Origin of the sequence: Segatella copri, assembly GCF_002224675.1 — a bacterium.
GTDB lineage: Bacteria > Bacteroidota > Bacteroidia > Bacteroidales > Bacteroidaceae > Prevotella > Prevotella copri_U.
Map to the genome: position 1 here is coordinate 1 of NZ_NMPZ01000026.1, position 50417 is coordinate 50417.

Annotated in this window: 32 protein-coding genes, 1 tRNA gene and 2 rRNA genes; 13 read left to right on the forward strand and 22 right to left on the reverse strand. The window is 48.9% G+C overall.

Annotated features, from left to right (window positions below):
* Positions 1–541 precede the first annotated feature (541 nt).
* The 9 genes from CFT61_RS13280 to CFT61_RS13320 form a co-directional block, all read right to left on the reverse strand.
* The gene (locus CFT61_RS13280; RefSeq protein WP_254918981.1) at positions 542–3232 is read right to left on the reverse strand and encodes a glycoside hydrolase family 2 TIM barrel-domain containing protein; all 2691 of its coding nucleotides are present in this window, start codon (positions 3230–3232) and stop codon (positions 542–544) included.
* 1 nt (position 3233) lies between these two features.
* Positions 3234–6188 (reverse strand): TIM-barrel domain-containing protein, encoded by a 2955-nt coding sequence (locus tag CFT61_RS13285; protein ID WP_089544898.1) that lies wholly within the window; start codon positions 6186–6188, stop codon positions 3234–3236.
* Positions 6189–6236: 48 nt separating this feature from the next.
* On the reverse strand, positions 6237–6875 hold the full coding sequence (locus CFT61_RS13290) for a response regulator transcription factor (protein WP_089544899.1): 639 nt from the start codon (positions 6873–6875) through the stop codon (positions 6237–6239).
* A 102-nt stretch (positions 6876–6977) separates the two neighbouring features.
* Positions 6978–9530, reverse strand: a complete 2553-nt coding sequence (locus CFT61_RS13295) for a DUF5686 and carboxypeptidase-like regulatory domain-containing protein (protein WP_176425612.1) — start codon at positions 9528–9530, stop codon at positions 6978–6980.
* A gap of 118 nt (positions 9531–9648) precedes the next feature.
* A complete protein-coding gene (locus tag CFT61_RS13300; RefSeq protein ID WP_089544900.1) occupies positions 9649–10458 on the reverse strand; it encodes an HAD family hydrolase in 810 nt (269 codons plus the stop codon).
* Positions 10458–11516: a lysylphosphatidylglycerol synthase transmembrane domain-containing protein gene (locus CFT61_RS13305; protein ID WP_089544901.1), complete on the reverse strand. Its 1059-nt coding sequence runs from the start codon at positions 11514–11516 to the stop codon at positions 10458–10460. The genes CFT61_RS13300 and CFT61_RS13305 overlap by 1 nt, the downstream gene beginning before the upstream one ends.
* 18 nt (positions 11517–11534) lie before the next feature.
* Positions 11535–12449 (reverse strand): CDP-alcohol phosphatidyltransferase family protein, encoded by a 915-nt coding sequence (locus tag CFT61_RS13310; protein WP_089544902.1) that lies wholly within the window; start codon positions 12447–12449, stop codon positions 11535–11537.
* Positions 12450–12460: 11 nt separating this feature from the next.
* Positions 12461–14092 carry a nucleotidyltransferase family protein gene (locus CFT61_RS13315; RefSeq protein WP_089544903.1) on the reverse strand — a complete coding sequence of 544 codons (1632 nt, stop codon included), beginning with the start codon at positions 14090–14092 and terminating at the stop codon, positions 12461–12463.
* Positions 14093–14131: 39 nt separating this feature from the next.
* Complete coding sequence (locus CFT61_RS13320) at positions 14132–15283, reverse strand: N-acetyltransferase (RefSeq protein WP_089544904.1); 1152 nt, start codon at positions 15281–15283, stop codon at positions 14132–14134.
* A gap of 192 nt (positions 15284–15475) precedes the next feature.
* Here CFT61_RS13320 and CFT61_RS13325 point away from each other — a divergent pair, with 192 nt between their 5' ends.
* The 13 genes from CFT61_RS13325 to CFT61_RS13385 all read left to right on the forward strand — a co-directional run bounded on the left by CFT61_RS13325 (position 15476) and on the right by CFT61_RS13385 (position 33959).
* Positions 15476–16822 carry an MATE family efflux transporter gene (locus CFT61_RS13325; RefSeq protein WP_089544905.1) on the forward strand — a complete coding sequence of 449 codons (1347 nt, stop codon included), beginning with the start codon at positions 15476–15478 and terminating at the stop codon, positions 16820–16822.
* A gap of 88 nt (positions 16823–16910) precedes the next feature.
* A complete protein-coding gene (locus tag CFT61_RS13330; protein WP_089544906.1) occupies positions 16911–17852 on the forward strand; it encodes a serine O-acetyltransferase in 942 nt (313 codons plus the stop codon).
* A complete protein-coding gene (locus tag CFT61_RS13335) occupies positions 17836–19386 on the forward strand; it encodes a THUMP domain-containing class I SAM-dependent RNA methyltransferase (protein WP_089544907.1) in 1551 nt (516 codons plus the stop codon). Before CFT61_RS13330 ends, CFT61_RS13335 begins: the two co-directional genes overlap by 17 nt.
* A 249-nt stretch (positions 19387–19635) precedes the next feature.
* The gene (locus CFT61_RS13340) at positions 19636–21882 is read left to right on the forward strand and encodes a S9 family peptidase (RefSeq protein ID WP_176425613.1); all 2247 of its coding nucleotides are present in this window, start codon (positions 19636–19638) and stop codon (positions 21880–21882) included.
* 100 nt (positions 21883–21982) lie between these two features.
* Positions 21983–23947: an HD-GYP domain-containing protein gene (locus CFT61_RS13345; protein WP_142990641.1), complete on the forward strand. Its 1965-nt coding sequence runs from the start codon at positions 21983–21985 to the stop codon at positions 23945–23947.
* 167 nt (positions 23948–24114) lie between these two features.
* The gene (gene purD / locus CFT61_RS13350) at positions 24115–25383 is read left to right on the forward strand and encodes a phosphoribosylamine--glycine ligase (RefSeq protein ID WP_089544910.1); all 1269 of its coding nucleotides are present in this window, start codon (positions 24115–24117) and stop codon (positions 25381–25383) included.
* 170 nt (positions 25384–25553) lie between these two features.
* On the forward strand, positions 25554–26516 hold the full coding sequence (locus CFT61_RS13355) for a hypothetical protein (protein ID WP_089544911.1): 963 nt from the start codon (positions 25554–25556) through the stop codon (positions 26514–26516).
* A gap of 84 nt (positions 26517–26600) precedes the next feature.
* Complete coding sequence (locus tag CFT61_RS13360; protein ID WP_089544912.1) at positions 26601–27053, forward strand: YqaA family protein; 453 nt, start codon at positions 26601–26603, stop codon at positions 27051–27053.
* Between the two features lie 39 nt (positions 27054–27092).
* Entirely contained in the window at positions 27093–27992 is a 900-nt protein-coding gene (locus tag CFT61_RS13365; protein ID WP_089544913.1) for a metal ABC transporter solute-binding protein, Zn/Mn family, read from the forward strand.
* Between the two features lie 13 nt (positions 27993–28005).
* Complete coding sequence (locus tag CFT61_RS13370; RefSeq protein WP_089544926.1) at positions 28006–28758, forward strand: metal ABC transporter ATP-binding protein; 753 nt, start codon at positions 28006–28008, stop codon at positions 28756–28758.
* 274 nt (positions 28759–29032) lie between these two features.
* The gene (locus CFT61_RS13375) at positions 29033–32467 is read left to right on the forward strand and encodes a glycosyltransferase family 117 protein (RefSeq protein WP_089544914.1); all 3435 of its coding nucleotides are present in this window, start codon (positions 29033–29035) and stop codon (positions 32465–32467) included.
* A 77-nt stretch (positions 32468–32544) separates the two neighbouring features.
* On the forward strand, positions 32545–33156 hold the full coding sequence (locus CFT61_RS13380) for a polysaccharide deacetylase family protein (protein ID WP_089544915.1): 612 nt from the start codon (positions 32545–32547) through the stop codon (positions 33154–33156).
* 59 nt (positions 33157–33215) lie between these two features.
* Positions 33216–33959, forward strand: a complete 744-nt coding sequence (locus CFT61_RS13385) for a hypothetical protein (RefSeq protein WP_089544916.1) — start codon at positions 33216–33218, stop codon at positions 33957–33959.
* 132 nt (positions 33960–34091) lie between these two features.
* Here the strand turns inward: CFT61_RS13385 and glmM are convergent, their stop codons facing one another.
* The 13 genes from glmM to CFT61_RS13450 all read right to left on the reverse strand — a co-directional run.
* On the reverse strand, positions 34092–35483 hold the full coding sequence (gene glmM, locus CFT61_RS13390; RefSeq protein WP_089544917.1) for a phosphoglucosamine mutase: 1392 nt from the start codon (positions 35481–35483) through the stop codon (positions 34092–34094).
* A 28-nt stretch (positions 35484–35511) separates the two neighbouring features.
* Complete coding sequence (locus CFT61_RS13395) at positions 35512–36222, reverse strand: DUF4827 domain-containing protein (RefSeq protein ID WP_089544918.1); 711 nt, start codon at positions 36220–36222, stop codon at positions 35512–35514.
* 165 nt (positions 36223–36387) lie between these two features.
* Complete coding sequence (locus CFT61_RS13400; protein ID WP_089544927.1) at positions 36388–37422, reverse strand: DHH family phosphoesterase; 1035 nt, start codon at positions 37420–37422, stop codon at positions 36388–36390.
* 15 nt (positions 37423–37437) lie between these two features.
* Positions 37438–38349 carry a nucleotidyltransferase gene (locus CFT61_RS13405; protein WP_089544919.1) on the reverse strand — a complete coding sequence of 304 codons (912 nt, stop codon included), beginning with the start codon at positions 38347–38349 and terminating at the stop codon, positions 37438–37440.
* A 179-nt stretch (positions 38350–38528) separates the two neighbouring features.
* Positions 38529–40928 carry a BamA/TamA family outer membrane protein gene (locus CFT61_RS13410; RefSeq protein ID WP_089544920.1) on the reverse strand — a complete coding sequence of 800 codons (2400 nt, stop codon included), beginning with the start codon at positions 40926–40928 and terminating at the stop codon, positions 38529–38531.
* Between the two features lie 10 nt (positions 40929–40938).
* A complete protein-coding gene (locus tag CFT61_RS13415) occupies positions 40939–45672 on the reverse strand; it encodes a translocation/assembly module TamB domain-containing protein (RefSeq protein WP_089544928.1) in 4734 nt (1577 codons plus the stop codon).
* Between the two features lie 19 nt (positions 45673–45691).
* Complete coding sequence (locus CFT61_RS13420; protein WP_089544921.1) at positions 45692–46360, reverse strand: RluA family pseudouridine synthase; 669 nt, start codon at positions 46358–46360, stop codon at positions 45692–45694.
* A gap of 27 nt (positions 46361–46387) precedes the next feature.
* Positions 46388–47146 (reverse strand): 3-oxoacyl-[acyl-carrier-protein] reductase, encoded by a 759-nt coding sequence (gene fabG, locus CFT61_RS13425; protein ID WP_089544922.1) that lies wholly within the window; start codon positions 47144–47146, stop codon positions 46388–46390.
* A 45-nt stretch (positions 47147–47191) separates the two neighbouring features.
* Complete coding sequence (locus CFT61_RS13430; protein WP_089544923.1) at positions 47192–47788, reverse strand: TetR/AcrR family transcriptional regulator; 597 nt, start codon at positions 47786–47788, stop codon at positions 47192–47194.
* Positions 47789–48067: 279 nt separating this feature from the next.
* Positions 48068–48143, reverse strand: a tRNA-Met gene (locus CFT61_RS13435).
* Positions 48144–48404: 261 nt separating this feature from the next.
* Positions 48405–48800, reverse strand: a complete 396-nt coding sequence (locus CFT61_RS13440) for a lytic transglycosylase domain-containing protein (RefSeq protein ID WP_370453417.1) — start codon at positions 48798–48800, stop codon at positions 48405–48407.
* Positions 48801–49193: 393 nt separating this feature from the next.
* Positions 49194–49306: ribosomal RNA gene (gene rrf, locus CFT61_RS13445) — 5S ribosomal RNA — on the reverse strand.
* A gap of 105 nt (positions 49307–49411) precedes the next feature.
* Positions 49412–50417: ribosomal RNA gene (locus tag CFT61_RS13450) — 23S ribosomal RNA — on the reverse strand; the annotation flags it as partial.

A 50417-nucleotide genomic window follows, 5' to 3' on the forward strand; every position in this document is an offset into this window, starting at 1 on the left:
TTCCACCGTGGTACGCATCGTTGAGAGGCGTGGTGGGATTTGTTGCTGCAAACAATACTCTTTTTTATTGGAAACTCCAAATATTTTCTTCAAAATCTGCTTGTCAAATATGGATTTTAACGTAAAAAGTTCTAATTTCCAAGTTTTTCTCCTTGTAAGCTATGCGAGATTTAGAAAAATATCGTATCTTTGTCCCCGAATTAAGGCGTTCTTTGCATATTGCAAAATACAGAAACGAGCAGAAGTCCGCTCGTTTCCATATTGTTACCTATATAATATAGGCAAACGCCCAACTTCTTGATTTTCAATCAAAGTCCAATTTAGAGCGAGTTAGAATTATTAACGGGATTCGTATTCTGTAGCTGCTGAAATCGGGGCTTGTCACACCCTGTTTTTGGTGGTTCCCTAAAAAAGCCGTACCTTTGCATCGTCAAAAGAAGAAAGGCTGCACTTTGTATATTGCTCTCTGGGCGTGACGAGCTGTATGTAACTTAAATGAGCATGCCAAAGTCGAAATGACTTTGGCATGCTTTTTTTGTTTTTATAATTGAAGGGTAGCTTGTTGCAAGTCTATGGATTCGGCACGGAGCGTGCCGTGACCTCGCAAGACGATGATGCATTTGCCGAAGAATGCCTTTCTCTTTGGATCGGTAAAACGCTCCAGGGAGGTCTGATTGCCGTTATCTGTGCCCAGAATCTCGGCGGTGGAAGAGAAATAAATCTCGTTCTCGGCATTCGGACAGAGATTGCCATCCTTATCTACTACATTTACTTCTACGAAGGTTGTAGGGATCGATGGGGATTGCAAATCCCCAGGGAGAGAGGTCAAACCTTTTTTGACTGCGGATTGCAAATCCGCAGGAACGCCTGACGGGGTCGGAGTGCACGATTGCAAATCCGCAGGAACGCCTGACGGGGTTGGAGTGCACGATTGCAAATCCGCAGGAACGCCCGACGGGGTTTGGACAGCAGACGCAAGGGTGTTCTGATAGGTCTTCTTCAAGACGAGGTGATGAGGAGGACCGGCAGTCTTGATGGTCTGGGATGAAATTTCCCTGCCCTGCTTTCTCGCTACAACCTTTACTTCACCCGGCTCGAAAGTTACTCGCCACATTACGTGGTACTCGGTGCTGCGATCAAAGGCGTCGGCATTGGCGGCATCGGCAGCTGCATTGACGCCGGCTTTTGCAGAAACAGCATTGGCTGCGGCACCATTTTCCTCTCCATGTACCTTCTTCTTCCGGATGCCCTGGCTCTTGCCATTGATGAACAGCTCTACTTCATCAGCCTGGTTGTAATAGCACCACATATCTATCTGCTGACCCGGAAGCCAGTTCCAGTGAGGGAAGAGATGAAGAACAGGCTTCTTCGTCCACTCACTCTGATACATATAATAACTGTCCTTAGGAAGACCAGCCAGGTCGATGATGCCAAAATAACTGCTGCGTGCCGGATAGGCATAAGGAGTCGGTTCGCCGATATAGTCGAAACCAGTCCAGATAAACTGACCGCCCACGAAATCATTGTGCTTCACCACATCCCAGGTCTCCTCATGCGTACTGCTCCAGGAGGCATGCATATTGTCATACGCCGAACACTTGAAGGATGGATCGGTATATGGCAGCCACCACTCCACCGGAGCCGTATAAATGCTGTCGCTCGGCATCCGGTAATAACCGCGCGTCTGTAGTGCCGAAACACTCTCGGAGAAGATGAACGGCTTGTTCGGGAAGTTCCTAGGAACATCCTTCGCCCACTGATGATGATAATTGAATCCGATGACATCGATGGCACCGCTCTTGAAGAGATGATTCTTAGGATCAGGCTCGTTGCATCCGGCAGTAACCGGACGGGCGCCCCACGGATCATACTTCTTCACGATATCTGCCAGATGACGGGTGAGGAGCGAATTCACGCTCAGCTCATCGCTATGTGCCAGGGTAGAGGCATCATGACCCGCATTCAGGATGAGATTCGCCTGCTCCAGACTCAAGGTATCGGCAGCGGCATCCGACCACTGTTCGAGCACCTCGTTGCCGATGCTCCACATGATGATGCAAGGATGATTCCTGTCGCGCTTCACCAGATCAGAGAGATCACGCTGGTGCCATTCATCGAAGAAGCGGGCATAATCGCCATTCGACTTCTTGCGGCGCCACATATCAAAGCTCTCGTCCATCACCATGATTCCCATGGAATCACACATATTCAGGAGTTCGGGAGCCGGAGGATTATGACTGCTTCGGATGGCATTCACACCCATATCCCTGAGGATGGTGAGCTTGCGATGAAGCGCATCCTCGTTGAGAGCGGCACCGAGACATCCGAAATCGTGATGCTCGCACACGCCATTGATCTTCATATTCTCGCCATTGAGAAAGAAACCCTTCCGGGCATCAAACCTCACATCACGGAATGCGGTCTGCGTTGTGGCGGTATCCACCACCTTGCCATTCACCACCAGTTCGCTCTTCACGGTATAGAGATAGCCCTTGCCGATAGACCAGAGATGAGGTTTCCTTACCTTGAGCTGCTGGTTCTGGGTGCCCTGGCTCCTTGCCACCACCTTGCCAGCCGCATCGTAGATGGTATTGCGGATGGAGAGCTTCATCCTGCTGCCACTGGCGTGGAAATCCACCTTCACCCTGACATCACCCTTCGGCGTGGTAGCCACATACTGACCCCACTGTGGGATGTATGCCTCCTTCAAGGTCTTGGTAAGCCAGACGTGGCGGTAGATGCCGCAGCCCGAATACCAGCGGCTGTTGGGCTGGTCGCTGTTATCCACCTTCACGGCGATGACGTTGTCACCCTTCTTATATATATAAGGTGTAAGATCGTACTCGAAGGTGCTGTAGCCGTAGGGACGGGTACCGAGCTTGTGACCGTTGATATAGACGGTGGAGTTCATATACACGCCATCGAAGGTGATGGTGAAACGGTCGTACTTCTCGTCTGGCGAAAGAGAGAAGTGCTTGCGATACCATCCGATGCCGCCCGGAAGAGCACCACCGCTGGCTCCCGAAGGATTCGATGGAGAGAAATCGCCCTCTATCGCCCAGTCGTGAGGGAGATTCAGGCGACGCCAATGCCCGTCGGAATACTCTGAATTCTGCATACCGGCACTATCAGCCAAAACGAAAAGCCAGTCTTTATCAAAAGACTGGCGATCGCGGGCGCTCAAAGACTGAGCGCCCAATAGTAGAATTGCTAAAGCAAATATCTTCTTCATATTATTTCAATTTTACAGTCATTGCCTGACCTGCATACTTCACTACCTTGCCCTTAGGCGACTTGGCGAGATTCACGCCCTGCTGCTTCTTCTGATCTACCAGGATGATGTTGAAGCGACGCTTCTGGAGCATGCCGTCGAAACTACCCTTGCGGGCACCGATGGTAACCTGCTTCCGGGCATCATCATACTTGAAATCGATTACAGCATACTTGCCCTTCTCGTAGTTATAGTTCGTGCCCTCATCCTCGTACAAGGTATAAGAGCCATCCTTGCCGGCATAGACATAGAGGTCGATCAACTCCGGCTTCTTCTCATCACTCCACTGCATCTCAGGACCTATCGGAAGGATGGCGCCCTCTGGGATGAAGACAGGAATCTTATCGTATGGTGCATCAGCCACGATGGTCTGACCGCCTGCATGATATGCTCCGGTATAGAAATCATACCAGCCCTTCTGCTTAGGCAGATAGACTTCGCGTGAATACTTCTGATACTCGCCTACCGGACAAGCCATCAGGGCAGAACCGAACATCCACTGGTCCTTGATATCCAACACCTTCTCATCGCCATTGAAATCCATCACCAGTCCGCGCATCATGGTGTAATCCTTGAGATGCACCATACCCGCCATACTGTAGAGGTAAGGCATCAGGCGATAGCGGAGCTTGTCGTAGGCTACAATGGTCTTATAAGCCGGATGATCGGCTGGTGCGATGTTCCAAACCTCACGCAACGGCCACTGACCGTGGGCACGATAGAGCGGAACGAAACAGCCAAACTGGTTCCAGCGAGCCTGCAACTCACGCCACTCCTTCAAATCGGCATTTTCCTTACCGGTCTTGTCAAACTCCTGCTGGGCTGCCACATAGCGGTTTTCCACACAGAAACCGCCCTGGTCCATTCCCCAGAAAGGAAGACCTGCCATGGAATAGTTCAATCCGGCAGTCATCTGCGCACGCATATCCTCCCAGCGGGTAGCGATGTCGCCCGACCAGGTAGCGGTGCTGTAGCGCTGTTCGCCAGCAAAGCCCGAACGAGTGAGGAGGAAGACACGCTGGTTAGGGTTCACGCTGCGCTGACCATTGTAGATGGCGTCGGCATTCACGATGCTGTAGGCATTGAAATACTCGGTAGCTGTACCCAGGGCGGTAGGACCGGAGAGCGCCTTGCGATACCACATCGGCGTGCAGTCGCGCACGTTCGGCTCAGAAGCATCCATCCACCAGGCATCGATACCGAACTTATACTTGGTATAGAGATTCTCATCCATCTGTCGCCAGAACATCTTTCTGGCTCCGGCATCATAGGCATCATAGAAGGAGCCGCGGAAACCGAGCCAGTCGTGGATATCATCCTTGATAGCCTGGTGATACATCCAGCCCTTGGCATCCAGTTCCTTGTAATTCTTCACGGTATCATAGAACTTCGGCCAAACCGAAATCATGAATCTTCCATGCAGGGCGTGCACACTGTCGAGCATCGCCTGAGGGTTCGGATAGCGAGCCGCCTCAAACTCGTGGCTTCCCCATGAATCCAGCTTCCAGTAGTTCCAGTCCTGTACGATGTTATCCACCGGAATCTTCAGGTCGCGGAACTTTTTCATATTCTCCTCGATATCCTTGCTGCTCTGATAGCGCTCGCGGCTCTGCCAGAAGCCGAGCACCCACTTAGGATATACCGGAGCCTTGCCGGTAAGGGTGCGATAGCCCGAGATTACTTCGTCCATATTCTTTCCGGCAATGAAGTAGTAATCCATATCCGGCGACATCTCGCTCCAGATGCTCAGCTGGTTTTTCTCAGCCTCAGAACGTGGGGCTGCCACACGGAGACCGCAGTAGGAAACATCGCCATCCGGCTGCCATTCGATGCGGATAGGGGTCTTCTTGCCCTTCGGAATGGCTGTCTCAAACTTATAGGAATTCGGATTCCAGGCGGTACGCCAGCGCTCAGGCACCACCAGCTTACCGTCGATGTAGATCTTCATATAGCCGGCATAGTAGAGGATAAACTGATAGAAGCTGCTGGTTGGCGCCTCTACATATCCCTCGTAAACCACCTTGGATCCATTCAGCGCAAAGCCCTTAGGCAGGTTCTGTATGCCGCCCTTATCAGTCTTGTTGCAGATTTCTGAAGTCTCAGGCATGGCATATTCAAAGTAGATGCTGTCCTCGCCACGTACAATCTTCCTGCCATCCTTATCCACATAAGTACCGGTGAGCTGTCCTTCCTTACCGTCCTTGTCGTAGAGCTTGAAGGCACGGTTCAGCTGGAGATAATCGTCCGGATTACCCCATCGGCTGTAGGAATAGGAATCCCAGAGGATGCCGTAGTTCTTGTTGGAGATGACGAAAGGCACACTCACCTTGGTGTTATACTGGAAGAGGTCTTCGTTCTTGCCCTTCATGTTGAGCTCTTCGCTCTGGTGCTGACCGAGGCCATAGAAGGCTTCATTGTCTGGCGAATCGAAGAGGGCACGCCATGACCATCCGTGCTTCTGTGCCTCGGGTACCTTGGCGATATCCACACCGATTTCACGGTCGGGCACGGTGAAAGGCTTGAAGGTCTTTCCGCCCTGTGCCACCTCTTTCAACAGTACCTGATCCTTGAGATCGTAGAAGGTAATCTGTCCGGTAGCCTCGTTCAGCACTGCACGCATGGCAGCGGTGGTGATGATGAGGTCATCGCCCTGCTCCTCTACCTTATACTGCGCCTTGGAGTTCTGAGGCACGATGATGAGACTCTGCTTGCTGCGGAAGCTCTGCTCCGCCGTAGCCTGCACACGGATGATGCGGTCGCTGACCACCTGGAGGCGGATTTGCGAAGGACCATAGTTCTGATGCTGTTTCAACTGTACGGTAAGGTAGTTACCATTTTGGACAAAATCAGCTGCCTGGACACCCATAGTGCCCAGAATCAATGCAGCCGTAACAAATAATGACTTTGTTGGTTTCATTTAGTTTGTTTTTAGAGTTTATAAAATTGTTATAACAGTTTATTTCTTCTAGATGTAATATTCCGCAGAATCTACCAGTCCGGCGCGAAGTGCATACTTTGTTGCTTCGTGCACGTTGTTCACGCCGAGCTTTCTGAAGATATTCTTCCGGTGGGTATTCACGGTATGGAAACTGGAGAAACGCTTCTCGGCGATTTCCTTGGTAGTCATACCCAGGGCGATATCCTTGAGAATCTCGGTTTCGGTCTTGGTGAGATTCACTTTTTCTTCTACTTCCTGCGGCGGAGTAAGGAGTACCTCCATCATTCGCTGGCAGACAAACCGCTTGCTGTCCACGCAGAAGCGTATCGCCTCCTTGATTTCCGTCAGCGGACTCTCCTTCAGGAGCACACTGAACATACTGCTGCTGGCGATGAGCACCCGCACGAAATCGGCACTCAGGTCTTCGCTGAACAGCAGCCATCGGGTATAGGGAAAGCGCTGGTTGAGAATGAGCAGTTCGGCGGAATCATTGATATCGAAAAGCGTGTAATCGACTATCACCACCGTATCTTCGTTTTCCCGCAAGGCAAGCATCAGCTCTGTCTTGTCTTCCACATACTTGGTTTCCAATCCTTCCATTCTCTCTATCACGTATATCAGTCCGGCACGCGTGATATCCTGCTTATCTGCCAATAGAATCTTCATAAGCAAATCTCCTTCTTTTATGTTGTTATATACTCATTTATGACCAAACTTTTATGAAGGGAGAACATAGCAAAAGGCTATGTTCTCCCTGTTTTATCTTTCCTAGAATGACATGAGGAATCCCATTCGGATGCCCCACTTATCTACATTGGCATGATTCAGGTAGTTGATACGGCGCACATAATCGATTCCGAAGAACTTGAAGATGTTGTGCACACCGGCTACCACCTCCCAATATGGCGTGTTGCCAAAAGTGTAGGAGTTGTTAGGGAACTTGAAGATCACGTCATCCGATGTATTCTTCACCGGATTGTTCTTGTCGGTGAGCTGTCCCCATACTCCCTTCACGGCTACATACTCGCGCCACTTCAGCTTCTTGATGAGCGGAATGCGGTTCAGAAGCTTGCCGTTCATATCCCAGGCTACCGACCAGAAGAGCTGGCGGTCGCTCAGGAACTCCCAGTCTTTCATCATACTGATGGTTGCCTCCTGCTCGAAGATGGAGAGGTTGACTGGTGGCTGTACGAGCATGGTGAATGGAACCTTGTTCCACTGCATCTTGCCCACGATGTTGAAATCGACATATCCGAAGCTGCCCAGCCACTGGCGCTTGTAGATGCCCAGCGTGGTGAGGTTGCTCTGATACTGACCGCCCATGAATCCGTCCAGACCCATGGAATGGCGGAGGGTGAGCTCAGGACTGTCGAGATTGATAGGCAATCGCTGCTGCTTGGTGTTGACATAGGTAACACCCGGGTTGTAGTCGATGCCCACAGATGCCTCGGTGGTGCGTATCTTCTTTACTTCCTCGCCCGTGTTCACCTTGAAATAATGCAGATTGCCCACGGTGCGGTTGCTCTGCCATCTCATTCCCGCATCGAAGCGGAGTCCCCAGTCGGTCTCATAGACGAAGCTGAACTTCTGTCGCTGATAGAGATACATCTGGTCCTGCGTAGCGGCACGGATGGTCATGAAGAAGTTATCCTTGTTGTGCAGCAGGTTGTCATCGGATGGAGAAGTGATATCGTGACCAATCTCGAAGACGAACTTGCGCATCGGGAACTCAAACGGACTGTTCTTTTTCTTGTTGAGCGAATAGGTGAAGAGATGACCGTAGTACCAGTTGTGGCTCTTCGTACCGTAGGCACCATATCCATCCCAGAAGAAGTGAGGATTGAGTGCCGCCATGGTGCGGGCTGCCAGACGCAGGCGCACGCCATCCACGTAGTTGTTGGAGAGGAAGGTGTTGATAGGTCCGAGGTCGAAGAGGCTCTTTCTGCCATCCTTTCCTCCGCTTCCTATCTCTACATAGTTCTCCATGAGCGCCTTGACGCCGAAGATGATGTACTTGAATCCCTTGGAATTCTCCATACGGTGGATGAAACTGTCCATCGAAGACTCACTCTTGGTGAGATCCACCTGTCGGTACTTGTTCCAGTAAGCCTCATCACGGTTCATCGCATCCATATCATGCCTTACCTTTGCCTTGCCCTTGAAGAGAATCTTCGGCAAAGGGTCGAAGGCGTAATCGGTGATTCGGGTGTTTCGTACCACCAGCAGGTCCTGCAGCAGCTTGTTCATGTGCATCTCTGCTATCATATCATCCTTGGTGAGCACCCACTCGCCATTGTCGAGCTTGGTATATTCCTGCTCAATCTTCATATCCTTTACCCAGTTGACGGCTGAGTTGTGAGGCATATAGAGATTACATTTCTTGACGTGCAGGGTACTGTCGGCAAGCACATAGAGCTCGCCTCGGAATCCGAAGTCCTGACTGTTGGCTGGGATAAACTGCAGATGATAGCAGAGGTCGCGGTTCACATACACCGTATCTTCTATATAATAATGATAGAAGCTGATGGCTGTTCTGCCCAGCGGAGACGGGAACGGATACTGGAGCAGTCGCACGTAGTCATCGTAGATATCCACATCGGTAAAGACATCCTTGATGGCTGTATTCAGGATTTCTCCAGTCTGGATCACCTGTCCGATACCATTGCTCTGCTGACCCTTGATGATATCCTTTTCGCTCTTCGGGTCCTTGCGATATACGTGCTGCGAAACGGTCTCATCGATGCTTACCGGCAGAGTGAGCTTGCCGTTGTAAGGCGAAAGCTCCACCTGGTCGAGGAGATACTGTCGCTTGCTGAAGAACTTGCCCTCCATCTGTTCCTTGGTGATATCATTGAGTGCGAGGGTGATCTTCTGATATTTATCATACTGATAATAATCATAGTTGCTGAGGTCGCTCTTCTTCTTGGCAGCGATGACACGTCGCATGAGTTCCACGGCAGGGTTATCCTTGCGCTTGTATCTTCCCTTCTTCGATTTCACCACGACTTCTCCCAGCTTGTGGGAATCGTCCTTGAGCTTGATTTCGAGGAAGCTGGTTTTATCATCTACCTTGACCGTTGCGGTCTTGTAGCTCAGAGCGCTGACGGTAAGCATCAGTCCCGGCTTCTTTTCGATGGTAAACTTACCTTCTCCATCACTGGAAACGGCAATCTTGTGTCCCTTGTACTGCACGCTTGCATACGATACGGCAAAGCCGTCATCGTCGATGACACGACCTGTTATCTTCTGCTGCGCCATCATCTGGAGTGTAGAAACCACCAGGAGGACGAGCACCAAATACAATTTTCTTATACCTTTCATTACCTTATTATATATATAGGGGCCTTGCGCCCATTATTAATCATTCTCTACTTTCAGGCTGCAAAGTTATAACATTATTCGTAAATAGCTGCAAAAACCTATTATATATTTCAGTTTTTTATGAGATTTTCAGAAATTCCTCCATCTCAGATAGTTTCTTGATGATGCCATCGGGGATGGATTCATCCACCTTCTTCTCTTCCCACTGCAATCCCTTGATCCATAGGGTGTGGCAACCCAGCTTGTGGGCAGGAATGATATCCTTGCCATAGGTATCGCCCACTACCAGCACCTGAGAGGCTGGAAGATCGAGGGCGCAGACTCCGAGGGCGAAGATGGCTGGGTTCGGCTTGCGCACCCCCACTACTGCCGATTCTATCACGTCCTCGAAATAGCCATCAATTCCTGCATCCTTCAATACCTGATTGATGTTGCCGTAGAAATTGGAAACCAGCACCATCGGATACCCATTCTGTTTCAGATGCTCCAACACCAGCTTGTTCTCTTTCAGAAGAGCAAGGGTCTTGGCATTGATATAGCGAGCCATATCCACAGCAATCTGCCGGATTTCTGAATCAGAAAGGGAGAGGAAAAGCGCCTGTTTCTCAGAATCATCCTTTCCTGTCTCCAGCAATTTCTTTCCTGCAAGGAAATTCAATTCCAGGATCAGTTTTTCTCTGAGAATATCCTCGAAATGGAAATCGGGAGTCACGATGGGATTCACAGCCAGTGCTCGCTCGCCATACACGTAGGCATCGCGAAACGTCTGCTTGTGGATACTTACTCCTGGCTCTACTTCCTCGTCATCAGCCACGCCGATGCCAAAATGCTCGTAGCCCTGCCACAGCACTTCCGACCAGTGGTCGCCCCTGGTATCGAGCGTGCCACCATAATCAAAAATGATTCCTTTTATATCCAGTACTTTCATTATTTTTCTTTATTAATTGTTTGCTGCTGGCTCTTCTGATCAGCCTCATATTCTTCCTGAATCTTCTTCAGGTCCTTGTTTCCCACCTTGATGAGCAGAATGCCGATGGCTATCCATACCAGCTCACGGATTCGGGTGATGAGACCGGTATATACACCCAGGGCACCCGTAAGATGCAGGCCATCCACCGCCAAGGCAAGACCACCCTCTCGGGCTCCCAACTGCATAGGAGAGAAGAAGATGAGATTGCTGAAAAGCGATGAGAAGGCAAGAATCAGAATACTGTCGACGATGCTGATATCCGCCGCAAAAGCCTTCAGGATAAGATAAATCTCCAGGCTCTGGAGCACTCTCGCCATCACCTCGAAGAAGAGGGAACTGTAGAAGGTGCTCTTGTGCTGACCATGCAGCAGGGCTATCTGCGAATCTATCTGCTCCAGGGTCTCCTGCTTCTCCTGCTCAAACCGCTTAGCCCAGTTCTTCACGAAAGGAATATGGGTGAGTAGGCGTATGCCCTTCTGCGCCATTCCCGTCTTGTAACCGCGGGCGAAGAAGTAGATGCCGAGCAGGCAGAAGGCTGCGATGAAGCCCAGCATGATGCCCATAGGGACACCTATCGGATACAGGGCGATATAGAGAAATGTAGAAAGGAACCAGAACCAGAAATGGGAGAAGATGTGCATCATCACATAGAGAATGACCGATGATGTAGCCTTGCTCACACCCGTAAAAGGCTTCAGCTCCATAATGCGGTAAGGTTCGCCGCCCATCAATCCACAGGGAGTGGTGTAGTTCAGGGCAAATCCGCTCACGGTGAGCTTATATACTCGCCAGAACGAGAGTCCCTTCACCCTACCCTCGTCGTTGATGATGAGCCACCAGGAAACGGTGTTCACCCAATAAACCACGAGCCACAGACCGAGAATCAGCGGGAAATAGATGCCCGCCTGCTTCAGATAGCGCCAGATATCGGTATAGTCCATATCCATCGTGCAGAGCATGATGATGATGGCGATGATACCGAACGCCATGAATATATTTCTGAACTTGTTATTCATATAAGTATTTGTTATTGTTTATGCCTCGTACTCTCCCTTCAGGACCTTCTGGTTGAGCTTCAGACAAAGACGCTCGTGGGTTCCTCTCATATAGAAGAAGATCAGGCTGAACACGGTAATCTCGATAGCCGGATAAAGCCATGGAAGACCTATCAGGATAGAGATGAACAGCGTGATGCTGCGCCAGTTGAAGGTGAGGATATTGGCATATTTCATCAGTGGAAGACTGCCCGCACGGAAGTCGGCACGCAACTGCTCAGGCAACTGCTGCGGATATCTTTCGCGCAGATTTCTCTTGAATATCTGGAAGATAGGAGTATCCCGCTCCTGTCCCAAGGTATAGTTCTTGTAGAAGAACTGAAAGAGTTTCTGCACTGGCTCCTTTTTCCACTTCATCTGCTTCCACAGCTCTACCTGCTTGCTGGCATCGTCCAGTTCGCTACCCTCCTTGCCTTTCAGGAAGAAGAGGTGAATCTGACGGTAGTAGTCGGCAAGACGGCTCTGAATGGCATGGCATCCGAAACCGGCAACGATGCAGAGTGCCCAGATTTTCCAGCCCCACTCCGGCATCAGTCGGAAGGAGATGGCGAAGTAGATGCTGACAAACCAGAAGTCGCCAGCTGCGCCATCCAGGATTCTGCCCAAGGCACTCTTCTGGTTGGTGAGTCGTGCCAGCTGACCGTCGCAACTGTCATATACGTTTGCCCAAATGAGCAAGAAGATGCCCAAGATGTTGATTGCCAAATCGTCGAAATAGAAGCAGATGCCCGCTCCTACGCCGAGGAAAATGGAAAGAATGGTCACCACGTTTGGGGTGACGTGAAGCATGCGGAAGAATCGCGCCCACTGGTAGCCAATAGGACGATAGAAGTAAATATCAATGTGCTCCTCGGTATCCGCTGATTTCAGAGAAGCCTTAAATTCCTGATTCATCTTTTTTATTTTTATTCTTGTATCATTTTTGTTGCTATATAGAACGCAGCCTCATCACGGCATGGCGCAAAGCTAGGCCAGTCGTTGAAATCGATAATGCGGATGCTGCCATCCTCGCTGACCACACAGTCGCCGCCATATACCGGCACATTCAGCATGTCGGCAGCCTTGTCAGCCTCAGCCTTCAGAGCCTCGGCATCGAAGGCGATGCCCTGAGCCTCGCCATTGATCACCTCCAGTCCGAACTTGGAACGATGACCGCATTTCGATGGATAGAACCAATAGAAGAAATCGGTACCCGATACGCCGTAGAACTTGATGAGGTCGCCCTTCAGATGCTCATTCACCACCACCGATGTGATGCCACGCAGCCAGAAATTTTTCAGCAGCGCCTCAGCCTCCTGCTCGTTCTGCACATAGCAGGTATCCTCCTTCTGCTGCGCACAGCCGTCGCCACGCTTCAGCCAGCAAGGATAGTGTATATCCTTCACCATCTCTCCGTTTCTGCCAATGATGCGGCTCTCGGGAGTAGCGATGCCTCCGGCGATGAAACGCTCGGTCATGATGCGGCGGATGCAGCGGTTTACACCCAGACTGGAGTTCACCACCAATACGCCTTCCTCCTCTATTCTGCCGAGAATATCGAGTGCCTGCTTGCTGCGTGCCATTGAGAAGAAGCCATCCACGCCCACTGTCACACGGCAGCGAGGCCATCCGTAGGCTCTCTCCAATACAGTTGCCTTGCGGCAGAATTCCTTCTCGCACATCAGCATCACCTGCGCACCGAGTGCCTCCAGTTGCTGTTCTACGGCATTCATGATGGCAGCATCGTTATCCACGCAATTAGGCGAGAACTCGTTGCCGCGGCATACACCCACCAGGGTCTTACCCTCCAGCGGATGGATGAAAGCCTCGGCCTTCGCAATATCCTCCTTGTGATCTACATCGAGAATCTTGTTGATAGGATAAGCCTCCAGCTTCAATCCCTCTACCACCAGCTGGCGCTGGAAGTTGCGCATACGGCTCATGCCTTGCTCCATGCAATGGTCGAGCACATCGAGCGCCTTGTCGCCCAGACAGTAGATGCCACCCGAAATCAGATGGTCATCGCCCTCCTGCTTATCATGGAAGCCCGTAATACGAGGCTTCTTGTGCGAACCCTGCTTGTCGAGCAGACTGGCACCCTCGGCATCCTCCTGCTTCTCCACACCAACCCACAGTGGTTTTTCATCATCCACGTATGGAGTGACAGCCATGCAGCCGTCAATATCCTTTGCCTCCTGGAAATGACGGATATACTTCTTGAACTCCTCCTCACGGAAGATGGTATCCACGGTAGTGAGGCAGAAGCGCTCGCCACGGAGATATGGCGAGAGGGCATGCAGACTGTGCATGGAACTAGGAGTGGTCTTCACCACCAGGCGCAGAGGCACCGGCAGCTTCATCTGTTCCAGATGTTCACGCACCGCCGTGCTCCATTCATTGACAATCACTACGATTTCGGTAGCACCGCAATCTACGAAGATGCGTAGAAGGCGCTCTATCATCGGTTCGCCGCATACCGGCACCAAGGGTTTAGGCTGTTCCACGCCTTCCTGTGCCAATCGGCTTCCCTCGCCTGCGGCTATAACTGCAAATCTCATTCTATCTATTTCTAATTATTTTTATTTTTCTTCAATTTCCTATAACTTTCTTCTGTAGCAGCGGCGGCGACGGTGCTGCACGCTTTCCAGATACTGCCACTGGCTCTGCACACCCTTGTTGCTCTCCATCTGCGGCATCGCCTCCGCCCATTTGAAACCGTAGCGGTGGTACTGCTCGATGAGATCGGCGAAGATGAGGGCATTGGCACCCTTGCTGCGGTATTCCGGCAACACGCCGATGAGCACCAGATCCACGGTATCAGTGGCATGGCACTTCATCACCCGCAGGAGTCGCAGCCATCCCCATGGGAAGAGCTTGCCGTTGCGGTTCTTCTGCAACGCCTCGGTCATGGATGGGAAGGATACGCCGAAACCGATCAGGCGGTTGTTGTCGTTGCCATCTACCACACCGGTGATGAGGTTCATATCCGCCATCTTGATATACGAATCCACATACCCGTCGATCTGTCGGTCGGTGAGCTGCTGGAAATCGTAGAGATCCTTGTAGGTTTCGTTGACGATGTGGAAGACTTCCCTGCCCATACCGCCCTGAACCAGTTCGTGCTTGGTAAACTTATGCACGTGCAGATTGTAGCGGCTCTCGATGAGCTGGGCCGTCTTGGCGAATTTCGGAGGAGTTACCTCAGGCACCTTGATGCGGTACTCCAGCCAGTCGTTGTCCTTCTGGAAGAGCTCCAGAGCATCCATGTGCTTGGGATAATAAGGGTAATTGTAGTTGACGTACATGGTGGATTTCTCGTGGAATCCTTCGATGAGCATTCCTTCGCGGTCCATATCGGTAAAGCCAAGTGGTCCTACCAATTCTTCCATGCCACGCTCTCTGCCCCAGTGGGCTGCGGCATCCAGCAACTTACTGGAAACTTCCAGGTTATCGATGAAGTCGAACCATCCGAAGCGCACCTGCTTCTTGTTCCACTGGTCGTTGGCACAATGGTTGATGATGGCGGCAATGCGGCCTACCACCTTCGGGATGCTGTAATCGATAGCCAGGAAATATTGCGCTTCGCAGAAGTCGAAGGCAGGGTTCTTGTCTTTGCTCAATGTATTCCACTCGTCAAAACGCAAGTAAGGAACGGCATATTTGCTACCTTCATAAAGGTCGTAATAGAACTGTATGAAAGTTCTCAATCCTTTCTTGGTAGTAACGGGTATGATTCTAATATCACTCATTGATCTGATTTTTTTCTAAAACTTTTTGCTCTGATTTTTCTTTTTATAATAATGTATCATCAGAAAAACGGTGCAAAAGTACGAGTTTTTTCCGAGATGGCAAACGAAATCATTGTTTTTTTTCCTGCCGAGCGTTAAAATCATCGAATATTTCCCCCTTTCGGAAATAAAGCAGTAACTTTGCAGGCTGATATGAAGAAATCAAGAGATAATTATACATTCCTGACCCATGCACCGGTGCATCGGGTGATTTTTACGATGGCGATACCTACCATTATCAGCATGTTATCGACGAGTATGTACAACCTCGCCGACACCTACTTCGTGGGCAGCATCAATACCCAGAGCGTGGCAGCGGTAGGCGTTTCCTTCGCCATGATGTCAGTAATCCAGGCCGTTGGTTTCCTCTATGGTCATGGCTCCGGCAACTATATTTCCCGAATGCTGGGAGCCAAGGAGGTGGAGAAGGCGAAGAAGATGGCATCCACGGGCTTCGTGCTGAGTTTCCTGACGGGACTTCTCATCGCCATTCTTGGACAACTTTTCCTGACACCACTGTGCATTCTTCTGGGTTCCACCCCCACCATCCAGCCCTACGCCGAGCGCTATCTCGGCATCATCCTGCTGGGTGCTCCCTTCATGACAACCTCTCTGACCCTCAACAACCAGATGCGCTTCCAGGGCAATGCGATGTATGCAATGAAGGGAATCATGTCGGGAGTGCTCCTCAATCTCATCCTTGCCCCACTGCTCATCCTTTATTTTGCCATGGGCATCACGGGTGCCGCTATCGCCACCCTCATCAGCCAGTGCTTCGGCTGCGCCATGCTTTTCTGGATGTCACACAAGGGTCAGAACATCCGAATCCATCTGCACAACTTCACGCCAACCAGGGCTTACATCAAGGAGATTATCTTTGGCGGCACGCCTTCCTTATCAAGACAGGGCCTGGGAAGCATCGCCACGCTGGTGCTGAATGTGGCTGCCGGAGCCTATGGAGATGCAGCCATTGCGGGTATGAGTATCGTGACGAGAATCTCGTTCTTCACCTATGCCGTGGTCATCGGACTGGGGCAGGGTTTCCAGCCACTCTGTGGTTTCTGTTATGGAGCCAAGTTGTACAACCGCGTGAAGGAGGCATTCTTTTTCTGCATCAAATGCGGCACGGTATTTCTGGCGGTTTGTGCCGTTTTCGGCTTCCTTTTCTCCGAACCTATCATCGAACTCTTCCGTGATGATGCCAGCGTGGTAGCCGTGGGTTCCGTTGCCCTGAAGTGGCAGGTTATCAGCTTCCCTCTGGTAGCCACCATCGTGCTGACAAATATGTTGATGCAGACCATCCGCAAGCCTGTACGTGCGAATATCGTGGCAGCAGCACGTAGCGGTTTGTTCTTCATTCCGCTCATTTTCATCCTCCCTCATTTCTTCGGATTACTGGGCGTAGAGATGTGTCAGGCGTGGGCAGATATCTGTTCCTTTCTCGTGGCGATACCGATAGCCTGGAGTGCATTCAGGGATATGAAATTTCAGCAACGCTAAAAAAATCATAAAAAACAAGAACGAATTCTTTGCAGTTCAAGAAATTAATCGTATCTTTGCAGTCGAATTTTATTGATACATTAAGAACATGAGTAAAGATACACTAACTCATCAGCTGACAGAGACTATCGACGAGCTTTCAAGCGCCGAATCGCTGAAGGGTCTCTTCCATCAGCATCGAGACGGAAATCCTCTTCCTTCGGGCAAGGCGCTCGAAGACATCATCAATCTGTCTCGATCCATCCTCTTTCCGGGATATTTCGGAAACTCATCCGTGAATATCTCTACCATCAAATACCATATCGGAGTAAGAGTTGAGAAACTCTACGAGATGCTCGCAGAACAGATTCTCGCCGGACTCTGCTTCGCCAACGACTGCGAATCGGAAACCCAGGCAGAACTGCAGCACCAGCGTGCCAAGGCAGGCGTCATCGCCGCCAAAGCCATCATGGAATTTCCCAAGCTCCGCAAGATTCTCGCCACCGACGTAGAGGCAGCCTACAACGGTGACCCGGCGGCAATGAGCCACGGAGAAATCATCTCGTGCTATCCCGTAATCAAGGCGTTAACCAACTACCGTATCGCTCATGTTCTGCACAAGCTCGGCGTGCCACTCATCCCAAGAATGATGACGGAGCTGGCACACTCGGAGACGGGTATCGATATCAATCCGGAGGCTACCATCGGCCACCACTTCACCATCGACCATGGCACGGGTGTGGTTATCGGTGCCACCTGCATCATCGGCAACAACGTGAAGCTCTACCAGGGTGTGACACTCGGAGCCAAGAGTTTCCCTCTGGATAAGGACGGCAATCCTATCAAGGGAATCCCTCGCCACCCTATCCTGGAAGACGATGTCATCGTGTATGCCAACGCCACCATCCTGGGCAGAATCACCATCGGCGAAGGCTGCATCGTGGGCGCCAACGTGTGGGTGACCAAGGATATGAAGCCGAAAACAAAGAAATATAGAAAAGAAAAACAAAGTTTATTAGATATAGAATTCAATAATGGAACAGGAATTTGAACTCATTGCCAAGACCTTTATGGGTCTGGAGCCAGTCTTGGCTGAGGAGCTCACCCAACTGGGTGCTAACAATGTACAAATAGGTCGCCGCATGGTATCTTTCACAGGCGACAAGGAAATGATGTATCGTGCTAACTTCCAGTTACACACAGCCATCCGCATCTTGAAACCTATCAAGCACTTCAAGGCTCGTTCTGCCGAAGAGGTGTACGACGAGATTCAGAAGATCAAGTGGGATGACATCTTAGACGTGAAGAAGACTTTCTCGGTAGATTCAGTAGTCTATTCTGAGGAGTTCCGCAACTCACGCTTCGTGACTTACAAGGTAAAGGATGCCATCGTGGACTGGTTCCGCGAGAAGCAGGGCACACGTCCTAACATCAGCGTGTCTAACCCAGACATCCGCCTCAACATCCATATCGCAGAGGATAACGCTACCCTGAGTCTCGACTCAAGCGGTGAAAGTCTGCACCGCCGCGGCTACCGCCAGGAGCAGGTAGAGGCACCTCTGAACGAGGTTCTCGCTGCAGGTATGATCCTGATGACCGGCTGGAAGGGTGAATGCGACTTCATCGACCCAATGTGCGGTTCGGGTACTATCGCCATCGAGGCAGCCCTCATCGCCCGCAACATCTCTCCAGGTGTATTCCGCAAGGAGTTTGCCTTCGAGAAGTGGAACGATTTCGACCAGGATCTCTTCGATATGGTCTATAACGACGACTCTCAGGAGCGCGAGTTCGAGCACCACATCTACGGATATGATGTAGATATGAAGGCGGTGAACACTGCCAACCTCAACGTGCGTGCAGCCGGACTGAGCAAGGATATCACCATCGCACAGCAGGATTTCAAGGACTTCACACAGCCTGCCGAGAAGAGCATCATCGTGATGAACCCTCCATACGGCGAGCGTATCTCTACCCCTAACCTGCTGAACACCTACAAGATGATTGGCGAGAGATTCAAGCGTGCCTTCGCAGGCAACGAGGCTTGGGTACTGAGCTACCGCGAGGAGTGCTTCGAGCAGATTGGACTGAAGCCATCTATCAAGATTCCGGTATATAACGGAAGTCTGGAGTGCGAGTTCCGCAAGTATGTGATGTTCGACGGCAAGATGAAGGAGTTCCGCTCTGAGGGCGGTATCGTGAAGACTGAGCGCGAGAAGAGCGAGATGGCGCAGAAGCACCGTTTCAAGAAGGAGCGCGAGTTCAAGAAGCGTGTGAGTGAGGAGACTGAGAACGAGGAGGCAGATATCCGCAGCTTCCAGTTCCACAGCCATCGCCTGGAGGACTTCGAGAAGCGCCGCAATGAGATTCGCCGTGGCGGACGTCCACGTGTGGGTGCTGCCGGAAGACGCAACGATGATGATGACCGCAAGGGCGGCCGCAGCTTCGGAGGCAAGCGCGGAGGCGACCGTAACGACCGTAACAACAAGCGCGGTGGTTTCAAGGGAGACCGCAGAGGTGGCAAGAACTTCGGAGGAAAGCGTGGCAGCAAGCCTAGCTTCGACACCGACTTTGATGACGAGGATTAAGATTTTCTAGCGACACCGTAAAACGCGGCGTCGCTAAGATTTCTAGCAATGCGGTGAAACGCCGTATTGCTAAGAATTCTAGCAATGCAGCGAAACGCTGCGTTGCTAAAGATAAAATTCTAGTTATCAAACAGATAAACCACATAACACCACAAAACGTGGTGTTATGTGTTACAAAAAACAAGAAAAAAAATGATGAATCTGAAGAATTCAATTTATAAATTATCTTTTGCAGCTATGATTTCCATGATGGCAATGAATGCAACCGAGATACAGGCTCAGGGCGTGGTTCCTGCGCAGAAGGGCGAGAAAGCCTTCACACTGGAAGACCTGAACTTTGGTGGCAACAACTACCGCAACATGGTGGCAAAGAACCGCTGGTGCACCTGGTGGGGAAATGAACTCATCCATCAGGACATCGAGGCATGCTATCTCGTAAACAAGACTACCGGAAAGGAGACAAAACTCTTCGGTATCAACGATATCAACCAGTGGATTGCTCCTACCAAGGACATCAAGGTAAGAGCCCTCTACAACGCTCAGTTCCCTTTTGCAGGCAAGAGCATTGTGATGGTGAGCAACGGCAGCAAGACCTACACCATCGACTTCAAGAAGCATAAGCTGCTGAGCGAGATGGAGTTTGAAGATGGCGAGAACCTCCTCGAAGCTAACGCACAGCAGAATGCATTCGCCTATCTGAAGGGCAGCAACCTCTATGTGCGCTCCTTCGACATAACCAACAATGCCATGACAAGAGAGAAGAAGTCTCACGATTTCCAGATCTCTACAGACGGAAGCCGCTCTATCGTATATGGTCAGAGTGTTCACCGCGATGAGTTCGGCATCAGCAAGGGTACCTTCTGGAGCCCTAACGGCGAACTGCTCGCCTTCTACCGCATGGATCAGAGCATGGTGACTGATTATCCACAGGTGGATATCCCGGAGATTGATTACTTCAATCATCCTGAGACCCAGACCTGCTGCGCCAAGCCTGCACCAGACAAGTATCCGATGACAGGCGAGACATCGCACAAGGTAACTGTGGGCGTGTTCGACTGCATGACAGGCAAGACCATCTATCTGAAGGCGGGCGACCCTACAGACCGCTACTTCACCAACATCGCATGGAGCCCAGACAGCAAGACCATCTATATGTTTGAGTTGAACCGCGACCAGAATGACTGTCGCCTCACTGCCTACAGCGCAGAGACTGGCGAGAAGACCGGCGAGCTCTATCGCGAGACCGATGAGAAGTATGTAGAGCCTTGTCACCCTATCCAGTTCCTGCCTTGGGACAACAGCAGCTTCATCATGCAGAGTCGCAAGGATGGCTACAACCACCTTTACCTCTGCACCCTGGGCAAGCACGGCAGCCGCATGGCAAGCAACACGGAATCGCTCGAAATCAAGCAGTTGACATCGGGTAAGTGGGAAGTAATGGAAGTGCTCGGCTTCAACACCAAGCGCAAGAGCATCATCATCGCATCCAACGAGTGCTCTCCTATCCAGCGTAACATCTTCACCGTAGATACCAAGACCGGCAAGCGCACCATGATGGACGATTGCGGCAAGGGATGGCACAACGCTACCCTGAGCGGAAGCGGACAGTTCATCTATGATAACTACTCTACTCCAACCGTGCCTCGCAAGATTGCCATCGTAAACACCGAGAACGGCAAGCGCACCGCTTACTTCACAGCCAAGAACCCATGGAAGGGCTACAACGTGCCTGAATACAGCTGCGGTTCGATCAAGGCCGACGACGGCGTAACCGACCTCTACTGGAGAATGGTGAAGCCGGTGAACTTCGACCCTAACAAGAAGTATCCTACCATTATATATGTATATGGCGGTCCTCACGCCCACAACGTGGATGCCCGCTGGAACTACTCTAGCCGTGGCTGGGAAACCTACATGGCAGAAAAGGGCTATCTGCTCTTCATCCTCGACAACCGTGGCAGCGAGAACCGTGGCAAGGCTTTCGAGCAGGCTACCTTCCGCCAGCTGGGTCAGGTAGAGATGAAGGACCAGATGAAGGGTGTAGAGTACCTGAAGACCCTGCCTTACGTAGATGCCGACAAGATTGGTGTTCACGGCTGGAGCTTCGGTGGATTCATGACCATCTCGCTGATGACCAACTATCCTGACGTATTCAAGGTAGGCGTAGCAGGCGGTCCGGTAATCGACTGGCACTGGTACGAGGTGATGTATGGCGAGCGCTATATGGATACCCCACAGACCAACCCAGAGGGTTACAAGAAGACATCCCTGCTCTATCAGGCTAAGAACCTGAAGGGTAAGCTGCAGATTATCCAGGGCTTGAACGATGTGACCGTGGTGCCACAGCACTGCCTCACCTTCCTGAAAGCTTGTATCGCAGCAGGTACCCAGCCAGATTTCTTCGTATATCCAGGTGAGCCTCACAACATGAGAGGTCATCAGAGCACTCACCTGCACGAAAGAATCAGCAACTACTTCTTCGACTACCTGAAGTAAAAAGAAAAATTTTAAATGTATAAGAGACTCTATCTGAAGAAAATTCGGATGGCAAGATATCCAAGAGTCAATCTGAAGTAAAAATCTTCGGAACAAAAAGATGATTAACAAGATAAGAAAAGTAATTTTATTAATTACCACCATACTCTTTGCCTGCCACCTGCAAGTGGCAGGTAAAGAGTTTTTTGTTTCTAAGCAGAGCATCCCCGACTTTAAATTCATCTTCGACAAGCTATCTCAGAACCGCATCACCTATAATCGCTACAACGATAGCATCTTCAGCATCCACAACCACGACAAATGGGTAAGATTCTTCATGACAAGAAGCCGGAAGAACCATTTGATGTATCACGAGAACGAGAAGCTGCTGAATAGCATTGCAGATTATTTCGAAACCGATATGGCAGATACGACGAAGGAGACCATTCTGCCGGATGCAGCCTACGACAGTCTGGACAAAAACTTCTTTCATAACTACGCCTATGCCCTGACGGATCCATTCATCACAAACAGGGTTACTGATATTCTGATTCGAAATTTCAGAAAACGCCCGGAAAGGAACTACGAATTTCTGAGAGCCATGAGCTGGAAGGGGGCATCCTATTACCAGATATGGAGACTGAACAGAGACAACGAGACATTGAAAAAAGCATACGATTGCATCGCATACGTAGCCGACAGTGCGCACTGCCATACGCCCGAAGAACTGGGCCTGTACGGCTATGCCCTACAGGATCTGTGCCTATCCGCATGGACACTCCACCATATCCAACCTCTGAAAAAACTGAAGGAAAGATACGAAAAGCTGGAAATATTAGCCAGAAATCATACGGCAGACGAACTGGAAGTACCCGAAAAGAGAAGGCAGCTATGGATTAACCGCATCAAAGACAGAGACTTGGAGATAGTAAGAGGTATCTATCTCACCAATCCGGAACTGATAGAAAAGAAAGAAGGAGACGCTTTGGTAAAACGGGTGATAAGTCAGTATCCGGATACCGTAGGACTCAGCATCTCATCGAAGCTTAATCTCATCGTCATGAAGCTAAGAATTGGAGAAATCCAGACAAGAACAGCCTTGAGAGAGGCTGAGGAAATATACGGAATGCTGATCAAACCACTTACACAACAAAAAGTTCTGGGGGAAGGTGCCTTCAATTCGCTGATGAATCACTACACCAATCTGGCGTTTATCGTAGATACCGCCAGAGTTTCAGCCAATTACAAAAAGAAGCACATCAGGACATTCTGTGAAGACATTATCAGGATGTTCAGACATCGCAAAGACCAGCAGAACTCCACACTGTATAATCAGACACTGGAAAATGTGAGCACCTATCCCCGACTCATCAAATACCTGAGCGATGAAGAAAGAATAGGATTCGTGATGGAACTGAACGTAGCAACCCAGGTTACCACCTACGCCCACTCTACCCACGTGGCACGACTTGCAGAAGCCATGATGAAAGCCATCATCAGGCACAGGCGGGAACTGCTGGTAGGAAAACTGGGCATCAGCAGCAAATGGCAGGTAAGGCTTCATCAGCGGCAGCTCATCCACTTCATCACCCGTGCTGCACTCTGTCACGACATTGGCAAGAACAGTATCGTAAGCGTGGTGAACAACGACTATCGACAGCTGTGCGATGAGGAGCGAAGAATCATCAGAATGCATCCACGAATGGGACTGAAATACCTGAAGATATCGCAGAAGCTGAAATACTACCACGATACCACGCTGGGACATCATAAATGGTACAACGGCAAGGGAGGCTATCCAAGCGACTTCGACAACACCCAATCGCCTTACCGCTTCATGATAGACATCATAACCCTGTGCGACTGCATGCAGGCTGCCACCGAGCGAGTAGGCAGAAACTACAAGCAGGAGAAGAGCTTCGAAAAAGTGATGGGAGAGCTGAGAGAAGGCGCAGGAACCCGATACAATCCCGACCTGGTGAAGCTGATAGATGACATACCGGAACTCTACAAGGAACTGGAGAGGATAGCCATCTACGGATGGCCTGATATCTATTATGAAATCTATAAGAACTATATGCGATAAAGATTTTAGGCTTTTTGCTTGTATAGTTCGCTGAAATTTAGTAATTTTGCAGCAAATTAGGAATTTGGATGCAAAAAGGAGTAAATATCTATCCTGATTGTAAAAGAAGGAGATGATCAATATCCTGATTGTAACATATAATAGAAGAATTATTAAACGTAACTACGATGAAAATATTATTGTTAGGAGGCGGTGGCCGCGAGCACGCCTTAGCTTGGAAAATCGCTCAGAGCGAGAAGTGTGAGAAACTCTTTATTGCTCCTGGTAATGCCGGTACACAGAATGTTGGCGAGAATGTGAATATCAAGGCTGACGACTTCGAGGCGCTCAAGAACTTCGCTGTCGAGAACGGTGTTGATATGGTGGTAGTAGGTCCGGAAGACCCACTGGTAAAGGGTGTCTATGATGACTTCAAGGCTGACCCTCGCACCCAGAACATCCCTGTGATTGGTCCATCAAAGGCTGGTGCCGTGCTGGAAGGAAGCAAGGACTTCGCCAAGCAGTTTATGAAGCGCCACAACATTCCGACAGCTCAGTATGAGACTTTCGACGGCGAGCACGTAGAAGAAGGCTTGAAGTTCCTGGAGACTCTGAAGGCTCCATACGTATTGAAGGCTGACGGCTTGTGCGCCGGCAAGGGTGTTCTCATCCTCCCTACCCTGGAAGAGGCCAAGAAGGAGTTCAAGGAGATGCTCGGCGGTATGTTCGGCAACGCTTCTGCACGCGTAGTTATCGAGGAATTCCTCAGCGGTATCGAGTGCTCCGTATTCGTATTGACCGATGGCAAGAACTACAAGATTCTGCCTGAGGCTAAGGACTACAAGCGCATCGGCGAGCACGATACCGGTCTGAACACCGGCGGTATGGGTAGCGTTACCCCTGTGCCATTCGCAACCAAGGAGTGGATGCAGAAGGTGGATGAGCGCATCATCCGTCCTACCGTAGAGGGTCTGGCTGAAGAGAACATCGACTACAAGGGCTTCATCTTCTTCGGTCTGATCAATGTAGAGGGCGAGCCTATGGTTATCGAGTACAACTGCCGTATGGGTGACCCAGAGACAGAGAGCGTGATGCTCCGTCTGAAGAGCGACATCGTGGATCTCTTCGAGGGTGTAGCTGCCGGCGATCTTGACAAGCGCCGCATCGAGTTTGATGAGCGTGCTGCTGTCTGTGTGATGCTCGTAAGCGGTGGTTATCCAGAGGCTTACAAGAAGGGTTATCCTATCCAGGGTATCGACGACGTGGAAGGTTCTGTTGTTTTCCACTCTGGTACAGCCATGAAGGATGGAAAGGTTGTAACCAATGGCGGCCGTGTAATCTGCGTAAGCAGCTACGGCAAGGATAAGGAAGAGGCTCTGAAGAAGAGCTTTGCCGAGGCACAGAAGATCCAGTTCACAGACAAGTACTTCCGCTCTGATATCGGACAGGATCTTTAATCCATAGGCTCCACACGCCCTGAAAGGGCAAAAGCTCCCAGACATTGTATTGGCAGCCAGACGCCCTGAAAGGGCAGAAGCTCCCAGCCCAGGGCAACGCCCTGGGTTATGATTTAAGGGAGAATGTCGCCCTGAAAGGGCAAAAGCTTCATCATTTTTCAAAAAATTAGATGTTAAGAAAGAAAACTTTTCAAAATAAAGTGGCGGCTAGCCGCTACGCTCTACCTGTAACAGCAACCCTTGCCGCCTTGGTATGGGTTGCTGTAGGTTTTTTAGTAGCTAACATTTGGGTGCAGTTCGCCTTCACCATCCTCTCTACCCTGCTGATGGTGGAGCTCAACAACCATAATTCCCTGATGCGAACCTACAGCCGAATGGTGTCCTGCAGTTTCCTGGTGTTCATCACCATGACCTCTCTGCCTACACCCTCCTTCAAGGCAAGCATCGTGACGATGTGCTCCATCGCCTTCTACCTCATCATCTGGAACAGTTACCAGGACAGGCGGGCGGCAGGATGGACCTTCTATGCCTTCTTCTGCGTAGGACTCGCCTCACTGGTGTTCATCCAGGTGGGATATTTCCTGCCCTTCCTGTGGCTGATGATGATGGTATTCACCAATTCCTTCAGCATCAGAAACTTCTTTGCATCTATCATCGGTCTCATCATGCCATATTGGTTCTCAGCGGGTTACTTCGCCTACACCAATAATATAGATGGACTGATCAGTCATTTTGCAGAATTCATTAACTATCAAGATCTGTTCGATTATTCGCAGGTTACCGACCACGAGGTGGTGAATCTCCTGTTCCTCATCATCCTGAGCACATTAGGCAGCATACACTTCCTGCATACCTCTTATGCAGATAAGATCCGTACCCGAATGATCTACAATTCATTCATTCTGATCAACTATGTGAGTCTTGCCTTCATCATCCTGCAGCCTCAGCATATCAAGGAGTTGAGCAGCATTATGATTGTAAATACGGCACCACTCACAGCTCACTTCATTACCTACACCAAGGGAAAGTTGGCGAACATCGTCTTTATCTCGGCGCTGGTCATCATGGTATTGATATTGCTATACAATATCTTCATTCCGGAAACGGTATTGCTGCAGGCTATTCAGGGATAAGATTGATTCTGGGATAAGAGTTATTCAGAGATAGACTTGATGCAGCGAAACGCTGCATCAAGAATATTAAACAAATAATATTCAATGGGTTACATAATAGACTTTTTAATCAACTGGGGCTATTGGGGTATGCTTGTTTCCGCCTTTCTTGCCGGCAGTTTCTTTCCTTTCAGCAGCGAGGTAGTGATGTCGGGCTTGCAGGCAGCAGGTTTGGATCCCATCCCTCTGGTGATATATGGCAGCATAGGAAATGTATTGGGCTCACTGTTCAACTATGGTGTGGGCAGACTGGGCAAGATGGAATGGATAGAGAAATATCTGCACGTGAAGAAGGAGAAACTGGATCAGGCAGAAAGATTCATGGCTGATAGAGGTGCCTGGATGGGCTTCTTCGCCTTCATCCCGATTTTGGGAAGCGCCATCACCATCGTGCTGGGGCTGACAAGAGCCAATATCATCATCTCTACCATCAGCATCACCATCGGAAAAGTGCTGAGATATATCCTATTGGTTTATGGCCTCAGCTTCATCGTATAAACATATAAGCAGATTTATAACATAAGAAGATTTTAATATATGAAGAGATTTCTATACCTTATTATATTATGTGTTATTCTTGCCGGATGTAAGGGTACACCTCAGAAACAGGCAGATTCGGGAAAGGATTCAGAAACAGAGAAGCCTGCGGTTACGGTTACAGTTACAGTTACGATTTCCCCCTACAAGTATTTCGTAGATCAAATTGCCAAAGGCAAGGTGAATGTCAACGTAATGGTATCGAATGGCAACAACCCGGAGACTTACGAGCCATACGCCCAGCAGATGATGGAGCTTTCGAAGAGTGCCCTTTATCTGAAAGTGGGCAGCATCGGTTTTGAGCAGACCTGGATGAAGAAGTTGCAGGACAACGCTCCGGATATGAAAGTGATAGATACTTCCGTGGGCATCAAGCCTGCCAAGACTCCGGGTGGCAACATCGACCCGCACGTATGGATGAGTTGCAGCAACGCCCGCATCATAGCCAGCAACATCCTCAAGGCGCTCTGCCAACTGGAGCCAAAGAACAAGGCGTTCTTCGAGAAAAACTACCAGTCGCTGCTCAGCATCATCGACAAGAGAGACAGCACCATCAAGGAGAGCTTCAAAAAGGACCCAGACCTGGTACGCAAGTTTGTGATCTATCACCCTATCCTCACCTACTTTGCCCGTGACTACCAGCTGGAGCAGCTTGCCATAGAGGAAGAAGGCAGGGAGCCTAGTGCTGCCCAGCTGAAGAGCCTCATCCAGAGAGCCCGAAAAGAGAATATCAAGTTCTGCCTGATACAGGCAGAATTTGCCAACCGCAACACCACAACCTTCATCAAGGAGAGCCACACCAAGCCAATGGATATCAACCCATTGCAGGGCGACTGGAACTGGGCGATGCAGGAAGCTGCAGCAGCGGTACAGGGCAAGAAAATCGTTGTTGGGAAGTAAAAACTACAATCATATGACTCCAATCATAAAAATAGAGCACCTATCTGCCGGATATGACGGCAAGCAGGTGCTCAGCGACGTAAATCTCACCGTATATCAAGACGATTATCTTGGCATCATCGGACCAAACGGTGGTGGCAAGACTACCCTCATGCGCCTCATTCTGGGACTGATGAAACCTACGGAAGGAACCATCAGATACTTCCGAAAAGTAAAGGATGAGAACGGAAAAACAGTTCTTGATGAAAACGGCAAAGCAAAAGTTGAAGAAACAAAGGAGATTTCGATGGGCTATCTCCCACAATACAACCAACTCGACAAGCAGTTTCCTATCTCTGTATATGAAGTTGTACTTGCCGGACTCAGCAAGACCAAAGGTCTCTTTTCGCGATACACCCAGGCTCAGCACCAGCAGGTGCTCGATACCCTGGAGCGCATGCAGCTGACGGAATTCAAAGACAGACACATCGCTGCCCTCAGCGGCGGTCAGCTTCAGCGAGTGCTCCTCGCCCGTGCCATCGTATCAAAGCCCGATGTCGTGATTCTCGATGAGCCTAACACCTACATCGACCGCCGATTCCAAAAGCAGATGTACGAGATGCTGGAACAGATCAACAAGGAATGCGCCATCATCATCGTAAGTCACGATGTAGCCGAAGTGCTCAACAACGTGAAGCATATCGCCTGTGTAAACCAGCACCTGCATTATCACGATACGGCGGATATGCCAAGAGAAAAGCTGGAAGAGCATTTCCTGAATGTATAAATACATACCGCTTTCAATAACATTTTACCCCCTCTTTATTACGTCCCGACGCAGGAATTCCTACGTCGGGACGTAATATTTCATACGTGGCGACGTAATAAATATCCCATCCTAATGCTTATTTTTCTACAACATCCCTCATTTAAATTTAATATAACCTAAAAAAGAGAAGCAATCCTACGCTATCTCTTTACTTTTTAGTATCTTTGCAACGTTTTATACACATTATATAATAGGAAACATAGAAATATAATACATTAAAGTTTAAACAATAATGAAACAGTACAGATTAGTGGACAATATCTTCGGATGGGTCGCATTCATCATTGCGGCATTCGTATATTGCTCCACAATTGAACCGACAGCCAGCTTCTGGGACTGTCCTGAGTTTATTACAACTGCCTACAAGCAGGAGATCGGTCACCCACCTGGGGCACCATTCTTCATGCTCATGGGCAATTTCTTCACACATTTCGCCAGTGATACCACGCAGGTAGCCAAGATGGTGAATACGATGAGCGCACTCCTCAGTGCCGTCTGCATCATGTTCCTCTTCTGGACCATCACCCATCTGGCACGCAAGCTCATCATCGGCGACTGGAAGGAGATGACCACCAGCAAGCTGATTGCCATCGAAGCATCTGGTATGGTGGGCGCACTCATCTACACCTTCAGCGATACCTTCTGGTTCTCTGCTGTAGAGGGTGAGGTTTACGCCTTCTCTTCTGCCTTTACCGCTGTGGTATTCTGGCTGATTCTGAAGTGGGAAGACCATGCCGACGAACCTCATAGCGACCGATGGCTCGTGCTCATCGCCTATATGACCGGTCTGAGTATCGGTGTGCACCTGCTCAACCTGCTCTGCATCCCAGCCATTGTACTGGTATATTACTACAAGAAGGTGCCTCATGCCAACCTGAAGGGTTCGCTCATGGCGCTCTTCCTTTCATTCCTGGTGGTAGTAGCCGTACTTTATGGTGTGGTTCCAGGCATCATCACCGTAGGCGGATGGTTTGAGCTGTTCTTCGTCAACACACTCGGCTGTCCATTCAATACCGGTGAAATCGTATATATCATCTGCCTCGTAGCCTCTGTTATCTGGGGTATCTACGAGACCTACAATGCATCAGAGAAGAACGAGAAGAAGCAGAATATCGCCTTCGTTCTCGGTTTCGGCATGCTCGGCATCCCATTCTTCGGATATGGATGGAGCGCAGTCATCACCGGCATCATCATCCTGGCTATCCTCTGGTTTGTACTCAACTACAAGCGCAAGAAGGAAGTAGTAACCGGCGTTGACCAGGCTACAGGCATCGAGAAGAAGAAGATGCAGCTGCTGCCTCTCATCTCTGCACGCATCAAGAACACGGCATTGCTCTGCATGCTGATGCTGATGATCGGTTACTCAAGCTATGCGCTCATCGTAATCCGTTCATCTGCCAACCCTCCTATGGACCAGAACTCTCCTGAGGATATCTTCACCCTGGGCAGTTATCTGAGCCGCGACCAGTATGGCGATACTCCATTGCTCTATGGTCAGGCTTACACTTCTCAGGTGGCTCTCGAGGCTGACGGCAACATGTGCAAGCCTGTGACGAAGGAAGGTGCACCTGTTTATCAGCGCAAGGAGAAGGCTTCTGCCGATGAGAAGGACTCTTACTTCGTAGTAAGTCATAAGAACAAGTATGTATATGCACAGAATATGCTCTTCCCACGTATGCACAGTTCGGCTCATGCCCAGGCATACGAAGACTGGATGGGTGGCGTAGAGGGTAACCAGGTGCCTTACGACCGTTGTGGCGAGAACATGATGGTGAAGGTTCCTACACAGATGGAGAATATCCGTTTCTTCCTCTCCTATCAGTGCAACTTCATGTACTGGCGCTACTTCATGTGGAACTTTGCCGGACGTCAGAACGATATCCAGGGCAACGGTGAGCCTGAGCACGGTAACTGGATTACCGGTTTCTCATTCATCGACGACGCTCTCTATGGCGACCAGAGCAAAATGCCAGACGACCTGAAGGCAAACAAGGGACACAACGTGTTCTACTGCATGCCGCTGATTCTCGGTCTCATCGGTCTCTTCTGGCAGGCTTGGTACACCCGCAAGCGAAAGGTCATCAAGAACGGCGTGGAGACAGAGGAGATTCTCCCTGTAGGTATCCAGCAGTTCTGGGTGGTATTCTTCCTGTTCTTCATGACAGGTCTTGCCATCGTGCTCTATCTGAACCAGACTCCTATGCAGCCACGTGAGCGTGACTATGCCTATGCCGGTTCATTCTATGCATACGCTATCTGGTGCGGTATTGGCGTTCTCGCCATCATCGACCTTCTGAAGCAGAAGATGAAGCTCAGCGGTACTGCCGTAACAGCTATCGTGGCTGTGGTAACCCTGCTCGTTCCTATCCAGATGGCATCACAGACCTGGGATGATCACGACCGTTCAGGACGTTACACCTGCCGCGACTTCGGTCAGAACTATCTGATGTCGCTTCAGGAGAAGGGCAACCCTATCATCTTCACCAATGGTGATAACGATACCTTCCCACTCTGGTACAACCAGGAAGTAGAAGGCGTAGGTACAGATGCCCGCGTATGTAACCTGAGCTATCTGCAGACCGACTGGTATATCGACCAGATGATGCGTCCTGCATACAACTCACCATCCGTGCCAATCACCTGGCCACGTCTCGACTTCTGTTCGGGTACCAACGAGTATGTTTCTGTCCAGCCAGAGGCTAAGCAGCAGATTCTCGACTTCTACAAGCAGGATCCAGTGAATGCCAAGAAGCAGTTTGGTGATGAGCCTTTCGAGCTCAAGAACATCCTGAAGTACTGGGTACGCAGCAAGAACCCAGACATGCACTTCATCCCTACAGACACCGTCTATGTAACAATCGACAAGGAGGCTGTGAAGAAGAGCGGCATGATGATGGCTTCTGATACCATCCCAGACAAGATGGTGATTTCGCTCGCAGGCAAGAATGCTCTCTACAAGGGTGACCTGATGATGCTCGAAATGCTGTCACAGTGCAACTGGACACGTCCTATCTACGTGGCTCTTACCGTGGGACAAGAGAACTATATGAACCTTGGCGACAACTTCGTACAGGAGGGTCTTGCCAACCGTATCACTCCATTCACCACCAACAAGCCAGGTGCGAAGAACTTCGATGCAGAGAAGACCTATCACAACATCATGACCCGATTCAAGTTCGGTAACCTGAAGCAGAAGGGACTCTATATCGACGAGACTACCATGCGTATGTGCTATACCCACCGTCGCCTGCTCGCCCAGACAGCCCTCCAGCTCATCGCCGACGGCAAGAACCAGAAGGCTATCAACATCCTGAAGAAGGCTGATGTGGAGATTCCTGCATACAATGTCACCCTCGATTACATGAGCGGTGGTCTGGATATGGCTCGCGGCTGGCTGCTCACCGGTCAGAAGGCAAAGAGTAAGGAATATGTAGAGGCTGTCTGGAAGAATGCTCACCAGTATCTCGACTATTACCTCTCATTGACCAACGACCGCTTCCTGCAGAGCCAGAACGACTGCATCCGTCAGATCATGATTATGCAGAGTGTCTGCGATGTGGCAGGTATGGTAAGCCCTCAGTTGCAGAAGAGTTATGAGAAGCAGCTCAATGCTCTCTATACACTCTATCGCGGCAGAGGCGGCAGCATGCCACAGGGCAATCAGTAAAATAAAGAATATCAAGGAAGACCTGGCGTTTTTGCTAGGTCTCCCTTTTTGTATCATCCCCTAATCAAGTTATTCCTATGTTCATAGAGCAACCTGCCAAATGGCTCAGATGGTTATATCCGAAAGCAATATGGAGAATGGACAAGAACGACCATTCGGTGTATCTCACATTCGATGACGGTCCGATTCCCGAATCCACCCCATTCATCCTGGAAACCTTGAGAAAGTACAATATCAAGGCTACCTTCTTCATGGTGGGCGAAAACGTATTGCGCAACCACGATCTCTACAACCAGATTGTAGCAGAGGGGCATCAGATAGGTAACCATACCTTCAATCATATCGGTGCCTTCAAGCATCGTGTCATCTCCTACGTGCTCAACACCAACAAGGCGAATGACATCATCCACGCCCATCTCTTCCGTCCACCTCACGGCTGGATGCGACAGAGCGAGTACTGGTGGCTGCACCGCACCTACAAGGTAATCATGTGGGATGTGGTGACCCGAGATTATTCCAAGTGGATGACGGCAGAAGATGTGGTGAACAATGTGAAGAAATATGCCCGCAACGGCAGCATCATCACCTTCCACGACTCGCTGAAGAGCATCGACAAGCTGAAGACGGCACTTCCACAATCCATAGAATGGCTGATGGAACAGGGATATGAATTTAAGATTTTTGATTAAATCATCTTTGATTAAAAAATTTTGATTAAATCATTTTTGATTAAAACATTCAAAAGACAATGAGCAAGAGAATCAATAGTTATCAGGCTGTAGCCTCTTTCGTAAGAGGATTCTTCGAGGCATACGCACGCGGCATCATGGATGCTGCGGTTGGCGGCGATGACTTCCAAAAGAAGAACGACCCCAAAGAGGTGAAGCAGATGATGCTGGAGCACTATGGAGAAGTGAACCAGTACTTCTTCGACATCATGTTCTCTACCCTCGTACGACTCAACTACAAGAGTGCGGAAGAGGCTAACGAGCGCATGCAGAAGAATTTCGAAAGCATGAAGAAGACCGATCCTACCTTCGAGCCAACCATGCTCGACTATCTGCGCATCGCCTGCAAATCGAACCAGCTGTACAAGGCTATGGAAGCTGAATACAAGCGCAACTTCACCTGGCTCCTGCAGGGTAAGTTTACAAGCATAGAGGAGCACGTACGCGATTATACACATGGTGTACTCATCAGCCTTGCCGACGAACCGATGGCTATCCATCTGCTGGTGCGTATCATCGTGAAAGCATACGCTGCAGGACTGAAATGTGGCAGTAAGGAAGGCACCCAGCAGCAGCTACACATGCCTACCCTGCACGGTATGCTGCTGAACAATGTGAACATCCTCCTGAACGAGGCTCCGCTGAAGGGCGATCCTGAAGATCCTGTCGCACTCTTCAAGGAAGCCTGCAAGAATGAAGAGGAAAACATCAATGTACTGTTCAATACATTGAATGATGCCATGAAGGAGCTGGCTGAGCAATAAGTTTTCATCATATCGAGCCGGAACTTTTATAAACGAGAACGACTTCCAACGCTTATAAGCATTGCTGCCTATAATCGTTGGAAGTCGTTTCTTATATATGATACAATATCTTCTTATATATGATACAGTATCTTACTGCATATCATAAACTACCTGCATGAGCTTCTTTCCAAGCTCATCAGCCTGCTCCATGGTAGAAGCCTCGCTATATACGCGGATGATTGGCTCGGTGTTACTCTTGCGAAGGTGAATCCACTTGTCAGGGAAGTCGAGCTTCACACCATCGATATCAGTAACAGTTACATCCTTCTCCTTGCCATACATCTCCTTTACCTTCACGAGGATAGCATCTACATCGGTAGAAGCAGTCAGGTCGATGCGGTTCTTGGCAATGAAGTAGTTAGGGAAGTTGGCACGAAGCTCGCTTACCTTGCAACCCTTATGAGCCAGACTGCTCAGGAAGAGAGCAATACCTACGAGGGCATCACGGCCATAGTGGCTCTCTGGATAGATAACTCCACCATTGCCTTCGCCACCAATCACTGCATGAACATCCTTCATCTTGGTAGTTACATTCACCTCGCCTACGGCAGAAGCACAATATGAACCGCCATGCTTCTCGGTTACATCGCGGAGAGCACGGGTAGAAGAAAGGTTGCTGACGGTGTTACCTGGAGTCTTGCTCAATACATAATCAGCTACACTTACCAGGGTATATTCCTCACCAAACATCTTACCATCCTCGCAGATGAAAGCCAGACGGTCAACATCCGGGTCAACAACGATACCCATATCATAGCCACCCTTCTTCAACTCATCCATAATACCGCCGAGGTTCTTCTCCAACGGCTCTGGGTTGTGAGCAAAATCACCGGTAGGCTCAGCATTCAGGAATGTATATTCTACGCCGAGTGCATCGAGCAACTCTGGGAGAATAACACCACCTACAGAGTTGATGGCATCTACACAAACCTTGAAATGAGCGTTCTTGATAGCCTCAACATCCACGAGCTTCAATGCAAGCACTGAGTCGATATGGCGCTTGTTGAAGGTATTATCTTCTGTATATTTTCCGAGAGAATCAACATCAGCATACTCAAAGTCTTCCTTCTCTGCAATGCTCAATACCTCGCTACCATTGGCAGCAGTAAGGAACTCGCCCTTCTCGTTGAGAAGCTTGAGAGCATTCCACTGGCGTGGGTTATGAGAAGCTGTGATGATGATACCACCGGCAGCCCCACTCATGGTTACAGCCAACTCTGTAGTAGGAGTAGTAGCCAGGCCGATGTTCAATACATCGTAACCCATACCCATCAAAGTTCCACAAACTACATTCTTTACCATCTCGCCCGAGATACGTGCATCACGGCCAACCACGATAGTGTTGCTCTTAGAAGCACCGCTACGACGGATGAATGTAGCGTAAGCAGATGTAAACTTGACGATGTCGAGCGGATTCAAAGTATCGCCCGCTGGACCGCCGATGGTTCCACGGATACCAGAAATAGACTTAATCAGTGTCATAATAATATCTTTTTAAAATGAAATTATCTTATCTGCCTCTCTGCAAGGTTAAATCATAGAGGCAGGCATATACGCTTCCTGATGCCGCTGTAGTACCATAGGTATGAGGAACTACCAGACGAACGTGAGCTATTCTCTCGCCCTCGGCATTACCACGACCAATCTTTACCCAACTGAAAGGAACCAGCCAGCCACTAGGTACTGTTCCACTATAACCGCCGGAGTAGTTTTTGTTGTAAGTGGCTACCATCAAGCTGCTATTCACATCAAAAGTACCGGTGAAAGTGCCAGAATTATTGGTCACGGTCATCTTATCAGTATAGAAAGAATACTGCTTCAGATTATTGCTCAACTGCAAAGAGTTGAGACTCATCTCTGCTGCGGTATTCAGATTGTATTCAGAGAAACGAACGAGCACATCGGTAGTCTCGCCCATCTTGATATAGTCGCCGCAACCCATTTCCAATACCTGCATATAGATACCGTTACTGTTGAAGAGCACATACTCGTTGTTGTTCTTGGAAGTATCAGTAAGAACCACGCTGTTGTCCTTCTGCTTCTTCTCCCAACGACTCTTGAATTCCTCTTCTGAAATGACCTTCACGTTTTCATGACGCAAGAAAGAACTGATAGAGTCCAACTCGCGGTCACGCAAATCCTTATATGTCTCAGTATCGTTACATGCAGCAAACGAGAAAAGTGCTGCTATAGCCATGATGGCAAACAAAAATTTCTTCATTCCTTTTACTAAATTCTAATTTATTGGGCAAAGGTACAAAAAAGAAAAGACAACACCGAGAAGTATAGGATGATTTTATTATTATTTATCACTTATTATCATCCTAATGCCTCTTTCGGGGTTGTTTTTCCTTATTTCTCTGTTTTTTCAGGCGCAAAAGCCTCCTTATCTCAGCAAATCGGCAAAGGCAAGAATTGCCTTCTGGGCAATCTTCTCAGCCTCCTCGATACTGCAAAGCAGCTTACCGCCTGATGCGTTGCGATGTCCGCCACCATTGAAGAACTGCTCCGCCATCTTATTGCATGGGAAATCATCCACAGAACGGAGACTCACCAATACGCGGTTATCCACATCGGTATCCTCACGGAGCGAGATGGAGAGCTTGTGCCCTCTGATGGTAAGAGGCACGTTCACCAATCCTTCCAGATCGCCCTTGATGAAATCATACTTCTTCATCTCCTTGCGGGTTACTGTATAGTAACTGGCATGGAGCGACTCGATGACCTGCAGCTTCTCGTTCATCAGATGACCGCGGAAGCGGACTGCAGAAACACGGGCGTTGTTGAAGACGTTGCGATAAATCTTATCCTTGTCAATACCCTTGGTAAGCAGCTGGCAAATGATGTAGTAGATGTCCGGATTGGTAGAATTATAGGTGAATCCACCCGTATCGGTCATCATACCGCAATATACGCAGGTAGCCCAGGTCTTATCCAACTCAGGGAAACCACCCAACTGCCATATCACACGGAACACCAGTTCGCTGGCGCTGCTGGCATGCGGCTGCGAAATCATCAGCTTAGCCTCCAGGTTAGGAGCCAGATGATGGTCGATGACAACACGCTGTGCCTTGCAGCCCGCAAGCACATGATCCATCTCATCCAGTCTGCCAGTGCTGCCGAAATCCAGGCAGCATACCAGATCAGCCTCATCAAAAGCCTGCTGCACCTTCTCAGGATACTTGTCGTATCTCACGATATCATCACAGCCAGGCAACCAGGAAAGGGCATCCGGTATCATATCAGGCACACAGATGACAGGCTTCTTACCCAGAGAGCGCAAAAAATAAGCCCATCCCAAAGATGAGCCAACAGCATCGCCATCCGGTGACTTGTGGGCACAGATGACAATACGCTGAGAAGCCGCTATCGTCTCTCGGAGAATAGCGGCTTCCTTTTCGTTTAAAATATCTAATTGAATATCCATCTAATAGAATTAGAAGAGCTTGTTAGGATATACACCCTCGTCGATGAGACTCTGGATTCTATCTACTACACTCTGGCGGTCGGCTGCATAAGTTACACCAAACCACTTGCTGGTGGTATCGAGTACCTTAACGGTAGATGTACCCTCATTGATGAGCTTGTTGACCATCAATGGGATAAAGAACTCAGCCTTCTTGTTCTCCATGTTCTTAGGATCGCTCAGGAACTCCTTGAAGTAAGCCTCGCTGTGAGCGAAGTAATCTGGAGTAAAGCCCCATACGTTCATAGATACAGGAGTGTTGTCGCCTACAGCAACCCACTTGCCTTCCTCGTCCTTGTAAGAAACCTCACCATTGATACGCATGATCTCGGTGCGCTCTACACAAGTTGTCAAGTTCTCGTTCTCGTCCTTAGAGCAGATACCACGAGCTACTGTACCGTTCTCGCTCAAGGTGTTGCCTACGCGGAAACCTACCATAGCATACTTGTTGGTGCTACCCTCTGGAAGCTCAGAGAGGAACTTGCCGATAACCATGAAGCAGTCACGGTTGTAGAAGTCATCGCAGTTGATTACGCAGAAAGGCTCCTTGATAACGTCCTTTGCCATCAACACTGCATGGTTGGTACCCCATGGCTTCTCGCGACCCTCAGGTACGCTGAATCCTTCTGGGAGTGCATCCAAAGACTGGAAGCAAAGCTCTGCTGGGATATGGCCCTCGTACTTAGAGAGGATTTTCTCGCGGAACTGATCCTCGAAATCCTTGCGGATAACGAAAACGATCTTACCAAAACCAGCCTGAATAGCATCGTAGATACTGTAGTCCATAATAGTCTCACCATTAGGGCCCAGACCATCGAGCTGTTTCAAACCACCATAACGGCTACCCATACCAGCAGCCAAAAGCAATAATGTAGGTTTCATAATCTATATTTTTTTTAATAGTTGATATTTACGTTTAATCACCTGCAAAAGTAATAAAAAAAATGCACCTAGCAGCATCTTTTCCTACTTTTTTTTGATTTACATCATTATTTGAATGATTTATGGAACATCACCCCCGAAAACCGGGGCTAGAACGGATAGCCCACTGACAAATGATGCTAGAACGGATAGCCCACAGCCAAATACAGGCTCTGGTTCTTCTTGAAGCTTGGAATGTTGTAGAATCCGCTCTTACCCGTATCGTATGGCAGATGCAGACCGATTCCCCAATCCACTCGAACCACAAACATTCCCATATCGTAGCGGATACCCACTCCAGTGCCTACAGCCAGCTGCTTGTAGAACTTATCAAACTTGAAGGCCTCGAAAGAGGAGAAATCAGCATCCTTCATCCAGACATTACCGGCATCCAGGAACAGGGCACCATAAAGATCGCCCCAGATCTTAGGACGGTATTCCAGATTCGCCTGGAACTTGATATCTCCCGTACGAAGGATGTTGGCATACTTGTTACTCAGGGCACTGTAGTCTTGCTCGCCTGGTCCGACACCTCGCACACTGAAGGCACGGATACTGTTGGCTCCACCTACATAGAACATCTCCGTATAAGGTGCCTGACTCGAATTGCCGTAACTCCAGATCATTCCGGCATTCAGATGTCCCACCAGGGTGGATGTTTCATTCAGCTTCCAATACTTCACGAAATCTGTTTCCAGCTTGAAGAACTGAGAATACTCGTTCTTGAACATCGTCTTATCCTTGTCGTTCCATTTTCTGCCGCCCAGAAGATAGCCCAGCGACAGAATATTGCCGGCTTCGCTCACCGTAGTTGACCACACGATAGGACTACGGTATTTCTGCGCACTGCGATAGGTGTAGGTATAGCTCATCTTCGGAATGAAACGGTCGGCCATCGAAGTTGCCACATACACATTGTTATTCATGATGCTGTCGAACTTCGGAGAAGTATAGTTCATATACTCATACGAAAGAATCAGCGGACTGAACGAATGGCGATGCTGATAAGAAGTTGCCCAATCATAAGTCAGCTCTCCTCCAACCACATGACGACGGAAATAGCCGGCACGGTTCAGGATGTTCATAGATGCCTTGATGGTGGTATTCGGCGTACCGTAGTAACGGCGAGGGATATGACCTCTGCGGAATCTGCGCTCATTCTGTGCCATCGTGCGGAAAGCATTCCAAGGAGTGATGATGCTTGGGAACGACAGCGTGACATCCGATCCGAACTCATAGGAATTGATCTTGTTGGAACTTCCCCCCTGCCCCGTGATGGTCTGCCACTCATGAGAACCATGGAAGTTGATATCCAGCTTCTCACCACCCCGGAAGGCATTGCGCTTGGTCAGACCCACCACCAGCTCCGGGCCTACCCTTCCGGTAGTCTTGCCCTTGGCGTTGGCTTCTACATAGAAATCGTATGGTTTGTCGAACACCAGATCGATGTTGGCATCCAGAGTATCGCAATATTGCACATTTCCCAGACTGTCCAAAACCTGAGTGCTTCTAGGCACAAACTGCAGGTTGGTATAACTGAAGAGTCCCATCGACTGCAATCCTGCCTTAGCCGTATTTTCATCATCCAACATATAAAGTTTTCGTGGTCGGAGCTTCAATTCCCTGAGCACTACTCCGGCACGAATCGGCATCTTCTTGCCTGCATATCTGAAACTCAGATAGCGGCGCACAAAGCTATCGGTCATCTCCTCCATGAACTGCTTCTTGAAGTTGATGTTGATATTGCCGATATACCACTGTCGGGTTGCTTCCGGCTCAATGCTGTCCACCATAGACAGACGGAGGTTCACCTTGCCGGGCGTATTCACGGTATCTGCAAGATAAGAAGCATAGCCATTCTGATAGAAGTAATAGCCATGGTTGCGGAAAAGACGGGTGAGTCGCTGACGCTCCTGCTCCAGATTGGAGACATTGAACGGGCTTCCCTTTCTGATGACGGCCTGCGACATCGTAGAATCGATGAGCTGCTTGCCATGTTCCGGGAAGTTGAGATAAGCCACGGAATCCAATCTCCACAAATGTCCCATATTCACCTTATAAGCCACCTTGGCTTCCTTCGGATTGCTCTGGGTGAGCACTTCGTAATCTACCTTGCCATTGAAATAGCCCAACTTGTCGAGCTGATGCTCAGCCACCTGTGCTCTCAACTTCGGATTCACATTCTCCATCAGCTTAGGTTTCGAACCGAAGACCTTGGTAATCCATCTGGAAAGAGCATCATCCGACGGAGAGAAGGCATTCCATATCCATAAGCGGACAGGAAACGGAGTACGGAAATAGCTGCTTCCCATAAAAGCTCCCGTCGGGGCTGATGCAAGAGCAAACTCCATCTCTTCCTTCACAGAGTCGGCATAGGTATTCGCCTCGTAGTTGGAGTATTCTATAGGCTTCAGTCCGGTAAACAGCTGCTCGTTATCCTTCAGGGCACTCGTAGAAGAGCACCCTGTAAACAGGAAGCTGAACAGCATCACCGCTGCCGCTATATATATAATAAGGTGAAGTCGATTCTTCTTTCTCATATTCACTAGCTTATTTTTCGTTGTTTCTAATAACAGAATCCTTGCGGGTCCGCAGCATCACTGAATCCTTACGGGTCCGCAGCATCGGAGAGCCTGCAGGCACCTGCTGCTTCTCAGTCTTCCATCTGAAGATATCCGAGAACTTGGAGAGTTTTCTGCGCCAGGTGAAACCGCCGCCATACTCCCCAATCTGACCATCCAGCCAATCGTAGGTGTTGGCATTATAAAAGGCTCTTACATACATGCTGGCTCCTTCGTTGAGACGATACTGAACCTCCACATTGTTGAAGAAAGACTCATTCTTGTTGGCATTCTCCAGTTCTGCTCCGGTTGAAACCTGTCCACCCACAGAGAAACTCAGGCGATTATTGAAGAATCGCTTGGCGAACTTGAAGTTGTAGTCGGTATGCGTTCCGCCAGAGGCATTGGTCTGGTTATCCACCGACATACCCACATCGAGTCCGATGCTTCGCATGGCTGTACCTGCAATGTTATTGATTTCGGAGTTGAGGAATGAAGTCAGGGCAGTATTCATCGAGAACGAACTGGTGGTTCCACTCGCCAGATACATACCCGAAGCCAGCATCGTGATGGCAATCTTGCCTCGTTCCTCTACACTCATCGAATTCAACTCATCCTGGATGGTCTGGTCGTTGGATGCCGAGATGATAAACTGGATACCCGGTTTCTCCAGAGTCTGACTCAGTTTCACACCACAGATGAAATCCACCGAGCGTCCACTACCCTCACCCTCGTTGACGGTAGTCTTGATATCCTCCGTTGCCGTAATGTTCAGGGTAGGATTAAACGGATCACCCGTAAACTGGATATAGCTTCCATCCTGGATATCAAAGGTCTTCAATGGAATGATAGGCAGAGAGTACTTCATCTCACCATCATTCAGGGTATATCGACCCGTCAATCTGATACCGTCAGCCGTATTGTACCGCATCTGCAAATTGCCTCCTCCCATCAGATCCACATAATTGGTCTTATCGGCATTCAAGGCACAGAGAATACGCGCCGACTCATCGATTGACATACTCAGCAACATATCGAAACCATCCAGCGTAGGCTTCTGAACCACAACCTCCTTGCCACTCTTGAAATTGGTAAACTTCACCAGTTCCTCCAGCTGGTTATCGGTAGTGAGTTCCGACTCACGCAAGATATAGGTCATATTGGTCTTGCCCAGTACATCCAGCTTACCCATCATCTTCAGATTAGACAATGAGCCCTGCATGCTTCCGAAGAAGTTGACATACGCCTTGCCGAATGCCTCGGAACGGGCATTCTCCTCTGCATCAATCAGCAGGAAGTCCTGCGCTCTCATCCGGATATTCAGCTTCATATTCTCCACATCCGTGAAGTCGAGGGCACCCTGGATATTGAGCGGACTCTCGTTGTTGGCATACATCATGAAGTTCTCGAAGAGCAGCTTACTGTCGGTAATGCGCACTGGATCGTTGGCAAATCGCATGGAAACACCGTATGGCACACTTACCAGATAAGCAGAATCGAGATATACCTCACCATCGATATCAAGATTGCTCAAGGCACCCTTCATCTTCAGGGCACCTTCGCCATATCCCTTCAAACCGATGAGCTGATCAGGTACAAAACCATTGATAAAGTGCAAAGGAAGCTTCTCTAATCCTACCTCTGCATCCAGATCGCCGGCACCTTCCGACTTGTATGTACCCGTAACAGTTGCCACCTCATCACCCTCATAGGTAAGGATGGCATCTACATAGTGAGAACCGTCACTCTTTGGCATATAGGTAAACTCCGAGCCCACATTGCCCATCGGACATTTCTCGTAGGTCATGTTATCTATCTTCAGATTAGAAGAAACAGAGAGTTCTTCCTTGGTCTGGACAAAGTGGAAGTCACCATCCATGATACCCGTGATATCCGGCATATACGGAATCACACTCAGCACCTTGTCCAGATTGAACCTGCTCATGCTGACAGTGATATCCTGCAGGGCATCCTCGTTCTTATCGTTGGAATAGACACGCATACCCATATTGCCCGCTGCTGCCTTCAGCACCAGATCGGCAGATACACGTCCGTCATCACTCAACATCACATAGTTGGAATCATTGGCTACGAACTCCTTATAACCCAATATCGGATGGGTATCTATCAGAGACACTTTCACACCATTAGGCTGCAACATGGCAGCGAGTCCCACATCCACACCCAACTTATTAGATGCATCATAGAGGCGAGCCTTGACATTGGAACCATGCTCCTGAACCTCGCCATCTACCAAAGCACGGAACACATACTGCGGATTGTGCTTATTGTTCTGAACACGAGCCGAATAACGGATAGTATCTCCCTGCGTATGGACCAAGGCACGGATGGTATCCAGTTGCATGCCACCCGCTACCAGGGAGTCGATGTTCATATATCCTTCGAGTCCCGCCACAGGCGAGGCATTCAGCTCCATCTCCACCGACTTGAAATGGTAGCCCATATATTCGATGAATCGGGAAATGAAGTTATCCTTACCTGTAGAAAGGTAGATATGTCCGCTAGGGAAACTGTTGCGAATCATCACCTGATCGATGCGACGGTTCTTGAGCTGCTTCCATAATTCCTTCTGCAAACCGGTAACTCTGTGCAGGAGTTTCTCGTAGCCTCCATGCGCATCCATGTTCAGACGGAAATCTCCACACTCAGCTATGGCATGGGTGGTATCTCTATCGGTCAGGATATCTACCTTCACACCTACTGGGCGATAGACTTTTTTTTCTGTCCTTACGGTGATATCATCCAGGTTAGCCCATACCTTGTGACTATCCTTCAGATCGGAATGAACATCGATTTGACCACATAGCGAAACATCCACTGGCTTATTGGTAATCTTCAACTGAAACATATCGGCATGGCGCACATCTGCCACCAGTGTAGCCTGCAACTTCTTGGCACTAGCCAGGGCATCCACGGCGATGTTACCATTCAGCAGATCATTCCTACTATCCAGCTTGGCATGAATTCTACCGTTGGCAACCTGCGCATCAGCCACCATGTCATGCAACTGATACTTGTCATAATGTACCTGGTTAACCTTGGCTTTCGCCATCAGTCGGGTTCGAGGCGACAGAAAATCAGTACCCACGCCCTTTGCCTCTACCTCTCCCGTAAAGGTGTAGAGATTCTGGTGAGGCAGGAAATGCTGGGCCTGAATCTGTCGTGCCTGCAACTTTGCCTGATAAGCCAGGCGATTCATATCGATGCTGCCATCCCTACGGGTCTTGGCATCGATGGCAGCATCCACCTTCATGCTTCCCTTACCTTCGGTAAGAGCCAGTCTGGTGGCATACTTCGTTCCATCCATCTTCACATTTCCCTGAATGCCGATGCCGCTAGGGATGCGGATTTCCTGTGTTAAGGCAGGATCGAGCATGGCTGTTACCATACCGAGATTGTAGGTACGTGCCTTCAGATTGATATTCGCTTTCAGACGATTCATATCTGTCATATTAGCTACCATGCCATCCGTGCTTAAATCGAAAACGGTAGGCAGATTCACCTTGACTCCCGAGAAAGAGGCACGCTGCATGTTTCCCTTCAGCGAACCTTCCACCTTCATCGGATAGTAAGGCCATCGGCTCTTCATCTGCTTTGGCAATGCATCACCGATGAAGAGGAATAGATCAGAACGTCCCAAGGCACCTTTCACACGCGCCATCACCTTGCCAGGATTCTTCTCGGCAAAGGCATTCATATCCATATCTACAGTAGCCTGCAAATGAGATTCCGGAGTACGGAAATAGAGATCCGGCAACTGCAACTTCACGGAATCCATCACAAATCTGCCATTAAGCTGATCTATCTTCAGTCCACTCTTCTCCTTCATCCTTGCTTCCTTGATCTTTACATCAATCCTGGAATCGCAGAAATAGAAGGAATCGGCCTTCAATGCCATATCGTGGAAGGCAAGATGGTTGAAGTCCAGACCGGATACAGGACGTTCGAAATTCTGGTCGTAGTTCACCCTGCCGTTCTTCCAGTCCAAGTGCTTGACCTGATACAGACCTTTGAACAGGTCAAGGTAGGTGGTGCGGGCGATCGCATCACCGAAATAAGCATTCACCTGAAGGGTATCTCCAGGCATGTGTAGGGTAAAATCGGTATTCTTTAGTTTCAGTTTCTGTAAGTGGATCTTCCAGTAATTGGTGCTCGGAGTCGTATCTGGCGGAACTGTATCGCTCAATTCCACAGACAATCTGGCATCTGAAATCAGGGCATCGTTCACATTCACGTGCTCCTTACCCAGATCTATACCATGCGCCATCAGCTGCAATCTGCCCACATCTCCTTTGATTCGGGCTTCGTGGATAAAGTTGGTGGTATTCACCTTCATCTTCGTGAAGTTCAGTTCATCCACCATCACCTGATTGCTGAAGAGTGGCAGCAACTGTACATCTACCACCATCTTCTGGATGTCGGCTACGGTATCTTTTTTATTTCTTAAAGCAAGGTTTCTGCTGTTCTTCAATGAATCGACAGGTTGCAGTACTTTCACGCCTTCCACTCCCAGCTTGAGAGGGAAAACGAGTTGTACATGCTTTACGGAAATATCCATGCCCGTCGATTCTGAAGCATAAGAAGCGACTTGCTTTACTGCCCAGTTCTGTACTGGAGGCAAATAAAGCAAAACAGCTAACAATAATATGAGCACGAATGGGGTAAGAACAACGATCCCCATCCATTTCGCATATTTCTTCATAAGCATGGATATTAAATTGTTATGGAGCAATAGCTCTCCATAGATTATCATCTGGCAGAGGAGCTTCCACTACAATGGTTTCTTTTGATACTGGATGCACAAACTCTACCTTGTGCGAGAGAAGAGAGATACTTCCGTCGGCATTGCTGCGAGGAGAACCGTATTTCAGGTCGCCCTTGATCGGGCACCCCATCTTAGCTAACTGGCATCTGATCTGATGATGACGGCCTGTCATCAGGTTCACTTCCAAAAGGGTGTAATGATCAGTATGCCCTATCACCTTATACTTCAATATCGCCTTCTTCGAATTCTTCACCTCATGGTCGTAAGCGTAGCTTTTATTCTGCTTTTCGTTTCTTACTATCCAATGAGTCAATGTTGCCTCAGTCTCACGTGGCATATTCTTCACGATAGCCCAATAGGTCTTGTGAACTTCGCCATCACGGAACATATTGTTCAGACGGCTCAAAGCCTTGGAGGTTTTGGCAAATACCACGAGTCCTGAGACAGGACGATCAAGTCGATGCACTACTCCCAGGAATACATTTCCTGGTTTCTGGTACTTCTCCTTGATATATTGTTTTACCATCTCTGAGAGAGGCTCATCGCCGGTCTTGTCGCCCTGCACGATTTCACCACTTCTCTTAGAGACGATAATTATATGGTTGTCCTCGTAAACTACCTGCATGTTTTATCTAAAACAGATGCCAATAGATTACATATTCATACCACCATCGATCTGGATTACCTGACCGCTTACGTAGCTTGACATATCAGAAGCGAGGAAGAGACAAACATTTGCAATATCCTCAGTCTGACCACCACGACGCAAAGGAATCTTCTTCATCCAGTCCTTACGGATTTCCTCTGGCAACTGTGCTGTCATAGCAGTCTCGATGAAACCAGGAGCTACTGCGTTAGCACGTACACCCTTAGGACCCAACTCCTGAGCGATAGACTTAGCCAAAGCAATCATACCAGCCTTAGAAGCAGCATAGTTGCACTGACCAGCGTTACCATGAACACCAACAACAGAAGCCATGTTGATGATAGAACCGCTGCGCTGACGGAGCATGATAGGAGAACAAGCGTGGATAAAGTTGAAGGCAGACTTCAAGTTTACATTCAAAACTGCATCCCACTGAGCCTCACTCATACGAAGCATCAAACCGTCCTTAGTGATACCTGCGTTGTTAACGAGAATATCGATAGAACCGAAATCTGCGTGAATCTGCTTAACGGTCTTCTCAGTCTCCTCGAAGTCAGCAGCATTACCAGCATATGCGCGGCATGTTACACCAAGAGCCTCAATCTCCTTGCGAGTAGCCTCCAAGCCAGCTGCCATATCATCATTGAGTACGAGGTCTGTGAATGCGATGTTAGCACCCTCAGAAGCAAATTTCATAGCGACAGCCTTACCGATGCCGCGAGCTGCACCTGTTACAAGGGCAGTTTTACCTGTTAATAATCCCATTTCTTTCTTATTTAATTAATAATCAGTTTATTATGAATATCTTATTTAAAGTTTTAAGCCTGATTTACCCAAGGCGCCATAAACAACCTTAGCAACCAGCGGTTTACTTGACTCCACATTCATACCATGGCCTAATCTTCCATAAATGAAAGGTACTTCCAGCCCCTTGATACAATAGTGGGTAATATCAGCAACTAAATCAATATTGTCGATGTCAAATTCCCCATCTTCCTTTCCCTCGGCATAGACACGACGGAAGATTTCGATTTCATCCTCATCAAAGTTCTTGCGAGCTTTCTCTACCATCCAGATGTTACGGAAGAACTCAGCACGAAGATTGCCATTACGTACCACTGTTTCCTTGATCATACTGAGATGGGTGTAAATCAATTCTATGATCTTGTCCTGAGGACGCATCTTACAGTTGGCTACCCCATCCAATTTATCAGAAAGACGCTCCAACTCCGACTCGATGACTGCATAATAGACATCTTCCTTTCTACTGAAATAGGTATAAAGCGTACGACGCCCCTTACCAGATGCTACAGCAATATCATTCATTGTAGTATTGGCTATACCATTCTTGGCAAACAGTTGTCTTGCAACATCTACCAGTTTTTGTCTTGTTTTGGATACTGACATATCGAAGCCCTTCCTTTATTTTATTAGTTGCACATAAATTTATCAATGTGCAAAAGTAGTGGTTTTATTCGATATACGCAAATATTTAGTGTTAAAAAATAGAATATGTTGGATTTCAAATGAATATAAAGCAAAATGAAAGGGAAATCAATGAGAAAACTAAAGAAATTCTAGATAATCAAGAGGGATAAGAGAAAAAGAACACTGGAGGAGAAAAGGTGATAAACACAATAAGAAGAAAACAAAAAAGGAAGTGATTAAATAATCACTTCCCTTATTTGGTTGCGGCGGCAGGACTCGAACATGCGACCTCCAGGTTATGAGCCTGGCGAGCTACCAACTGCTCCACACCGCGATATTATCAACTCATTTCTGAATTGCGAGTGCAAAGGTACTATTTTTTTTGTTAACCGCCAAACATTTCTAGCAAAAAGTTATCTTTTTAACGCGTTTTTAACATTTAAAGGCAAAAAAGTGTGATTTGGCAGATAAAAATAGAGAAAAAGTATGATAAAAAGCAGAAACTGGAATAAAAGTGGGAAAAGAGAATGAGTATAGGGAACAAACAAAAATCCGATCCATCCTGGAAGGATAGATCGGACATATCAAAAATCAATTACTTTTTCAAAAGATTCATGACCTTCTCAAAATAGCGCTGTGTTCTCTTCACACTATAATGGTTTCCACCATTCCAAGCACGAATTGCGTGCTCGATGCTATTCAGAGGATTGTGGACAGACTGAATCAGGAGGAACATCTCCTTAGACTTCGCAATACTGAATCTATCAGACAATGTGAAACGCTTCTTGCTCTTGCGTCTCTTCAAAATGTCATTACACTCTGCCACTAAGATAGGAGTAATCTGCATAACACCAACAGAACTTCCACTCTTTGCTTTGGGGTTACCCTCACTCTCTACCTGGATAATCGCTTCCATCACTGGAGTCCAATCGAAATCATCAGTAGAGGATACATTTACATTCGTATCAGCCGACGCTGTACTTACCTTCATCATCAGCATCAAGATGCTGACTAATACCATTGTTATTCTCTTCATATTTTTTGTTTTATGGAACCTGAAAAGCTGAACTACAACATCAGTGATTTCGCGGTGGCAACTTGTGAGAAAAAGATAGGCTACTCACCTCAGTTCCGTTAGATACCTTAACGGATACCAGCATACTCAAAAGAGAGATACGGATGATATCCTTATTCTTATCGATTGCAAAGATACAAAAAAAAATCGAGATATGCAAGTAATAGACTGATTATCAGTGCTTTTTTAATGTTTTAAACACTTTATAACATAGTTACATGACGTATATCAAGCAAAAAACAGCGAAAATAAACTGTAGGAAAACGAAAAAAGCCTCAGAAATCTTTCGAAATCTGAGGCTTTGATAAAAGAAGGCGGCTACCTACTCTCCCGCATTGCATTGCAGTACCATCGGCGCAAGTGAGCTTAACTTCTCTGTTCGGAATGGGAAGAGGTGGGACCTCACCGCAATAACCACCTGATAATGGGGTATGACGTATTTGCACACAAGCAAACTGTATTTACCAGTAAAGAACCACCGTCCCTCCCGATTCAATCGAGAGTCAACAGCTGAAACTATGAACTTTCTAAAGAAAGTGTTCGGGCAATTAGTAATGCTCGGCTTTGACATCGCTGTCTTTACACCTGCATCCTATCAACGTCATCGTCTCTGACGACCCTCAATGGAGTTCTCATCTTGCGGCTGGCTTCGCACTTAGATGCTTTCAGCGCTTATCCAATCCAGACTCAGATACCCAGCGGTGCGCCTGGCGGCACAACTGGTAAACCGGAGGTCTGTCCATCACGGTCCTCTCGTACTAGTGACGGCACCACTCAAAACTCCCACGCCCACGATAGATAGAGACCGAACTGTCTCACGACGTTCTGAACCCAGCTCGCGTGCCACTTTAATGGGCGAACAGCCCAACCCTTGGGACCTTCTCCAGCCCCAGGATGTGACGAGCCGACATCGAGGTGCCAAACCACCCCGTCGATATGAGCTCTTGGGGGGGATCAGCCTGTTATCCCCGGAGTACCTTTTATCCTTTGAGCGACGGAGTTTCCATACACATCCGCCGGATCACTATGCCCCAGTTTCCTGCCTGCTCGGCATGTCTGCCTCCCAGTCAAGCGCCCTTATGCCATTGCACTCTTTGAGGTCGGTTACCAATCGACCCGAGGGCACCTTTGGAAGCCTCCGTTACGCTTTTGGAGGCGACCACCCCAGTCAAACTACCCACCAAGCAGTGTCCGCGTAATCACGCGTTAGACCTCAGACAGCCAAAGGGCCGTATTTCAAGGATGGCTCCACGAAAGCTGGCGCTCCCGCTTCAAAGCCTCCGGCCTATCCTACACATCGGATGACCAAGGTCAATGCTAAGCTGTAGTAAAGGTTCACGGGGTCTTTTCGTCCCATCGCGGGTAATCGGCATCTTCACCGATACTACAATTTCACTGAGCTCATGGTTGAGACAGCGTCCGGATCATTACACCATTCGTGCAGGTCGGAACTTACCCGACAAGGAATTTCGCTACCTTAGGACCGTTATAGTTACGGCCGCCGTTTACCGGGGCTTCAATTCAATGCTTCCT

What these genes read in the sequence shown, in the direction of transcription:
- purD (WP_089544910.1), top strand. Translation starts at nt 24,115, where the DNA reads ATGAAAATATTATTGTTAGGAGGCGGTGGCCGCGAGCACGCCTTAGCT.
- CFT61_RS13280 (WP_254918981.1), bottom strand. Translation starts at nt 3,232, where the DNA reads ATGAAGAAGATATTTGCTTTAGCAATTCTACTATTGGGCGCTCAGTCT.
- CFT61_RS13320 (WP_089544904.1), bottom strand. Translation starts at nt 15,283, where the DNA reads ATGAGTGATATTAGAATCATACCCGTTACTACCAAGAAAGGATTGAGA.
- CFT61_RS13325 (WP_089544905.1), top strand. Translation starts at nt 15,476, where the DNA reads ATGAAGAAATCAAGAGATAATTATACATTCCTGACCCATGCACCGGTG.
- CFT61_RS13355 (WP_089544911.1), top strand. Translation starts at nt 25,554, where the DNA reads ATGTTAAGAAAGAAAACTTTTCAAAATAAAGTGGCGGCTAGCCGCTAC.
- CFT61_RS13315 (WP_089544903.1), bottom strand. Translation starts at nt 14,092, where the DNA reads ATGAGATTTGCAGTTATAGCCGCAGGCGAGGGAAGCCGATTGGCACAG.
- fabG (WP_089544922.1), bottom strand. Translation starts at nt 47,146, where the DNA reads ATGGGATTATTAACAGGTAAAACTGCCCTTGTAACAGGTGCAGCTCGC.
- CFT61_RS13310 (WP_089544902.1), bottom strand. Translation starts at nt 12,449, where the DNA reads ATGAATCAGGAATTTAAGGCTTCTCTGAAATCAGCGGATACCGAGGAG.
- CFT61_RS13410 (WP_089544920.1), bottom strand. Translation starts at nt 40,928, where the DNA reads ATGAGAAAGAAGAATCGACTTCACCTTATTATATATATAGCGGCAGCG.
- glmM (WP_089544917.1), bottom strand. Translation starts at nt 35,483, where the DNA reads ATGACACTGATTAAGTCTATTTCTGGTATCCGTGGAACCATCGGCGGT.
- CFT61_RS13430 (WP_089544923.1), bottom strand. Translation starts at nt 47,788, where the DNA reads ATGTCAGTATCCAAAACAAGACAAAAACTGGTAGATGTTGCAAGACAA.
- CFT61_RS13295 (WP_176425612.1), bottom strand. Translation starts at nt 9,530, where the DNA reads ATGAAAGGTATAAGAAAATTGTATTTGGTGCTCGTCCTCCTGGTGGTT.
- CFT61_RS13385 (WP_089544916.1), top strand. Translation starts at nt 33,216, where the DNA reads ATGAGCAAGAGAATCAATAGTTATCAGGCTGTAGCCTCTTTCGTAAGA.
- CFT61_RS13335 (WP_089544907.1), top strand. Translation starts at nt 17,836, where the DNA reads ATGGAACAGGAATTTGAACTCATTGCCAAGACCTTTATGGGTCTGGAG.
- CFT61_RS13415 (WP_089544928.1), bottom strand. Translation starts at nt 45,672, where the DNA reads ATGAAGAAATATGCGAAATGGATGGGGATCGTTGTTCTTACCCCATTC.
- CFT61_RS13365 (WP_089544913.1), top strand. Translation starts at nt 27,093, where the DNA reads ATGAAGAGATTTCTATACCTTATTATATTATGTGTTATTCTTGCCGGA.
- CFT61_RS13330 (WP_089544906.1), top strand. Translation starts at nt 16,911, where the DNA reads ATGAGTAAAGATACACTAACTCATCAGCTGACAGAGACTATCGACGAG.
- CFT61_RS13305 (WP_089544901.1), bottom strand. Translation starts at nt 11,516, where the DNA reads ATGAATAACAAGTTCAGAAATATATTCATGGCGTTCGGTATCATCGCC.
- CFT61_RS13285 (WP_089544898.1), bottom strand. Translation starts at nt 6,188, where the DNA reads ATGAAACCAACAAAGTCATTATTTGTTACGGCTGCATTGATTCTGGGC.
- CFT61_RS13405 (WP_089544919.1), bottom strand. Translation starts at nt 38,349, where the DNA reads ATGAAACCTACATTATTGCTTTTGGCTGCTGGTATGGGTAGCCGTTAT.
- CFT61_RS13290 (WP_089544899.1), bottom strand. Translation starts at nt 6,875, where the DNA reads ATGAAGATTCTATTGGCAGATAAGCAGGATATCACGCGTGCCGGACTG.
- CFT61_RS13370 (WP_089544926.1), top strand. Translation starts at nt 28,006, where the DNA reads ATGACTCCAATCATAAAAATAGAGCACCTATCTGCCGGATATGACGGC.
- CFT61_RS13345 (WP_142990641.1), top strand. Translation starts at nt 21,983, where the DNA reads ATGATTAACAAGATAAGAAAAGTAATTTTATTAATTACCACCATACTC.
- CFT61_RS13420 (WP_089544921.1), bottom strand. Translation starts at nt 46,360, where the DNA reads ATGCAGGTAGTTTACGAGGACAACCATATAATTATCGTCTCTAAGAGA.
- CFT61_RS13360 (WP_089544912.1), top strand. Translation starts at nt 26,601, where the DNA reads ATGGGTTACATAATAGACTTTTTAATCAACTGGGGCTATTGGGGTATG.
- CFT61_RS13300 (WP_089544900.1), bottom strand. Translation starts at nt 10,458, where the DNA reads ATGAAAGTACTGGATATAAAAGGAATCATTTTTGATTATGGTGGCACG.
- CFT61_RS13340 (WP_176425613.1), top strand. Translation starts at nt 19,636, where the DNA reads ATGGCAATGAATGCAACCGAGATACAGGCTCAGGGCGTGGTTCCTGCG.
- CFT61_RS13380 (WP_089544915.1), top strand. Translation starts at nt 32,545, where the DNA reads ATGTTCATAGAGCAACCTGCCAAATGGCTCAGATGGTTATATCCGAAA.
- CFT61_RS13395 (WP_089544918.1), bottom strand. Translation starts at nt 36,222, where the DNA reads ATGAAGAAATTTTTGTTTGCCATCATGGCTATAGCAGCACTTTTCTCG.
- CFT61_RS13440 (WP_370453417.1), bottom strand. Translation starts at nt 48,800, where the DNA reads ATGAAGGTAAGTACAGCGTCGGCTGATACGAATGTAAATGTATCCTCT.
- CFT61_RS13375 (WP_089544914.1), top strand. Translation starts at nt 29,033, where the DNA reads ATGAAACAGTACAGATTAGTGGACAATATCTTCGGATGGGTCGCATTC.